Annotated in this window: 49 protein-coding genes (1 of these 49 running past the window's edge); 13 read left to right on the plus strand and 36 right to left on the minus strand. The window is 68.7% G+C overall.

Going from position 1 to position 55,631, the window contains the following annotated elements:
• Positions 1 to 221: 221 nt before the first annotated feature.
• From murB to CHC02_RS16860, 8 genes are all read right to left on the minus strand, one after another.
• Entirely contained in the window at positions 222 to 1,241 is a 1,020-nt protein-coding gene (murB, locus tag CHC02_RS16825; RefSeq protein ID WP_089392600.1) for a UDP-N-acetylmuramate dehydrogenase, read from the minus strand.
• On the minus strand, positions 1,238 to 1,699 hold the full coding sequence (locus CHC02_RS16830; RefSeq protein ID WP_089392601.1) for a low molecular weight protein-tyrosine-phosphatase: 462 nt from the start codon (positions 1,697 to 1,699) through the stop codon (positions 1,238 to 1,240). Before CHC02_RS16830 ends, murB begins: the two co-directional genes overlap by 4 nt.
• Positions 1,699 to 2,463 (minus strand): 3-deoxy-manno-octulosonate cytidylyltransferase, encoded by a 765-nt coding sequence (gene kdsB / locus CHC02_RS16835; protein ID WP_089392602.1) that lies wholly within the window; start codon positions 2,461 to 2,463, stop codon positions 1,699 to 1,701. Before kdsB ends, CHC02_RS16830 begins: the two co-directional genes overlap by 1 nt.
• Before the next feature lie 5 nt (positions 2,464 to 2,468).
• Positions 2,469 to 2,654: a Trm112 family protein gene (locus CHC02_RS16840; protein ID WP_009621404.1), complete on the minus strand. Its 186-nt coding sequence runs from the start codon at positions 2,652 to 2,654 to the stop codon at positions 2,469 to 2,471.
• 40 nt (positions 2,655 to 2,694) lie between these two features.
• Entirely contained in the window at positions 2,695 to 3,693 is a 999-nt protein-coding gene (gene lpxK, locus CHC02_RS16845) for a tetraacyldisaccharide 4'-kinase (protein ID WP_089392603.1), read from the minus strand.
• The gene (locus CHC02_RS16850; RefSeq protein WP_089392604.1) at positions 3,693 to 4,139 is read right to left on the minus strand and encodes an ExbD/TolR family protein; all 447 of its coding nucleotides are present in this window, start codon (positions 4,137 to 4,139) and stop codon (positions 3,693 to 3,695) included. The genes lpxK and CHC02_RS16850 overlap by 1 nt, the downstream gene beginning before the upstream one ends.
• Positions 4,136 to 4,771, minus strand: coding sequence for a MotA/TolQ/ExbB proton channel family protein (locus tag CHC02_RS16855; RefSeq protein WP_009621398.1), 636 nt, complete (start codon positions 4,769 to 4,771; stop codon positions 4,136 to 4,138). The genes CHC02_RS16850 and CHC02_RS16855 overlap by 4 nt, the downstream gene beginning before the upstream one ends.
• Positions 4,772 to 4,843: 72 nt before the next feature.
• Positions 4,844 to 7,051: a DNA internalization-related competence protein ComEC/Rec2 gene (locus CHC02_RS16860; RefSeq protein WP_089392605.1), complete on the minus strand. Its 2,208-nt coding sequence runs from the start codon at positions 7,049 to 7,051 to the stop codon at positions 4,844 to 4,846.
• A gap of 135 nt (positions 7,052 to 7,186) precedes the next feature.
• Here CHC02_RS16860 and CHC02_RS16865 point away from each other — a divergent pair, with 135 nt between their 5' ends.
• Positions 7,187 to 7,717, plus strand: a complete 531-nt coding sequence (locus tag CHC02_RS16865; RefSeq protein ID WP_089392606.1) for a DUF2062 domain-containing protein — start codon at positions 7,187 to 7,189, stop codon at positions 7,715 to 7,717.
• A 444-nt stretch (positions 7,718 to 8,161) separates the two neighbouring features.
• Here CHC02_RS16865 and CHC02_RS16870 read toward each other — a convergent pair whose 3' ends face one another.
• Genes CHC02_RS16870 through CHC02_RS16880 form a run of 3 tightly spaced genes read right to left on the minus strand, consistent with a single transcriptional unit; the run spans position 8,162 to position 11,358 of the window.
• Positions 8,162 to 9,412: a lipoprotein-releasing ABC transporter permease subunit gene (locus CHC02_RS16870; RefSeq protein ID WP_089392607.1), complete on the minus strand. Its 1,251-nt coding sequence runs from the start codon at positions 9,410 to 9,412 to the stop codon at positions 8,162 to 8,164.
• 16 nt (positions 9,413 to 9,428) lie between these two features.
• Positions 9,429 to 10,112: a lipoprotein-releasing ABC transporter ATP-binding protein LolD gene (gene lolD / locus CHC02_RS16875; protein WP_089392608.1), complete on the minus strand. Its 684-nt coding sequence runs from the start codon at positions 10,110 to 10,112 to the stop codon at positions 9,429 to 9,431.
• Positions 10,105 to 11,358, minus strand: a complete 1,254-nt coding sequence (locus CHC02_RS16880; protein WP_089392609.1) for a lipoprotein-releasing ABC transporter permease subunit — start codon at positions 11,356 to 11,358, stop codon at positions 10,105 to 10,107. The genes lolD and CHC02_RS16880 overlap by 8 nt, the downstream gene beginning before the upstream one ends.
• Before the next feature lie 135 nt (positions 11,359 to 11,493).
• Here CHC02_RS16880 and CHC02_RS16885 point away from each other — a divergent pair, with 135 nt between their 5' ends.
• The 3 genes from CHC02_RS16885 to CHC02_RS16895 are packed head-to-tail and all read left to right on the plus strand — an operon-like array spanning position 11,494 to position 13,105.
• A complete protein-coding gene (locus tag CHC02_RS16885; RefSeq protein ID WP_089392610.1) occupies positions 11,494 to 12,072 on the plus strand; it encodes a PilZ domain-containing protein in 579 nt (192 codons plus the stop codon).
• A complete protein-coding gene (locus CHC02_RS16890; protein ID WP_089392611.1) occupies positions 12,069 to 12,386 on the plus strand; it encodes a phosphodiesterase in 318 nt (105 codons plus the stop codon). Before CHC02_RS16885 ends, CHC02_RS16890 begins: the two co-directional genes overlap by 4 nt.
• Positions 12,383 to 13,105 (plus strand): glycerophosphodiester phosphodiesterase, encoded by a 723-nt coding sequence (locus tag CHC02_RS16895; RefSeq protein ID WP_089392612.1) that lies wholly within the window; start codon positions 12,383 to 12,385, stop codon positions 13,103 to 13,105. The genes CHC02_RS16890 and CHC02_RS16895 overlap by 4 nt, the downstream gene beginning before the upstream one ends.
• 42 nt (positions 13,106 to 13,147) lie before the next feature.
• On the opposite strand, the gene sthA is transcribed toward CHC02_RS16895, so the two are convergent.
• The 7 genes from sthA to CHC02_RS16930 form a co-directional block, all read right to left on the minus strand.
• On the minus strand, positions 13,148 to 14,542 hold the full coding sequence (gene sthA, locus CHC02_RS16900) for a Si-specific NAD(P)(+) transhydrogenase (RefSeq protein WP_089392613.1): 1,395 nt from the start codon (positions 14,540 to 14,542) through the stop codon (positions 13,148 to 13,150).
• Between the two features lie 179 nt (positions 14,543 to 14,721).
• Positions 14,722 to 15,759 carry an FAD:protein FMN transferase gene (locus CHC02_RS16905; protein ID WP_167364838.1) on the minus strand — a complete coding sequence of 346 codons (1,038 nt, stop codon included), beginning with the start codon at positions 15,757 to 15,759 and terminating at the stop codon, positions 14,722 to 14,724.
• A gap of 33 nt (positions 15,760 to 15,792) precedes the next feature.
• The gene (locus CHC02_RS16910) at positions 15,793 to 17,310 is read right to left on the minus strand and encodes an efflux transporter outer membrane subunit (protein WP_089392615.1); all 1,518 of its coding nucleotides are present in this window, start codon (positions 17,308 to 17,310) and stop codon (positions 15,793 to 15,795) included.
• 12 nt (positions 17,311 to 17,322) lie between these two features.
• Positions 17,323 to 18,438 carry an ABC transporter permease gene (locus CHC02_RS16915; RefSeq protein WP_089392616.1) on the minus strand — a complete coding sequence of 372 codons (1,116 nt, stop codon included), beginning with the start codon at positions 18,436 to 18,438 and terminating at the stop codon, positions 17,323 to 17,325.
• 1 nt (position 18,439) lies between these two features.
• A complete protein-coding gene (locus tag CHC02_RS16920) occupies positions 18,440 to 19,573 on the minus strand; it encodes an ABC transporter permease (protein ID WP_089392617.1) in 1,134 nt (377 codons plus the stop codon).
• Positions 19,570 to 21,324, minus strand: coding sequence for an ATP-binding cassette domain-containing protein (locus CHC02_RS16925; protein ID WP_089392618.1), 1,755 nt, complete (start codon positions 21,322 to 21,324; stop codon positions 19,570 to 19,572). The genes CHC02_RS16920 and CHC02_RS16925 overlap by 4 nt, the downstream gene beginning before the upstream one ends.
• Complete coding sequence (locus CHC02_RS16930) at positions 21,324 to 22,346, minus strand: HlyD family secretion protein (protein WP_089392619.1); 1,023 nt, start codon at positions 22,344 to 22,346, stop codon at positions 21,324 to 21,326. The genes CHC02_RS16925 and CHC02_RS16930 overlap by 1 nt, the downstream gene beginning before the upstream one ends.
• A gap of 122 nt (positions 22,347 to 22,468) precedes the next feature.
• Here CHC02_RS16930 and CHC02_RS16935 point away from each other — a divergent pair, with 122 nt between their 5' ends.
• Complete coding sequence (locus CHC02_RS16935) at positions 22,469 to 23,149, plus strand: TetR/AcrR family transcriptional regulator (protein ID WP_089392620.1); 681 nt, start codon at positions 22,469 to 22,471, stop codon at positions 23,147 to 23,149.
• Between the two features lie 425 nt (positions 23,150 to 23,574).
• Here CHC02_RS16935 and CHC02_RS16940 read toward each other — a convergent pair whose 3' ends face one another.
• Together CHC02_RS16940 and CHC02_RS16945 are read right to left on the minus strand one after the other, a co-directional pair.
• A complete protein-coding gene (locus CHC02_RS16940; protein ID WP_089392621.1) occupies positions 23,575 to 24,975 on the minus strand; it encodes an amino acid permease in 1,401 nt (466 codons plus the stop codon).
• A 116-nt stretch (positions 24,976 to 25,091) separates the two neighbouring features.
• Complete coding sequence (locus tag CHC02_RS16945; RefSeq protein WP_089392622.1) at positions 25,092 to 26,558, minus strand: glyceraldehyde-3-phosphate dehydrogenase; 1,467 nt, start codon at positions 26,556 to 26,558, stop codon at positions 25,092 to 25,094.
• Between the two features lie 139 nt (positions 26,559 to 26,697).
• Between CHC02_RS16945 and mfd the strand changes: the two genes are divergently transcribed.
• The 3 genes from mfd to CHC02_RS16960 are packed head-to-tail and all read left to right on the plus strand — an operon-like array spanning position 26,698 to position 34,126.
• Positions 26,698 to 30,156 carry a transcription-repair coupling factor gene (gene mfd / locus CHC02_RS16950; RefSeq protein WP_089392623.1) on the plus strand — a complete coding sequence of 1,153 codons (3,459 nt, stop codon included), beginning with the start codon at positions 26,698 to 26,700 and terminating at the stop codon, positions 30,154 to 30,156.
• Between the two features lie 9 nt (positions 30,157 to 30,165).
• Entirely contained in the window at positions 30,166 to 30,819 is a 654-nt protein-coding gene (locus CHC02_RS16955) for a CsiV family protein (RefSeq protein WP_089392624.1), read from the plus strand.
• 16 nt (positions 30,820 to 30,835) lie between these two features.
• Positions 30,836 to 34,126, plus strand: a complete 3,291-nt coding sequence (locus CHC02_RS16960) for a DEAD/DEAH box helicase (protein WP_089392625.1) — start codon at positions 30,836 to 30,838, stop codon at positions 34,124 to 34,126.
• Between the two features lie 305 nt (positions 34,127 to 34,431).
• Here CHC02_RS16960 and CHC02_RS16965 read toward each other — a convergent pair whose 3' ends face one another.
• The 4 genes from CHC02_RS16965 to CHC02_RS16980 all read right to left on the minus strand — a co-directional run bounded on the left by CHC02_RS16965 (position 34,432) and on the right by CHC02_RS16980 (position 37,486).
• The gene (locus tag CHC02_RS16965) at positions 34,432 to 35,169 is read right to left on the minus strand and encodes an S-methyl-5'-thioinosine phosphorylase (RefSeq protein ID WP_089392626.1); all 738 of its coding nucleotides are present in this window, start codon (positions 35,167 to 35,169) and stop codon (positions 34,432 to 34,434) included.
• 9 nt (positions 35,170 to 35,178) lie between these two features.
• Entirely contained in the window at positions 35,179 to 36,177 is a 999-nt protein-coding gene (gene nagZ / locus CHC02_RS16970; RefSeq protein WP_089392627.1) for a beta-N-acetylhexosaminidase, read from the minus strand.
• A 10-nt stretch (positions 36,178 to 36,187) separates the two neighbouring features.
• Entirely contained in the window at positions 36,188 to 36,712 is a 525-nt protein-coding gene (locus CHC02_RS16975; RefSeq protein WP_089392628.1) for a L,D-transpeptidase, read from the minus strand.
• Between the two features lie 66 nt (positions 36,713 to 36,778).
• The gene (locus CHC02_RS16980; RefSeq protein WP_089392629.1) at positions 36,779 to 37,486 is read right to left on the minus strand and encodes a TetR/AcrR family transcriptional regulator; all 708 of its coding nucleotides are present in this window, start codon (positions 37,484 to 37,486) and stop codon (positions 36,779 to 36,781) included.
• 229 nt (positions 37,487 to 37,715) lie between these two features.
• On the opposite strand from CHC02_RS16980, the gene lexA reads away from it, so the two are divergent.
• Positions 37,716 to 38,330: a transcriptional repressor LexA gene (gene lexA / locus CHC02_RS16985; protein ID WP_089392630.1), complete on the plus strand. Its 615-nt coding sequence runs from the start codon at positions 37,716 to 37,718 to the stop codon at positions 38,328 to 38,330.
• Positions 38,331 to 38,341: 11 nt separating this feature from the next.
• Positions 38,342 to 38,815 carry an SOS-induced cell division inhibitor SulA gene (gene sulA, locus CHC02_RS16990; RefSeq protein WP_089392631.1) on the plus strand — a complete coding sequence of 158 codons (474 nt, stop codon included), beginning with the start codon at positions 38,342 to 38,344 and terminating at the stop codon, positions 38,813 to 38,815.
• A gap of 12 nt (positions 38,816 to 38,827) precedes the next feature.
• Here the strand turns inward: sulA and CHC02_RS16995 are convergent, their stop codons facing one another.
• From CHC02_RS16995 to fadB, 6 genes are all read right to left on the minus strand, one after another.
• Positions 38,828 to 39,061, minus strand: a complete 234-nt coding sequence (locus CHC02_RS16995) for a hypothetical protein (protein ID WP_009621357.1) — start codon at positions 39,059 to 39,061, stop codon at positions 38,828 to 38,830.
• 79 nt (positions 39,062 to 39,140) lie between these two features.
• Positions 39,141 to 39,662, minus strand: a complete 522-nt coding sequence (locus CHC02_RS17000; protein ID WP_089392632.1) for a DUF6586 family protein — start codon at positions 39,660 to 39,662, stop codon at positions 39,141 to 39,143.
• 66 nt (positions 39,663 to 39,728) lie between these two features.
• Positions 39,729 to 42,338 (minus strand): type I DNA topoisomerase, encoded by a 2,610-nt coding sequence (gene topA / locus CHC02_RS17005; RefSeq protein ID WP_089392633.1) that lies wholly within the window; start codon positions 42,336 to 42,338, stop codon positions 39,729 to 39,731.
• A 96-nt stretch (positions 42,339 to 42,434) separates the two neighbouring features.
• Positions 42,435 to 42,692, minus strand: coding sequence for a DUF1653 domain-containing protein (locus CHC02_RS17010; RefSeq protein WP_176450334.1), 258 nt, complete (start codon positions 42,690 to 42,692; stop codon positions 42,435 to 42,437).
• A 175-nt stretch (positions 42,693 to 42,867) separates the two neighbouring features.
• A complete protein-coding gene (fadA, locus tag CHC02_RS17015; RefSeq protein ID WP_089392634.1) occupies positions 42,868 to 44,043 on the minus strand; it encodes an acetyl-CoA C-acyltransferase FadA in 1,176 nt (391 codons plus the stop codon).
• Positions 44,044 to 44,072: 29 nt separating this feature from the next.
• Positions 44,073 to 46,220 (minus strand): fatty acid oxidation complex subunit alpha FadB, encoded by a 2,148-nt coding sequence (gene fadB, locus CHC02_RS17020; RefSeq protein WP_089392635.1) that lies wholly within the window; start codon positions 46,218 to 46,220, stop codon positions 44,073 to 44,075.
• Positions 46,221 to 46,655: 435 nt separating this feature from the next.
• Between fadB and CHC02_RS17025 the strand changes: the two genes are divergently transcribed.
• Positions 46,656 to 47,462 carry a hypothetical protein gene (locus tag CHC02_RS17025; RefSeq protein ID WP_089392636.1) on the plus strand — a complete coding sequence of 269 codons (807 nt, stop codon included), beginning with the start codon at positions 46,656 to 46,658 and terminating at the stop codon, positions 47,460 to 47,462.
• Between the two features lie 21 nt (positions 47,463 to 47,483).
• Here the strand turns inward: CHC02_RS17025 and CHC02_RS17030 are convergent, their stop codons facing one another.
• The gene (locus CHC02_RS17030) at positions 47,484 to 47,921 is read right to left on the minus strand and encodes a hypothetical protein (RefSeq protein WP_089392637.1); all 438 of its coding nucleotides are present in this window, start codon (positions 47,919 to 47,921) and stop codon (positions 47,484 to 47,486) included.
• Between the two features lie 65 nt (positions 47,922 to 47,986).
• Between CHC02_RS17030 and CHC02_RS17035 the strand changes: the two genes are divergently transcribed.
• Entirely contained in the window at positions 47,987 to 48,427 is a 441-nt protein-coding gene (locus CHC02_RS17035) for a universal stress protein (RefSeq protein ID WP_043267328.1), read from the plus strand.
• 36 nt (positions 48,428 to 48,463) lie between these two features.
• Here CHC02_RS17035 and CHC02_RS17040 read toward each other — a convergent pair whose 3' ends face one another.
• On the minus strand, positions 48,464 to 49,147 hold the full coding sequence (locus CHC02_RS17040; RefSeq protein WP_089392638.1) for a DUF6901 family protein: 684 nt from the start codon (positions 49,145 to 49,147) through the stop codon (positions 48,464 to 48,466).
• Between the two features lie 68 nt (positions 49,148 to 49,215).
• Positions 49,216 to 51,123: an ATP-binding cassette domain-containing protein gene (locus CHC02_RS17045; RefSeq protein ID WP_089392639.1), complete on the minus strand. Its 1,908-nt coding sequence runs from the start codon at positions 51,121 to 51,123 to the stop codon at positions 49,216 to 49,218.
• A 195-nt stretch (positions 51,124 to 51,318) separates the two neighbouring features.
• On the opposite strand from CHC02_RS17045, the gene CHC02_RS17050 reads away from it, so the two are divergent.
• Complete coding sequence (locus tag CHC02_RS17050) at positions 51,319 to 53,247, plus strand: transglycosylase SLT domain-containing protein (RefSeq protein WP_089392640.1); 1,929 nt, start codon at positions 51,319 to 51,321, stop codon at positions 53,245 to 53,247.
• Positions 53,248 to 53,393: 146 nt separating this feature from the next.
• Here the strand turns inward: CHC02_RS17050 and CHC02_RS17055 are convergent, their stop codons facing one another.
• From CHC02_RS17055 to yegS, 3 genes are all read right to left on the minus strand, one after another.
• The gene (locus CHC02_RS17055) at positions 53,394 to 54,203 is read right to left on the minus strand and encodes an MOSC domain-containing protein (protein ID WP_089392641.1); all 810 of its coding nucleotides are present in this window, start codon (positions 54,201 to 54,203) and stop codon (positions 53,394 to 53,396) included.
• A 371-nt stretch (positions 54,204 to 54,574) separates the two neighbouring features.
• Positions 54,575 to 55,504, minus strand: a complete 930-nt coding sequence (locus tag CHC02_RS17060; protein WP_089392642.1) for a chemotaxis protein CheV — start codon at positions 55,502 to 55,504, stop codon at positions 54,575 to 54,577.
• A gap of 115 nt (positions 55,505 to 55,619) precedes the next feature.
• Positions 55,620 to 55,631 carry the 3' portion of a lipid kinase YegS gene (gene yegS / locus CHC02_RS17065; protein ID WP_089392643.1) on the minus strand. 882 nt of this gene lie beyond the right edge of the window, so the window shows 12 of its 894 coding nt (coding positions 883–894); its start codon lies beyond the right edge, outside the window; it ends in the stop codon at positions 55,620 to 55,622.

The following is a 55,631-nucleotide window of genomic DNA, read 5'->3' on the forward strand; positions in this document are numbered from 1 at the left end:
ATTCGCCCTACGTCATGGTCGGGCCTGGCGTAGGGCGCATAACGCCTACGGCGTTATCCGCCGTTTGGCCGTGATCTTCGGCGGCTCCGGGGTTGGACTGAGCATTGGCGGTGGCCCCGGCGTATCGGCGGATAACCGCGAACGGTTATTCGCCCTACGCAGCACGGACAAAAAAGGCGCTTGCCGGCAACGGCAAGCGCCTTTTTTCAAGCCTGCATACTTCAGTAGAGGTTCGGCTCCATCTCCAACTCCACGCCGAAGCGCTGGCGGATGTCCTCGCGGATGCGCTCGGCCAGCGCCTGGATCTGCGCCCCGCTGGCGCCGCCGTAGTTGACCAGCACCAGCGCCTGCTGGGCGTGCACGCCGGCGGCGCCGTCGCGGAAGCCCTTCCAGCCGGCCTTGTCGATCAGCCAGCCGGCGGCCAGCTTGACCTGGCCATCGGCCTGGGGATAGGCCACCAGGTCCGGGAATTCGCCACGCAGGCGCTCGGCCAGCGCCGCGGAGACCAGGGGGTTCTTGAAGAAGCTGCCGGCATTGCCCAGCACCGCCGGGTCGGGCAGCTTCTCGCGGCGGATGGCGCAGATCACCCGCGCCACGTCGGCCGGGCCGGGAGCGTCCATGCCCTGCTCCGCCAGGCGCTGGCGCACCGGGCCGTAGTCCAGGTGCAGGCTGGCCTTGCGCGCGAGCTTCAGGCGCACGCGCAGGATCACCCAGCGCCCCGGCTCGCGCTTGAACAGGCTCTCGCGGTAGGCGAAGGCGCAATCGTCCAGGTGGAACTCGCGCAGGCTGCCGCTGTGGCGGTCCAGCGCCACCAGGCTGTCGAACACGTCCTTCAGCTCCACGCCGTAGGCGCCGATGTTCTGCATGGGCGCGGCGCCCACGGTGCCGGGGATCAGGCTGAGGTTCTCCAGGCCGGCGAAACCCTGCTCCAGGCTCCAGCGCACCAGGTCGTCCCAGACTTCGCCGGCCTCGGCCTCGATGCGCACCCGGTCGCCGTCGTCTTCGAGGATACGCACGCCGCGGCTGGCCATGCGCAGCACCAGAGCCTCGACGTCGCGGGTCAGCAGCAGGTTGCTGCCGCCGCCGAGCACCAGCAGCGGCAGGTCGTGCTCCACCGCCAGGGCGAGGCCCCGCATCACGTCCTGGTCGTCGCGGGCCTCGGCGAACAGCCGCGCCCACGCCTCGATGCCGAAGGTATTGAAGGCTTTCAGGGATACGTCTTTGTGCAGGACCAGGCTCACAGGCGCCCCTTCACTTCCAGCAGCAGGGCGTCGCAGGCCAGCTCGATCAGGTCCAGCACCTGCTCGAAACCGGCCTCGCCGCCGTAATAGGGATCGGGCACCTCGTCCAGCGCGCCGGCGTAGCGGCGCAGGAACAGGTCCAGTTCGGCGGGGCCGTTGCCCCGCAGGCGTTCGAGGTAGGCCAGGTTGCTCAGGTCCATGGCCAGGATCAGGTCGAAGTCGGCGAAATCAGCGGTGCCGACCTGCCGCGCACGCAGTGCCGAGAGGTCGTAGCCACGGCGCATGGCGGCGACGCGGGTACGGGCGTCCGGCGGCTTGCCCAGGTGCCAGTCGCCGGTGCCGGCGGAGTCGACGGTCACCCGCGCCTCCAGCCCGGCCTCGCGCAGCTTGTGGCGGAACACGCCCTCGGCGGTGGGCGAACGGCAGATGTTGCCCAGGCAGACGAAGAGAACCCGCATCAGCCCCCCAGGATGCGCCTGACGCGCTCCAGGTCCTCGGCGGTGTCCACCCCGGCCTGCGGCGCCTCCAGGGCGTCGGCCACGTGGATGCGCACACCGTGCCAGAGCGCCCGCAGCTGCTCCAGGCACTCGCTGTCCTCCAGCCAGCACGGGCCCCAGGCGACGAAGTCGCGGAGGAAGCGCGCGCGGTAGGCGTAGATGCCGATGTGGCGGCGGAACGGAACGCCCGCCGGCAGGCTGTCCGGCGCCTTGGCGAAGGCATCGCGGGCCCAGGGCAGCGGCGCGCGGCTGAAGGTCAGGGCCAGGCCGTCCAGGTCGGTCACCACCTTCACCACGTTGGGGTTGAACAGCGCGGCCAACTCGTGGATCGGCTCGGCCAGGGTGGCGATGCCGGCTTCCGGGTGGGCCGCCAGGTTGGCCGCCACCTGGTCGATGATGGCCGGCGGGATCAGCGGCTCGTCGCCCTGCACGTTGACCACGATGGCGTCGTCGGCCAGGCCCAGGGCGTCGGCCACCTCGGCCAGGCGGTCGGTGCCGGAGTTGTGGTCGACGCGGGTCAGCAGCGCCTCGGCGCCGAAGACGTTGGCCGCCTCGAGGATGCGCGCATCGTCGGTGGCGATCACCACGCGGTTGGCGCCGCTCCTGCGCGCCTGCTCCCAGACGTGCTGGACCATGGGCTTGCCGCCGATGTCCTGCAGCGGCTTGCCGGGCAGGCGGGTGGAGGCGAAACGGGCCGGGATGACGACGGTGAAGGCCTGGCTCATCTCGGTCACTTGTCCAGGCGTTCGTCGACGTTCAGGGTGCGGGCCTCGCCCTCGAGCATCACCGGGATGCCGTCGCGCACCGGGTAGGCCAGGCCATCGGCCTTGCAGATCAGTTCGGACTTGTCGTCGGTGAGCTTCAGCGGCCCCTTGCACAGCGGGCAGGCGAGGATGTCGAGGAGTTTCGGGTCCATGGCGGAATCCTTGGAAAGCAAGGGGTGGCGGGGCCACCCGTCAGCGCGCGATCAGACGCTCGAGCCGGGCGTCGAACCAGGCGACGAAGGCCGGGGATGGCTGCGCGTCGACGGCGAGGTACCACCAGTCGGCGGCGGCGAAGGCCCGGCATTTCACCGCGTCCTTCTCGGTCATCAGCAGCGGCAGCGGCGGGCTGAATTGCAGCTGCCCGGCGCTGTAGGCCGCGTGGTCCGGGAAGGCGTGCGGAACAGGCCGCCAGTGTAGCGCCTCGAGCGTCGCGAAGAAACGCCGGGGGTTGCCGATGCCGGCCAGGGCGTGGACCTGCTGGCCCGGCGGGAAGTGCGTCAGGTCGACGCGCTCGCCGCTGCGCAGGTTGACCAGCGCGCTCGGCCGCAGGACGAAGGAAAAGGCGCCGGCCGGGTCGCTGCTGGCGCCGTTGTAGAGCACCGCGTCCACCGAGTCCAGGCGCTCGGCCGGCTCGCGCAGGGGGCCGGCCGGCAGGCAGCGGCGGTTGCCCAGGCCGCGGGCGGCGTCGATCAGCACCAGCTCCAGGTCGCGGGCCAGGCGGTAGTGCTGCAGGCCGTCGTCGCAGAGGATCAGGTCCACCGGTTCCTCGGCCAGCAGCGCGCGCACCGCAGCCGGGCGGTCCGGGTCGATGACCAGGGGCACGCCGCTGCGCTGGACGATCATCAGTGGCTCGTCGCCGGCCTGCTCGGCGCGCTGTTCGGCGCGCACCCGCCAGGGCAGGCTCGGCGGCTCGGCGCCATAACCACGGCTGACCACGCCGACCGCAAGGCCGCGGGCGCGGCAGCGCTCGATCAGCCAGAGGATCATCGGCGTCTTGCCGGTGCCGCCGACGGTGATGTTGCCGACGACGATGACCGGCACCGGGGCGCGGTAGGCCTGGCGGCGGCCTTCCAGGTAGTCGGCGCGCTTGCGCAGAGCGATGCGCCGGTACAGCGCCTCCAGCGGGCGCAGCAGGCCGAGGGCCGGGTGGCCCTGGTACCAGGCCTGCAGCAGGCGCTCGGAAAACGCCATCAGGGCTTGGCCGCCGGCTGCGCCTCGACGGTGGTGATGCGCAGGTGGCTGAAGCCGAGCTTGCCGGCGGCGTCCATGGCGGTGACCACCGATTGGTGGGTGGCCTTGCCGTCGGCGGTGATCACCACCGGCAGGCTGCTGTCGCCGGCGGATTCCTTCTGCATCGCCGCCATCAGGGTGGCGATGTCGCCGTTGACCAGGTTCTGGCCGTTCAGCGCGTAGTGGCCGGCGGCGTCGATGTCCAGTTCCAGCGGCTTGATGTCGGTGGCTTCCGGCGGGGTGCCGCTGACCGCCTCGGGCAGCTCGACCTTCAGCTGCGTCGGCCGGCTGAAGGTGGTGGTGACCACGAAGAACAGCAGCAGGACGAAGATCACGTCGATCAGCGACGCCAGGTTGATGAAGACGTCATCGCGGGCGGCGCTGCCGGTTCTGCGGCGGAATTTCACGCTTTGCCATCCTCGGAAAGGTCGACCTCGCGGTCACCCTGGACCATTTCCACCAGCTTGATCGCCTCCTGCTCCATGGCCACCACCAGCTCATCGACGCGGCGCAGCAGGTAGCGATGGAAGAACACGGCCGGGATGGCCACGATCAGGCCGGAAGCGGTGGTCACCAGGGCCTTGGAGATGCCGCCGGCGAGCTGCGGGGCATTGGCCATGCCGTCGCCCATGAAGGCGCTGAAGATCTGGATCATGCCGAACACGGTGCCCAGCAGGCCGAGCAGCGGGGCCATGGCGGCGATGGTGCCGAGGGCGTTGAGGTAGCGCTCCATCTCGTGGATCACCCGGCCGGCGGCTTCCTCGATGCATTCCTTCATGATCTCGCGGCCATGCTTGGAGTTGACCAGGCCGGCGGCGAGCACCTCACCCAGCGGGGAAGACGCCTTGAGTTCCTTGAGCGCCTGGCTGTTCAGCTTCTTGTCCTTGATCTGCTTCCACACCTGGCCCAGCAACTGCGGCGGGGCGATGCGGCTGCGGCGCAGGGTCCAGAGTCGTTCGGCGACGATGGCGGTGGCGGCGATAGAGCTCAGAATGATCGGCAGCATCATCCAGCCGCCGGCTTTGACCAGTTCCCACACAGTGGCGAATCCCCTGAAAAAAAGTGGCGACACTCTAGCACAGGGCCCCTGCCCCGCCGACCGTCGCCGTTCTCATTTTTCCCTCCAGAATCCGGCGTTTTCGCGCGCGCCCCGCACCTCTCCATGCTGGCCCAGGAGCAGGCGCAGGGCGCCCGCGATCGCCACATCGTGAACCCTGACACCCCGTTCGGCGAAGCGCTGCAGCACCTCCTCGGACGGATGGCCATGGGCGTTGTGGCGGGAGCGGGAAACCAGTGCGGCGCGGGGCGCCAGCTGCCTCACGAAGGCCGCCGAGGAAGCGCTGCGGCTGCCGTGGTGGCCGGCCACCAGCCAGTCGGCCCGGGCCCCGGGATGGCTGGCCAGCCAGGCCGCCTCGCCGGCGGCCGGCAGGTCGCCGGTGAGCAGCAGGCTTTCGCCCCGCGCCTCGATGTGCAGCACGCAGGAGCGGCCGTTGCTGTCGGCAGCCTGGTCCCAGTACCAGGTCGAAAAACGCACGCCGTCCAGCCACCAGGTTTCGGCGCGGCAGGGCTCGGCGGCCAGGGGCGCGGGCAGGCGCCGCGGCTCGCCGCTGATCAGCCGCGCCGCCGGCAAGGCTTCCAGCACGGCGCGGGCGCCGCCGGCATGGTCGTTGTCGCCATGGCTGAGCAGCAGCACATCCAGGCGCCGGACACCCAGGCCGCGCAGGGTCGGCAGCACCGCCACCTCGCCGAGGTCGAACTCGCCCCGGCGCGGCCCGGCGTCGTACAGCCAGGCATGGCTGCGGGTGCGGACCAGCACCGAGAGCCCCTGCCCCACGTCGAGCACGCGCACCTCGGCGTAGCCGTGGGCCGGCGCGCTGGCGTGCGGCCAGAACATCGGCAGCAGCAGCGCCAGGCCCAGCGGCCGCAGCGGCAGCCCGGCCGGCGCCAGGCACAGCAGCGTCCCGGCCAGGGCCAGCAGGATGCTCCAGGCCGGCGGCGCCATGGGATGCCAGGCCGGGGAATACCACGACAGGCGCGCGAGCACGCCGAGCAGGCCGTCGAGCACGGCGCCAGCCAGCCACAGCAGCCCCTCGCCGGCCACCGGCAGCCACAGCAGCAGGCTGCCGGCCAGCGCCAGCGGCACCACCAGCAACTCGATGCAGGGCACCGCCAGCAGGTTCGCCAGGGCGCCGGACGGGCTCAGCGGCAGGCCCAGGGCCAGCAGCAGCGGGGCCAGCCCCAGGGCCATGAGCCCTTGCGCGCGGCCCCAGGCCAGCCACACCGGCCAGCGCCCCAGGCGCCCGGCGAAGCCGTAGACGAGCAGCGCCACCGCGGCGAAGGACAGCCAGAAGCCGGGGCTCAGGCTGACCAGCGGATCGACCAGCAGGACCACCACCAGGGCACCGAGCAACGGCCACCAGACGCCCTGGCGGCGGAACCGCAGGCGCCACAGCAGGACCATGCTGAGCATCAGGCAGGCCCGCAGCGCCGGCACCTCCAGCCCGGCGACCCAGCCGTAGCCCCAGGCGCCGGCGACCGCGGCGGCACAGGCGCAGGGCAGCCAGGGCAGGCGCGCCGGCCAGGCCCCCAGGCGCGCCAGGCCGGCCACCAGGGCATAGAGCAGACCGCCCAGCAGGGAAATGTGCGAACCGGAGATCACCATCAGGTGCAGGGTGCCGGTGTCCTGCAGCATGTCCCAGTCCGCCCGGCCCAGGCCGCTGCCATCGCCCAGGACCAGAGCCACCAGGTAGGCGTTGCGGCCCCGGGCGTCCACGGCCAGCAACCGCTCCTTCCAGGCCTCGCGCCAGGCCATGGGGCCCGCGGCCCCGGCAAGGCGCTGGCCATCCTTGACGCTGCCGGTGGCGCCTATGCCGTCGGCCGCCAGCCAGGCCTCGTAGTCGAAGCCGAAGTCGTTGGCCAGGCCATGGGGGCGGCGCAGGGTCACGGCCAGGCGCCAGCGCTCCCCCGCGCGCAGCTGCGGGCCGCCGTACCAGGACAGGCGCAGGCGCTGGGGCAAGGCCAGGCGGGCCTGGATGTCCTCCAGCTCGAAACGGACGATGCCCTCCGCGGCGGCCGGCAAGCCGGTGACCTGTCCCTCCAGCCATAGCGTCCGCCCATCCAGCTCGGGAGCCAGGCGCCCTTCCCAGGCCTGGTGGGCGTACAGGCAGGCCCAGGCGAAGCCGAGCAGGAAGAGCGCCACCGCACGGTGGCGCCGATACAGGCACAGCAGCGCCATTCCGACCAGCGGCAGCAAGGCCGCCAGGGGCGGCAACTGGGGCAGGAAACGCAGCAGCAACAGGCCGCAGGCCAGCGCCATCATCCCTGTACGCACGGGTTGCCTCCCTGGCAGCAGGTCCGGTGCACCACAGCCGGTTACACATGGACATAGTTGATGAACGGAAGCCGTCATCCAGCTAGGCATAATGCCCGGTGTTCGTCTGCCAGAGATTTCCCCATGCCGCGCCGACTTTTCCAGCGCTACATGCCGGACCCCGAGCTGATCAGGAACCACAAGTCCCTGCGCTGCTTCGGGCCCCTGTTGCACTCGCCCAACCTCTGGCACCTGAATCGAAGGTCGGTCTCCCGCGCCATGGGCATGGGCCTGTTCGCCGCCTTCGTGCCCATTCCGCTGCAGATGCTGCTGGCCGCCACCCTGGCGGTGTGGGTGCGCGCCAACCTGCCGATCTCGGTGGGCCTGGTCTGGCTGACCAACCCCATCACCATGCCGCCGGTGTTCTACTGCACCTACAAGATGGGCGCCTGGGTCATGGGCGTGCCGGCCCGCACCCTGCCGGAGAACCTCACCTGGGAATGGATCAGCGGCGAACTGTCGCTACTCTGGCAGCCCTTCCTGCTGGGTTCGATCATCTGCGGCCTGCTGGTGGGCCTGCTCGGCTACCTGGCCACCCAGGCCTACTGGCGCTGGTGGATCGGCCGCAGCTGGCGGCGGCGCCAGGCATTGCGCAACCTGCAGCGGGGGTTGTGAGCCCCTTGTAGGACCTTGTCCGCGATAGCCGGAGCTATCGGCGCGGTTCGCGGATGAGAGCCGCTCCTACGCCGCCCCGTCCACGCCATTCCCATGTAGGAGCGCGCCCTGCGCGCGATTTCGCGGGCAGGGCCCGCTCCTACACCCCACCATGCGGCATGGGGCGCCTGTAGGAGCGGACCTTGTCCGCGATAGCCGGAGCTATCGGCGCGATTCGCGGATGAGAGCCGCTCCTACGCCGCCCCGCCCACGCCATTCCCATGTAGGAGCGCGCCCTGCGCGCGATTCGCGGGCAGGGCCCGCTCCTACAGTCTGCCGGGAGGTACGGCATTTCCCTGTAGGAGCAACTTTGTCCGCGATAGGACGAGCCCGGGCGCGGATCGCGATAGGCTCGCTGCGAAACCCGCCCCATCACGAAGAAGCCGCCCCAAGGGGCGGCTTCGTTCATTCGTAGCGCAGCGCTTCGGCCGGCTGGGTCCTGGCGGCGCGCCAGGCCGGGTAGAGCGTGGCGAGGAAGCTCATCAGCAGGGCCGCGCTGCACACCAGCAGCACGTCCGTCACCTGCACGTCGGAGGGCAGGTAGTTGATGAAGTAGACGTCGGAGCTGAACACGTGGGTGCCCAGGGCCTTCTCCATCGCCGAGACGATGGCGGTGACGTTGAACGCCGCCAGCACGCCCAGGGTGCCGCCGACCAGGGTGCCGATCACCCCGATCACCGTGCCCTGGACCATGAAGACGGTCATGATCTGCCCCGGCGTCGCGCCCAGGGTGCGGAGGATGGCGATGTCGGTGCGCTTGTCGGCCACCACCATGATCAGCGTGGCGATGATGTTGAAGGCCGCCACCGCCACGATCAGCAGCAACAGCAGGCCGATCATGGTCTTCTCCATCTTCATGGCGCCGAACAGGCTGCCCTGGGTGTGCGTCCAGTCCACCGAACGGATGCCCTGGCCCAGCTCCGCGGCGATGCCCTGCCCCACTTCCGGCGCCTGGAACAGGTCCTTCAGGGCGATGCGCACGCTCTGCACCTGGCCCGGCTCCCAGCGCAGCAGGTGCGCGGCGTCGTCGACGTGGACCAGCGCCAGGGTGCCATCCAGCTCGGCGCCGACCTTGAACACCCCGACCACATTCAGCCGCTGCATGCGCGGCGTCACGCCGCCGGCCGCGGAGGTGGACTCGGGGACGATCAGCAGCAGGCTGTCGCCGACGTTGACGCGGAAGCGCCGCGCGGTGATCTCGCCGATCACCACCCCGGACTCGCCGGACTTCAGCGCGGCCAGGCTGCCCTGGACCATGTGCGAGCCGATGATCGAGACCTTCGGCTCCAGCGCCGGGTCGATGCCGTCCACCTCGATCGGCTGCATCATGCCCTTGAACGAGAGCATGCCGTCCAGCTCGGTGTAGGGCACAGCTCCCACCACCTCGCGGTGCTTCGAGGCCGCGGCGGCCACCGCCTGCCAGTCGGCCAGCGGCTTGCCGTCGGCGTTCTGCAGCACGGCGTGGGGCACCATGCCGAGGATGCGCGAGCGCATCTCCTTCTGGAACCCGTTCATCACCGAGAGCACCACGATCATCGCCAGCACCCCGAGGGTCAGGCCGATCATCGAGGTCAGGGAGATGAAGGAGATGTAGTGGTTGCGCTTCTTGGCCCGGGTGTAGCGGGTGCCGACGAAGATCGATAGGGGTCTGAACATGGCGTCTGCGGCTCGATCAGGCGGCGATCAGGCGGCCGTCCTCCAGGCGCAGCACGCGGTCCATCTGCTGCGCCAGGTGCGGGTCGTGGGTCACAACCAGGAAGGCCGTCTGCAGCGACTGCGACAGTTCGAGCATCAGCTCCTGGATGGAATGCGCGGTGTGCTGGTCGAGGTTGCCGGTGGGCTCGTCGAGCAGCACCAGCTGCGGGCGGTTGACCAGGGCGCGGGCGATGGCCACGCGCTGGCGCTCGCCGCCGGACAGCTCCGAGGGCTTGTGCTGCAGGCGCGGCCTCAGGCCCACCCGCTCCAGCAGCGCGCTGGCGCGCTCGCGGGCCTCGGGGATCGGCGTGCGGCCGATCAGCAGCGGCATGCAGACGTTCTCCAGGGCGGTGAATTCCGGCAGCAGGTGGTGGAACTGGTAGACGAAGCCCAGCGCGCGGTTGCGCAGCAGGCCGCGCTGCTTCTCGTTGAGCGCCGACAGCTCCTCGCCGGCCAGCCAGACGCTGCCGCTGCTGGGGATGTCGAGGCCGCCGAGCATGTTCAGCAGGGTGCTCTTGCCGGAGCCGGAGCTGCCGACGATGGCCACGCGCTCGCCGGGGAACAGCTCCAGCTGCACGTCGACCAGCACCTCGACCGACTGCGGGCCCTCCTCGTAGCTCTTGCGCAGGTTGCGGCAGCTCAGGACGGTCTTGTCACTCATAACGCAGGGCCTCCGCGGGCTGGGTGCGGGCGGCACGCCAGGCCGGATACAGGGTGGCGAAGAAACTCAGGATCAGCGCGGCGGCGCACACCAGGATCACGTCCTCGCGCATCAGTTGCGAGGGCAGGTAATCGATGAAGTAGACGTCCGAGCTGAGGAACTTGTGGCCGATCAGCCTTTCCAGCAGGGCGATGGCGTCGCTCACCCTGAGCGCCGCGAGCACGCCGAGCACGCCACCGATCAGGGTGCCGATCACGCCGATCACGCCGCCCTGGACCATGAAGATGGCCATGATCTGCCCCGGCGTGGCGCCCAGGGTGCGGAGGATGGCGATGTCCGACTTCTTGTCGGTGACCACCATGACCAGGGTGGAGATGATGTTGAAGGCGGCCACCGCGACTATCAGCAGCAGCAGCAGGCCGATCATGGACTTCTCCATCTGGATGGCCTGGTAGAGGTTGCCGTGGGTGCGCGTCCAGTCGCGGGCGTAGAAGTCGTTGCCCTTCAGCGTCTGGGCGATTTCCCAGGCGGTGCGCGGCGCCTGGAACAGGTCGTCGAGCTTCAGGCGCAGGCCCTGCACCTCGCCATCCTTGTAGCGCTGCATGCGCGCGGCGTCCTCGACGTTGGCCAGGGCCACGTAGCCGTCCAGTTCGCCGGCGCCGACGTGGAAGATGCCGGCCACGGTGAAGCGCTTCATGCGCGGGAAGATGCCGGCGGGGGTCACCGAGACCTCGGGGGCGACGAAGGTGACCTTGTCGCCGACCTTCACCCCCAGGTTGGCCGCGGCCTTGTCGCCGATGATGATGCCGAACTCGCCGGGCCTGAGGCTGGCCAGGCTGCCCTGCCTGAAGAAGTCGCCGATGATCGAGACCTTGCCTTCCTCGGCCGGGTCCACGGCGTTGATCAGCACCTTCTGCACCACGCCGTTGTTGCTCAGCAGGCCCTGCATCTGGATGAAGGGCGCCACTTCCAGCACGTTGCGGTGCTGCGCCTTGATCTGCCCGGCCAGGCCGCGCCAGTCGTCGATCGGCTGGTAGGCCTCGACGGTGGCGTGGGGCACCATGCCCAGCACCCGGGTGCGCATCTCGTGGTCGAAGCCGTTCATCACCGAGAGCACCACGATCATCACCATGACGCCGAGCGCCAGGCCGATCATGGAAGTCAGGGAGATGAAGGAAACGAAGTGGCTGCGGCGCTTGGCGCGGGTGTAGCGCGTCCCGATATAGACGGAAAGAGGTCTGAACATGTGGGGCCGTTGTCAGGGGATTGGGGCGTCGGTCCGGCCGGCGTCCGCTACCGCGCAAGGGTTTGCGGAGGCCATTGTGGCGAGCTGCGGCGGGCGGCTTTACACTCAGACCATTACTGCCGCCGTGGGTTCGCCATGTCCACTCCAGACGCGGATGACCGCCGCGAATACTACCGTATCGAGGACCGCCTCGCACTGGAATTTCGCCCGATTCCGGAGGACGCGGAGCAGGCGGCGCAAGCGTTACAGGATGATTCGCCGCTGTTCGACCTGCTCGGCGACCTGCACCTGCTGGAAGTGGAGGCGCAGCACCTGCTGCGGCAGATCGCCGAGCGCGACCGCGCCCTGGCCAGCTACCTGAAGCTGCTCGACAAGCGCCTGGACCTGGTCGCCGGCGCCCTCGCCCAGGGGTTGCTGGAGCAGGTCGGCCCGGCGCAGCCGGTGGTCCTTTCCGAGGGAGGCATCGCCTTCCTCGCCCCCGAGCCCCTGCTCGCCGGCCAGCTGCTGGCCCTGAAGCTGGTGCTGCTACCCCAGGCCCTGGGCCTGAGCCTGCGCGCGCGGGTCACCCACTGCGAGTCGCGCGGGCTGGGCGAATACGAGATCGGCACGCTGTTCGAGAACCTCGAGGAGCCGCAGCGCCAGTTGCTGGCCCGGCACATCCTGCAGAAACAGGCGGCCGAACGGCGCCAGGCGAAGGACCGCGACGACTCATGAAGGCCCTGCACATCCCCTTCCTGCTGCTGTGCCTGGGCATGGCCCTGCCGGCCGCGGCCGACACCCTGGAAATCCCCATCGGCGCCCAGGGCGACGCCCGCATCGCCCTGCCCGCCCGCGGCGAGAGCCGGCGCGCCGTGCTGGAGCGCTTCGGCCTGCCCGACGAGGAACACCCGGCCGTGGGCAGCCCGCCGATCACCCGCTGGGACTACCGCGAATTCAGCGTCTATTTCGAATACGATCACGTGGTCGACGCGGTTCGCGCGCATCGCCCGCAGAGCCCGATCCTTCCCTCTTCCAAGGAGCCCCAGTGACTCTCATCTATGGCCATCGCGGCGCCAAAGGCGAAGCGCCGGAAAACACCCTGACCAGCTTCCAGCGCTGCCTGGAGCATGGCGTGACGCGTTGCGAGCTGGACCTGCACCTGTCCCGCGACGGCGAGCTGATGGTGATCCACGACCCCACCCTCAAGCGCACCACCGGGCGCCGCGGCAAGGTGTCCGAGCAACTGGCCGAGGACCTGGTCACCTACGACGCGCGCCAGGGCGGGCCGGGCTGGGTGCGCCCCTGCCCCATCCCGCGGCTGGCCGAGCTGTTCGAGCGCTGCGAGTTCGAGCACTGGCAGCTGGAGGTCAAGAGCGCCTCGCGCGAGCGCGCAGCGCGCACCGTGCAGGCCATCCACCAGCTGGTGGGGCGCTTCGGCCTGCGCGAGCGCATCACCGTGACGTCCAGCTCGCGCACCGTGCTGCGCGCGCTGCAGCAGTTGACGCCGGACCTGGCGCGTGGGCTGGTGGCCGAATACGCCTGGCTCGACCCGCTGAAGGTGGCGGCGAACTACGGTTGCGAGCTACTGGCGCTGAACTGGACGCTGTGCACCCCCGAGCGGCTGCTCAAGGCGCAGAAGCAGGGGCTGCACGTGTCGGTGTGGACGGTCAACGAACCGGCGCTGATGCGCCGGCTCGCCGACTTCGGCGTGGACAGCCTGATTACAGACTTTCCCGGTTTGGCCACTGCCACGCTCGGGAATCGCTGAGCGGGTCGCCCCCGGCCGGCTCAGGCCGCCGGCCGGGGTACTTCAGAAAAGCCGGTTGAGGCCGTCGAACGCCGCTACGCGGTAGGCTTCGGCCATGGTCGGGTAGTTGAAGGTGGTGTTGACGAAGTACTTCAGGGTGTTCAGCTCGCCCGGCTGGTTCATGATCGCCTGGCCGATGTGGACGATCTCCGAGGCCTGGTCGCCGAAGCAGTGCACGCCGAGGATCTCCAGGGTCTCGCGGTGGAACAGGATCTTCAGCATGCCCACCGGCTCGTTGGAGATCTGCGCGCGGGCCATGCCCTTGAAGAATGCCTTGCCCACTTCGTAGGGAATCTTCGCCGCGGTCAGCTCGTGCTCGTTCTTGCCGATGGAGCTGATCTCCGGGATGGTGTAGATGCCGGTGGGCACGTCGTTGACGAAGCGCCAGCTGTCCTGCTCGACGATGTTGCCGGCGGCCGAGCGGCCCTGGTCGTAGGCGGCGCTGGCCAGGCTCGGCCAGCCGATCACGTCGCCCGCGGCGTAGATGTTCGACACCGAGGTTCGGTAGTTCTCGTCCACCTCGATCTGGCCACGGCTGTTGACCTTGATGCCGATGTTCTCCAGGCCCAGGCGGTCGGTGTTGCCGGTACGGCCGTTGCACCACAGCAGGGCGTCGGCCTTGATCTTCTTGCCCGACTTCAGGTGCAGGATCACGCCGTTGTCCAGGCCCTCGACGCGCTCGTACTCCTCGTTGTGGCGCACCAGCACGTTGTTGTTGCGCAGGTGGTAGCTCAGGGCGTCGGAGATTTCGTCGTCGAGGAAGCTCAGCAACTGGTCGCGGGTGTCGATCAGGTCGACCAGCACGCCCAGGCCGCTGAAGATCGAGGCGTATTCGCAGCCGATCACCCCGGCTCCGTAGATGATCAGCCGACGCGGGGTGTGGCTCAGCGAGAGGATGGTGTCGCTGTCGTAGACCCGCGGGTGGTTGAAGTTGATGTCCGCCGGGCGGTACGGGCGCGAGCCGGTGGCGATGACGAACTGGTCGGCGACCAGGCGTTCCACCGCGCCGCTGGGGGTCACCACCTCGACGGTGCGCTCGTCGACGAAGCTGGCGGTGCCGTTGAACATGTCGATGCGGTTGCGCGCGTAGTAGCCGGTGCGCGAGGACACCTGCTTGTTGATCACCTTCTCGGCGCTCTTGAGCACGTCGGGGAAGGAGAACCAGCGCGGTTCGCCGATCTGGCGGAACATCGGGTTGGTGTTGAACTCGATGATCTGCTTCACCGAGTGACGCAGCGCCTTGGACGGGATGGTGCCCAGGTGCGTGCAGTTGCCGCCGACCACGCGACGGCTGTCCACCACCGCCAGCTTGCGCCCGTACTTGGAGGCGTTCATCGCCGCCCCCTCGCCCGCCGGGCCCGTGCCGAGAATCACCACGTCGTAGTTATAGACAGCCATGCGTACTCCTTCAGAACAGGCCGGGGCGCCCCTGTGGCGCTTCCGGCAAAGTCCCGGCGCGCCTGGCGCCGGGAGCGGTCGAATCGATGTTGGCAGCTTAGCCGCGCGACAAATTGCTGCACATTAGCGCTTGGTCGTGCGGTAGGCGAATTTTGCCATCACTACATTTAGTGCGGCTTTCATGGCCGCGCCGGCTCCGGGAAGAGCTCGGCGAAGCGCGTGCTGGCGCGCGTGGCGAAGCCCTGCCCCTGGTGCACGACGAACCAGGCGGCCAGCCCGTGCTGCTCGGCGTAGCGGTAGCCCTCGTCCGGGCCCAGCACCATCAGCAGCGTCGACAACCCGTCGGCGTGCAGCGTGGAGCGGTCGACCACGGTCACCGCCGCCAGTGTGTGCCGAACCGGCGTGCCGGTGCGCGCATCGAAGGTGTGCGAGTAACGCTGCCCACCTTCCTCGAAATAGTTGCGGTAGTCGCCCGAGGTCGAGACCCCGTAGCCGTCCACCGCCAGCGAGCGCGCCACGCTGCGCTCGCGTTCGCCGCTGGGCAGCTCCAGCGCCACCCGCCAGGGCGAGCCGTCGGGCTTGTGGCCCATGGCCTTGAGCTCGCCGGTGATCTCCACCAGGTAGTCCTTCACGCCCAGCTCGGCCAGGCGCTGGCCGACGCGGTCCACCGCGTAGCCGGCGACGATGCTGTCGAAATCCAGCTGCGCCGCCACGTCCTTGCACACCAGGCTGCCGTCCACCCGCACGTGGCGGTAGCCGACGCGCGCCCGCTCGCGCTCCAGCGCCGCGGCCGCCGGCACCTGCTCGCCGCGGGACTGCGGGCCGAAGCCCCAGAGGTTCATCAGCGGCTCGACGGTGAGGTCGAAGGCGCCGGCGCTGGTCTCGGACAGCTCGTTGCCGTAGCGCAGCAGCTCCACCAGCTCGGTCGGCATGGCCTGGCAGGCGCCGGCCGGCAAGGCATTGAAGCGGGAGACCTCGGAGTCGTCGCGGTAGGTGGAGAACTGCCGGTCGAGCTCGCCGAGAATACCCTCGACCTCCGCCTGCAGGCGCTGCGGCGCTGGGCTCTGCGCCGAGGGCAGGTACTGCACGGAATAGCTGCTGCCCATGGTCGGGCCGCCGAAGCGCTCGACGCGCTCGCCGCAACCGGCCAACGCCAACAGCCCCAAGCACAGCCAGATGCCACGCAACACGCCACCTCCATTCCCCTGCCCCGGCATGGGCGGCGCACATTCTACCGGAAACGGCGGGGGTTACTGTTGCCCAGGCGGTAAAGGTTCGTTGTCCGAACCGCCATCCCCCAGCGGCGCGCCACCGCCCAGGGCCTTGTACAGCGCCACCAGGTCCAGGCGCAGCTGGCCGTCGCTGTCGACCAGGTCGCGGCGCGCCTGCAGGTAGTTGCGCTGGGCGTCCAGTTCCACCAGGAAGTCGGTGAGGCCGCCGGCATAGCGCGCCCTGGCCATGTCGTAGGCCTGCCCGGCGCTGCCCAGCCGCGCCTGCAACTGGGCGTTGCGCTGGCGCTCGGCGCCGTAGCCGCTCAAGGCGTCGTCCACTTCCTGCCAGGCCTTGAGCACGGTCTGCTGGTAGTTCACCGCCGCTTCCTGCTGCTCCAGCTTGCGCAGGGTCACCTGGGAGCGGCGCCGGCCGTTGTCGAAGATCGGCACGCTCAGGCTCGGCCCCACCGCCCACTGGCGGCTGCCCCAGTCGGAGACGTCGCCGCTTTCGAAGGAGGAATAGCCGAAGCTGGCGCCCAGGCGGATGCTCGGGTACAGCTCGGCCACCGCCACCCCGATGTTGGCCGTGGCCGCGTGCAGCTGGGCCTCGGCGGCGCGGATGTCCGGGCGCCGGCGCACCACTTCCGAGGGCAGGCCGGGGCTGAGGTCGGGCAGGGCCGCGGGCCGCGCCGGCGGCGCCTTCAGCTGGGCCTGCAGCTCGCCCGGCTGCGCGCCGACCAGCACGCCGAGCTGGTTGATCGCCTGGCCCTCCGCCGCCTGCAGTTGCGGCAGGCGCGAACGCAGTTCTTCCAGTTGGCTGCGCTGGCGCACCAGGTCGAAGTCATCCACCAGGCCGCCGTCGGCGCGGGCCTGCACCAGCGCCAGGGACTCCTCGGTGGCGCGCAGGTCCTCCCGGGTCACGGCGATCTGCTGCTGCACCCGGCGCAGCTCGAAGTAGCCGCGCGCCACTTCGCTGGCGACCACCAGGCGCGCCTGCTCCAGCAGTGCGCGCTGCTGCTCGACGCGGGCGTCGGCGGCCTCGATGGAACGGCGCACGCGGCCCCAGAAGTCGATTTCCCAGGAGGCGTCGAAGCCGGCTTCGTAGAGGGTGAAGGGCTCGGCCAGGGTCTTCACCAGCTCGTCGCTGTTTCCCGGCGCCAGGCTGGAGATCATCCGTGCGCTGGCGCCGCGCTCGCTCTGGCGCTGGCGCTGCACGTCGGCCTTGCCGTCGACGTTCGCCCCGCGCTGGGCGGCGACCATCTGCCGCTGCATGCGCGCCTGGGCGAAGCGCAGCGCGGCGCTGCGCAGGTCCGGGCTGGCCGCGGTGGCGCGGCGTTGCAGGTAGTCCAGCGCCGGGTCGGCGAACTGCGTCCACCACTGCGCCGGGATGGCCTGGCCGCCCTGCCCCGCGGGCAGCAGCGCGGCCTCGCCGGCATGGGCGGCGCGCCAGTCGGCCGGGGTTTTCGGCTGCGGCGCCTGGTAGTCCGGCCCCACCGCGCAGGCGCCCAGCGCCAGCAGCAGCGGCAAGAGGAGGTAGGGAACGGGCGACGACGGCATGGCGGCCTCCGGTCAGGCGAGTCGATGGCGGAACAGCCAGGCGGACAGCGGCAGGGTCACGCTCGCCACCGCCAGCATCGGCAACAGGTCATGGGCCACTGCGAACAGGCTGGCGCCTTCCAGGTAGATGCGCTGGATCAGGTCGATGGCGAAGCGCAGCGGGTTGATGTAGGTGGCCATCTGCAGCGCCTCGGGCATGTTGCGCACCGGCGTGGCCAGGCCCGAGAGCAGCATGATCGGCATGATCAGCACGAAGGTGTAGAGCATCGCCTGCTGCATGTTCAGCGACACCGCCGAGATCGACAGGCCCAGGCCGACGCAGGAGACCATGAACACCAGCAGCCCGCCGTAGAAGTCCAGCAGCGAGCCGGCCATGGGGATGCGGAACCAGTACAGCGCCATCAGCAGCACCAGCGACGCCTGCACCAGGCCGATGAGGATCGGCGGCAGGGCCTTGCCGAGCATGATCTCCAGGGGCGAATAGGGCGTGACCAGCAACTGGTCGAAGGTGCCCTGCTCGCGCTCGCGGGCCACCGAGAGCGCGCTGAGCATCAGCGTCTGCAGCATGCTCAGCGAGGCGATCAGCGCCGGGATCAGCGGCCAGCGCGTCTCCAGGTTGGGGTTGTACCAGGCGCGGGTGACCACGCTGACCGGCGCCTGGGCCAGGCCGCGCTCGCGGTTGAAGTCGTTGACCACGCTGGCCAGCCCGGCCGCCGCGGCGCCGGCGGTGGTGGAGTTGCGCCCGTCGAGGATCACCTGCAGCGGCGCCGGCTCGCCGCGGGTCAGGCGCGTCTCGAAGTCGGCGGGGACCTGGATCACCAGCAGGGCCTTCTCGGCGTCGATCACGCTGGCGATGTCGCGCGGCGCGCGCAGGGTCGCCACGCGGTGGAAGATGCCGCTGCCGTCCAGGCGGCTGGCCAGGCGCTGGGACGACTCGCTGTGGCTCTGGTCCAGCAGCGCGTAGGGCGCGTCGTTGAGGTCGAAGGTCACCGCGTAGCCGAACAGCAGGCTCTGCATCAGCACCGGCGCCAGCAGCACGATGCGGTTGGCCGGGTCCTTGAGGATCACCAGCAGTTCCTTGCGCCAGAGGTTGGCCAGGCGGCGCAGCAGTTCGGCGAAGGCGCCCATCTCAGTCCAGCCTCTTGCGCGTGGCCAGCCGCGCCAGGCCCAGCAGGACCACGGCGTAGCCGGCGAGGATCAGGCAGTTGCGCAGGATCAGCGGCCAGAAGTCGCCTGCCAGGAACAGCGACTTCACCAGCTCCATGAAGTATGTGGCCGGCAGCAGGTTGCCGATCACCCGCACGGCGGTGGGCACGTTGCGCAGGTCGAAGATGAAGCCCGAGAGCATCATCGCCGGGAGGAAGCTGGCGAGCAGGGAAATCTGGCTGGCGAGGAACTGGTTCTTGGTCACCGCCGAGATCAGCAGGCCGATGCCCAGGGCGACGAACAGGTAGAGCATGGAGCTGACCAGCAGCGCCAGCAGCGAGCCGTACATGGGCACGTGGAACAGGAAGCGCGCCGCCAGCAGGCACAGCGCCAGGCCCAGCAGGCCGACCAGGAAGCAGGGGATGATCTTCGCCAGGAGGATCTCCACCGAGCGCACCGGGGTGACGAACAGCGCCTCCAGGGTGCCGCGCTCCCACTCGCGGGCCATCACCAGGGCGGTGAGGAAGGCGCCCACCAGGGTCATGATCAGCACGATCAGCCCCGGCACCAGGTACCAGGTGCTGGTGTTGGCGGCGTTGAACCACATGCGCTGCTCGATGCGCACGCCGCCGGCCTGCAGCCCGGCGTTGCGCGCCGCCTGCTTCTCGCCCCACAGCGCCAGGGCCTGGTTCAGGTAGTTGCTCACCCCCGAGGCGCGGGTGGCGTCGGAGCCCTGCACCAGCACCAGCACCTGGGCGTCGCCGTCCTGCAGGCGGCGGCTGAAGTCGCCGGGCAGGTAGACCAGGGCGTCGGCCTGGCGCGACTCCAGCATCCGCCGGCCTTCCTCGAAGGACTTCAGCGGCAGCGGCTGCAGGTATTCCGAGCGGCTGATGCTGGCCAGCAGGTCGCGAGCCTGGGGCGCCGGGTCGTCCTGCACCACCGCCACCAGGCTGTGGCGCACGTCCAGCGACAGGCCGTAGCCGAAGATCAGGATCAGCGCGATGGGCAGGCCGATGCCGATCATCAGGTTGCTGCGGTCGCGCAGCAGCTGGCGCACCTCCTTGCGCGTCAGCGAGAGGAGCCTGCGCCAGAACGAACCATTCGCCGCATCGCTCATGCGCGGGCCTCCCGGGCGTGCTGGCGAGCCTGCTCGACGATCTCGATGAAGGCCTGCTCCATGTTCGCCTGGCCGCCGGCCTGCTCGCGCACCTGCTGCGGCGTGCCCATGGCGAGGATGCGCCCGGCGTCCTGGATGACGATGCGGTCGCAGTACTCGGCCTCTTCCATGAAGTGGGTGGTGATGATGATGGTGGTGCCGCCGGCCGCCAGCGCCGTGATGCGCTGCCAGAAGCCGCGGCGGGCCAGGGGGTCGGCACCGCTGGTGGGTTCGTCGAGGAAGAGGATTTCCGGCTCGTGGAGCAGGCCCACGGCCATGGCCAGGCGCTGCTTGTAGCCGCCGGGCAACTGGCCGCTGGGCTCGCCCTCGTGGCCGGAGAGGTCGAACTGCCGCGACACCTCGTCCATGCGCCGGCCCAGCTGCTTGCCGGACAGGCCGTAGGCGCCGCCGAAGAACTGCAGGTTCTCGCGCACCGAGAGGTTGCCGTACAGCGAGAACTTCTGCGACACGTAGCCGATGCGCCGGCGCGCCTGGGCGCGGGCGTGGCGCAGGTTGACGCCGGCCACCCGCAGGCTGCCGGAGGACGCCGGCAGCAGCCCGCAGAGCATGCGGAAGGTGGTGGTCTTGCCGGCGCCGTTGGGCCCCAGCAGGCCGAATATCTCGCCGCGGGCCACGCTGAAGCTGGTGCGGTCCACGGCGGTGAAGTCGCCGAACCTGCGCACCAGGTCCCTCACCTCGATCACCGCCTCGCCGTTGTCGGACGTACTGCCCGGCGCGGCGGCCCTGAGCGCCTCGGTGTCCACCTGCTCGGCGCCGCTCCTGGCCCGCAGCAGGACCATGAAGCCGTCCTCCAGGCGTGCTTCCACCTCGCGCACCGGGGCGCCGTCGAGCAGTTGGTCCAGGCGCTTTTCATCGGCATCGCGCTGGCGGATGAAACGCACCTCGCCGCCCTGGGGCACCGCGTCGATGATCACCTGCGGGTCATCCAGCAGCCGCGCCTGCAGCTTGCGCGCCGGCTGGCCGGCCGGCGGCACGGCGATGCGGCAGAGGCCGTCGGCATGCCGGCGGATGTCCTCGGGCAGGCCCTGGGCCAGCAACTGGCCCTGGTGCAGCAGGTACACCTCGGAACAGCGCTCGGCTTCGTCCATGTAGGAGGTGGTCAGCAGCACGCTGAGGCTTTCTTCCTGCACCAGTTGCTGGACGATCTCCCACAGCTCGCGGCGCGACAGCGGGTCGACGCCCACGGTCGGCTCGTCCAGCAGCAACAGTTGCGGCGAGCGCACCAGGGTGCAGGCCAGCCCGAGCTTCTGCTTCATGCCGCCGGACAGCTTGCCCGCCGGGCGGTCGGTGAAGTGCGCCAGGTCGGTCATCGCCAGCAGGCGCTCGAAGCGCTGGCGGCGCTGCTGCGCGCCGACGCCGTGGAGGTCGGCGTAGAGGTCGAGGTTCTCCTGCACGCTCAGGTCCTCGTAGAGGCCGAAGCGCTGCGGCATGTAGCTGATCAGGTCCTGCACCCGCTGCGGCTGCGCCCTGACGTCGACGCCGAGCACCTCCAGCTCGCCGCCGTCGGCCCGCAGCAGCCCGGCCACCAGGCGCAGGAAGGTGGTCTTGCCGGCGCCGTCCGGGCCCACCAGCGCGGTCAGCGCGCCCTTGCGCACCTGCAGGTCGAGGCCGTGCAGGGCCTGCACGGTCTGCCCGGACTCCTTGACCAGGAAGCGCTTGGCGACGCCGCGGGCGTCTATCACCCGCTCCATCAATCGGCCTTCCCGTCGCGCACCTGGTCGCCCTCGGCGATGCGCACCGTGGCCGGCATGCCCAGGCGCAGGCGGTTGTCCCTGTCCTCGACCACCACCCGCACCTCGTAGACCAGCGCGGTGCGCAATTCCTCGGTCTGCACGGCCTTGGGGGTGAACTCGGCGACGTCGGAGATGAAGCCGACGTGCCCCTGCACCGGCTGGTCCGGATGGCTGTCGGTGGTCACGCTGGCGCGCATGCCGGGCTTGATGTGGCCGAGCTGGGTCTCGTTGACGTACACCCGCACCCATTTCGGGTCGGTGATGGCCAGGGCATAGACCGCGCGCTGCGGCGAGGCCATGTCGCCCGGCTCCAGCAGGCGCGAGCGCACCGTGGCGTCCTGCGGGGCGCGCAGCTGGGTCTCGTCGAGGTTGTGCTGCAGCAGCGCGAGCTGGGCGCGGGCGCCCTGCAGCTGGGCCTCGGCCTGGGCGATGTCCTCGGCGCGCGGGCCGATCCTCGCCAGGCGCAGGGCCTTCTGCGCATCCTCCAGCTGGGCCTGGTTGACCTTCAACTGGGCGGCGGCGTTGTCCAGGTCCTGCTGGCTGACCGCGCGCCCGCCGGGGCTGTTGGCGCGGATGCCCTGCAGGCGGCGCAGCTGGATGCCGGCCAGCTCGACCTGGGCCCTGGCCGCGTCGACCTGGGCCCTGGCGCGGTCGATGTCCTCGGGGCGCGAGCCGTTGTGCAGGCGCAGCACGTTGGCTTCCTGGGCGGCGATCTGCGCCCTGGCCTGGTCGATCTGCAGCTTCAGGGTGCGGCTGTCGAGAGTGGCCAGGACCTGCCCGGCCCTGACCACGTCGCCCTCCTCCACGCGCATCTCGGCGATACGCTCGCTGCCGGTGAAGGCCAGGGACACCTGGCGGATGTCGACGTTGCCGTAGAGCACCAGGTCGCCGCCCTGCCCGGCCTTCGAGTGGAAGTAGTACCAGGCCCCCAGGCCTGCTACGGCGAGCAATGCCAGGACAACGATGAGCTTCTTGCGCATGATGACGACCCGCTAGCCAGTGGCGACGAGAAACAAGCATACAAGCATAGACCAGTAATTCAAATTTGAATTTGATCTATGCAGGCTTTAGTCTGCTACACCTGATCCAGCAGGGTGCAGTCATGCCTAGCTCTCCCTCCAAGCTCCGCCAAGCGCCGCAACGCGTACCCCGCCAGGACGGCGAAGCCACCCGCCGGCGCATTCTCCTGGCAGCCGGCGAACTGTTCGCCGAGCGTGGCTACGCCGACACCACCAGCAAGGCCATCTGCCAGCGCGCGCAGTGCAACATGGCCGCGGTGAACTACCACTTCGGCAGCCGCGACGGGCTCTACCGCGCGGTGCTGCAGGACATGCACAAGCACCTGATCGGCTACGACCAGCTCGAACAGCTGACCCGCAACGAGCGCCCGCCCCGCGACAAGCTCGCCGGCCTGATCGGGGCGCTGACCCTCAACGTCGCCAACGGCCAGCGCTGGCAGGCGCGCCTGTGGGCCCGCGAGTTGCTGACGCCGTCGCCCTTCCTCTCCGAACTCATCGACCAGGAGGCCATGCCCAAGGTGCGCCTGGTGATGGCCCTGCTGGGCGAACTCACCGGCATCCCCGCCCAGGAACCGGCGCTGCTGCGCTGCCTGTTCAGCGTGATAGCGCCCTACCTGACGCTGCAGGTCATCAGCCGGGAAATCCCCACGCCGCTGACCGGCCTGTTCGAGCAACCGGCGGAAGACCTCGCCCGCCACCTGCAACTGTTCGCCCTGGCCGGCCTGGAGGCGGTGGCGCGGGATTACCACGACGGGCGGCGGTAGTGCGGCACAGGCCGCGCTACAGCGCAGCCGGTGGCTCCGCTCGCGGACAGAGTCCTACGACCGCGCTCGACCGTAGGGCGAATAACCGTTCGCGGTTATCCGCCGTTGGCCGTGCTACCGGAGCGTCCGGCGTGGCCGGTGAATCCAATCGCGGACGGAGTCCGCTCCTACGTCCGTGCTGCCTGGAACCGTAGGAGCGGACTCTGTCCGCGATTTGGCGGATAACGCCGTAGGCATTATGCGCCCTACGAACTATCGCGAACGCGGAAACCCAGGGTTCGCGAGCAAGCTCGCTCCTACAAGAGCGTTTTCCAGCGAAACATCGGTGCGTAGGGCGCATAACCGTTCGCGGTTATCCGCCGTTGCAAACAAAAAGGCCGCACCCCGGCAGGAGTGCGGCCCTTTCTCGTCCAGCGCCGGCGGGATCAGGCGGTAGCCCGTGCCTCGCCCTTGCGCTTGACCAGGTAGCACAGGCCCATCAGCACCACCCACACCGGGATGGCGTAGACCGACACGTCGATGCCCGGGATCTGCAGCATGATGCCGAGGATGAACACCACGAAGGCCAGGCACAGGTAGTTGCTGAACGGATAGAACAGCGAACGGAACGAGGTCTTCACGCCCTCACGGTCCTTGGCGCGGCGGAACATCAGGTGGGCCAGGCTGATCATCGCCCAGTTGATAACCAGCGCCGCCACCACCAGGGACATCAGCAACTCCAGCGCCTGGTGCGGGATCACGTAGTTGACGACCACGCAGGCCAGGGTGATGAAGGCCGAGACGCCGATGGCCAGCAGCGGCACGCCGCGGTCGTCGACCTTGGCGAAGGCGCGCGGGGCGTCGCCCTGCTCGGCCAGGCCGAAGAGCATGCGGCTGTTGCAGTACACGCAGCTGTTGTACACCGACAGCGCCGCGGTCAGCACCACGAAGTTCAGCACGTTGGCCGCCACGTCGCTGCCCAGCAGCGAGAACACCTTCACGAAGGGGCTGCCGCTGTAGGGGTCGCCGGAGCTGTTGATGCTCTGCAGCAGCGCGTCCCACGGGTACAGCGAGAGCAGCACGGCCAGGGCGCCGATGTAGAAGATCAGGATGCGGTAGATCACCTGGTTGATCGCCTTGGGGATCACCTTCTTCGGTTCCGCGGCCTCGGCCGCGGTGATGCCCACCAGCTCCAGCCCGCCGAAGGAGAACATGATGATCGCCAGGACCATCACCAGGCCGGAAATGCCGTTGGGGAAGAAGCCGCCGTGGCTCCACAGGTTGCTCACCGAGGCCTGCGGGCCGCCGTTGCCGCTGGCCAGCAGCCAGACGCCGAGCAGGATCATGCCGATGATGGCGGCGACCTTGATGATGGCGAACCAGAACTCGGTCTCGCCGAAGGCCTTCACGTTGAACAGGTTGATGGCGTTGATCAGCACGAAGAAGATCGCCGCGGTGGCCCAGGTGGGGAAGTCCGGCCACCAGAACTGGATGTACTTGCCGACCGCCGTCAGCTCCGACATGCCGACCAGGATGTACAGCACCCAGTAGTTCCAGCCGGACATGAAGCCGGCGAAGCCGCCCCAGTACTTGTGGGCGAAGTGGCTGAAGGAGCCGGCGACCGGCTCCTCGACGATCATCTCGCCGAGCTGGCGCATGATCAGGAAGGCGATGAAGCCGCCGATGGCGTAGCCGAGGATCATCGACGGGCCGGCGGATTGCAGGACACCGGCCGAGCCCAGGAACAGGCCGGTACCGATGGCGCCACCCAGGGCGATCAGCTGGATGTGGCGGTTCTTCAGGCCGCGCTTGAGCGAGCCTTCGTGCAGATGGGGGTGTCCATCCATTGCGGGGTTCCTCGGTAGAGGGGTTGGCTTTTTTATCGTTATAGGACGCGGGTAGCGTCGAAGACTAACGAAAAACGGGAGCCCGAGAGCTCCCGTTTTCCATTTTCAGACCTGGCTTAGCGCGGGAAGGCCGGCGGGTTGACCCCTGCCATCTCTTCCATCACGCGGACCACCTGGCAGCTGTAGCCGAACTCGTTGTCGTACCACACGTACAGCACGACGCGGTTGTCGTTGCAGATGGTGGCTTCGGCATCGACCACGCCGGCGTGGCGGGAACCGACGAAGTCGGTGGAGACCACTTCCTGGGAGCTGACGAAGTCGATCTGCTTCTGCAGGTCGGAGTGCATGGCCATCTGGCGCAGGTACTCGTTGATCTCCTCGCGGGAGGTCGACTTGTTCAGGTTCAGGTTGAGGATGGCCATGGACACGTTCGGCGTGGGAACGCGGATGGCGTTGCCGGTCAGCTTGCCCTTGAGCACCGGCAGGGCCTTGGCGGCGGCGGTGGCGGCACCGGTCTCGGTGATCACCATGTTCAGCGGAGCGCTGCGGCCGCGGCGGCTGCCCTTGTGGAAGTTGTCGATCAGGTTCTGGTCGTTGGTGTACGAGTGAACGGTCTCGACGTGGCCGTTGACGATGCCGTACTGGTCATCGACGGCCTTAAGCACCGGCACGATGGCGTTGGTGGTGCAGGAGGCGGCGGAGACGATCTTGTCGTCGGCAGTGATGTCGCCATGGTTGATGCCATGGACGATGTTCTTCAGCGCGCCCTTGCCCGGGGCGGTGAGGATCACGCGGTCGACGCCCGGGCACTTCAGGTGCTGGCCCAGGCCCTCGGCGTCGCGCCACTTGCCGGTGTTGTCGACCAGCAGGGCGTTCTTGATGCCGTACTGGGTGTAGTCCACCGAGGACGGATCGTTGGAGTAGATCACCTGGATCAGGTTGCCGTTGGCGGTGATGGTGTTGCTGGCCTCATCGATGGTGATGGTGCCGTCGAACTTGCCATGCACGGAGTCGCGGCGCAACAGGCTGGCGCGCTTGACCAGGTCGTTCTCGGCGCCCTTGCGCACGACGATGGCGCGCAGGCGCAGGCCGTCGCCGCCACCGGTCTTCTCGATCAGGATGCGCGCCAGCAGGCGGCCGATGCGGCCGAAGCCGTACAGGACGACGTCGGTGCCTTCGCGGGCGGCGCCGTTCTGCTTGCCGACCACGTCGGCCAGCTCGTCCCTGGTGAACTGCTCGATGCTGCGGCCGTTACCCTCGGCCTTGAACTTGGCGACCATCTTGCCCAGGTCGACGGAAGCTGCGCCGAGCTTCAGGTCGCTCATGGCCTTGAGGATGGGGAAGGTGTCGTGGACCGACAGCTCGGCTTCGTCGGCCAGGCGGTGGCGGGCGAAACGGTGAGCCTTGAGGATGTCGATCACCGAACGGTTGATCAGGCCACGGCCGTAGATCGAGGTCACCACGTTGTTGTTGCGGTAGAGCTGGCCGATCAGCGGAATCATGGCTTCCGCGAGGGCTTCACGATCGATCCACTCACCGAGACACTGGTCGGGCTTCTGATTCACGGGCATTACCTTCCACATGTAGGAGAAGAAAAAAGGGGCTACATTATGACGGTGCAGGCCATCGTCGGCAATCTGCACCGCTGCAAAGACTGACAGCCGTCAATCGGGATAGTTACAATCCACCCGGTCAAATTTCCGACCGGAGCCCGCTACGCCCGTGTCCGTATTGCGTATTCCCGCCCTGCCGGCCGCGGCCGGCAAGCAAGCCTGGGGCAATCTGCCCGGCGCCGCCCTGAGCCTGGCGATCGCCGAGGCCGCCGCCCCGGCGAAGCGATTCACCCTGTTGCTCACCGCCGACAGCCAGAGCGCCGAACGGCTGGAGCAGGAGCTGCGTTTCTTCGCCCCGGATTTGCCGGTGCTGCAGCTGCCGGACTGGGAAACCCTGCCCTACGACGTGTTCTCGCCGCACCAGGACATCATTTCCCAGCGCGTCGCCGCCCTCTACCAGTTGCCGGGCCTGAAGCACGGCGTGCTAGTGGTGCCGATCAGCACCGCCCTGCACCGCCTGGCGCCGGCCAGGTTCCTGCTCGGCAGCAGCCTGGTGCTGGACGTCGGCCAGAAGCTCGACGTCGAGCAGATGCGCCTGCGCCTGGAGGCCGCCGGCTACCGCTGCGTGGACACCGTCTACGAACACGGCGAGTTCGCCGTGCGCGGCGCGCTCATCGACCTGTTCCCGATGGGCAGCGAGCTTCCCTACCGCATCGACCTGTTCGACGACGAGATCGAGACGCTGCGCACCTTCGACCCGGAGAACCAGCGCTCCATCGACAAGGTGCAGAGCATCCGCCTGCTGCCGGCGCGCGAGTTCCCCCTGCGCAAGGAAGCGGTCACCGGCTTCCGCAACCGCTTCCGCGAGCGCTTCGACGTCGACTACCGGCGCTGCCCGATCTACCAGGACCTGGCCAGCGGCCTGACGCCGGCCGGCATCGAGTACTACCTGCCGCTGTTCTTCGAGGAAGGCGAGACCTCCACCCTGTTCGACTACCTGCCCCAGGACACCCAGGTGTTCTCCCTGCCGGGCATCGAGCAGGCCGCCGAGCAGTTCTGGAACGACGTGCGCAGCCGCTACGAGGACCGCCGCTACGACCCCGAGCGGCCGCTGCTGCCGCCGGCCGAGCTGTTCCTGCCGGTGGAGGACTGCTTCGCCCGCCTGAAGGACTGGCCGCGCGTGGTGGTCAGCGCCGAGCCCGTCGAGCCGGGCGTGGGCCGCGAGCGCTTCCCCGCCGAACCGCTGCCGGACCTGGCCATCGAGGCCAAGGCCACGGAGCCGCTGGCCAGGCTGCGCCGCTTCATCGAGGAATTCCCCGGGCGCATCCTGTTCAGCGCCGAATCCGCCGGGCGCCGCGAGGTGCTGCTGGAGCTGCTGGCGCGGCTGAAGCTGCGGCCCGGCGAGGTCGACGGCTGGTCGGCGTTCCTCGCCCACCCCGAGCGCCTGGCCATCACCATCGCCCCGCTGGACGACGGCCTGCTGCTGCAGGACGGCGCCCAGGGCGTGGCGCTGATCGCCGAGAGCCCGCTGTTCGGCCAGCGCGTGATGCAGCGCCGGCGCCGCGAGAAGACCCGCGACGGCGGCGAGAACGTCATCAAGAACCTCACCGAGCTGCGCGAAGGCGCGCCGGTGGTGCACATCGACCACGGCGTCGGCCGCTACATGGGCCTGATCACCCTGGAGATCGACGGGCAGAGCGCCGAATTCCTGGCCCTGCAGTACGCCGACGAGGCCAAGCTCTACGTGCCGGTGGCCAACCTGCACCTGATCGCCCGCTACACCGGCAGCGACGACGCCCTGGCGCCGCTGCACAAGCTCGGCTCCGAGGCCTGGCAGAAGGCCAAGCGCAAGGCCGCCGAGCAGGTCCGCGACGTCGCCGCCGAGCTGCTCGACATCTATGCCCGCCGCGCCGCGCGCAAGGGCTACGCGTTCAAGGACCCGCAGGCCGACTATGCCACCTTCTCCGCCGGCTTCCCCTTCGAGGAGACGCCGGACCAGCAGGCGGCCATCGACGCCGTGGTGGCCGACATGCTCGCCGACAAGCCCATGGACCGCCTGGTCTGCGGCGACGTCGGCTTCGGCAAGACCGAGGTGGCCATGCGCGCCGCCTTCGTCGCCGTGCACAGCGGCAGGCAGGTGGCGGTGCTGGTGCCCACCACCCTGCTCGCCCAGCAGCACTACAACAGCTTCCGCGACCGCTTCGCCGACTGGCCGGTGAACGTCGAGGTGATGAGCCGCTTCAAGACCGCCAAGGAAGTCGAAGGCGCGGTCGGCCAGTTGGCCGACGGCAAGGTGGACATCGTCATCGGCACCCACAAGCTGCTGCAGGGCGACGTCAGGTTCAAGAACCTCGGCCTGGTCATCATCGACGAGGAGCACCGCTTCGGCGTGCGCCAGAAGGAACAGCTCAAGGCCCTGCGCAGCGAGGTGGACATCCTCACCCTCACCGCCACGCCCATCCCGCGCACCCTGAACATGGCGGTGGCCGGCATGCGCGACCTGTCGATCATCGCCACGCCGCCGGCGCGCCGCCTGTCGGTGCGCACCTTCGTCATGGAGCAGCAGAACGCGGTGATCAAGGAAGCGCTGCTGCGCGAGCTGCTGCGCGGCGGCCAGGTCTACTACCTGCACAACGAGGTGAAGACCATCGAGAAGTGCGCCCGCGACCTGGCCGAGCTGGTCCCCGAGGCGCGCATCGGCATCGGCCACGGGCAGATGCACGAGCGCGACCTGGAACGGGTGATGAGCGACTTCTACCACAAGCGCTTCAACGTGCTGGTGGCCTCGACCATCATCGAGACCGGCATCGACGTGCCCAGCGCCAACACCATTCTCATCGAGCGCGCCGACAAGTTCGGCCTGGCCCAGCTGCACCAGCTGCGCGGGCGCGTCGGCCGCAGCCACCACCAGGCCTACGCCTACCTGCTCACCCCGCCGCGCAAGCAGATGACGCCCGACGCCGAGAAGCGCCTGGAAGCCATCGCCAACGCCCAGGACCTGGGCGCCGGCTTCGTCCTGGCCACCCACGACCTGGAGATCCGCGGCGCCGGCGAGCTGCTCGGCGAAGGCCAGAGCGGGCAGATCCAGGCGGTGGGCTTCACCCTCTACATGGAAATGCTCGAACGCGCGGTCAAGGCCATCCGCAAGGGCGAGCAGCCGAACCTGGAGCAGCCCCTGGGCGGCGGCCCGGACATCAACCTGCGGGTGCCGGCCTTGATTCCCGAGGACTACCTGCCCGACGTGCACGCCCGGCTGATCCTCTACAAGCGCATCGCCAACCAGGTGGACGAGGACGGCCTGCGCGAGCTGCAGGTGGAAATGATCGACCGCTTCGGCCTGCTGCCCGACCCGGTGAAGAACCTGGTGCGTCTGACACTCCTGAAACTGCAGGCCCAGAAGCTCGGCATCGTCAAGGTGGATGCCGGACCGCAGGGAGGCCGGGTAGAATTCGCCGCCGATACCTGCGTCGACCCGCTGGTGCTGATCAAGCTGATCCAGAGCCAGCCGAACCGCTACAGGTTCGAAGGCGCGACCCTGTTCAAGTTCCAGGTGCCCATGGAGCGCCCGGAAGAACGCTTCAACACCCTCGAGGCGCTGTTCGAGCGCCTCGCGCCCAACGCATCCTAAAGGACCAGTATGTTCCGCTACCTGCCGCTGCTGCTTGCCCTTATCGCCCCGGCGAGCTTCGCCGACGACCTCTACCAGGTCGAACTGATCCTGTTCCAGCAGGAAGGCGACGTCGTCTATTCCAGCCAGCCGGCCCCCGACGACTGGGCCAAGGGCGCCCAGCCGCTGGGCGAGGACGCCCGCCGCCCGACGGCGATGGACGCCCAGGCCAACAAGCTGGCCCAGGCCCAGGGCTACCACGTGCTGATGCACAAGGCCTGGAAGCAGGCCATCGGCGAGGCGCCGGTGAAGATCGCCCTCGACGAGGGCCGCCAGCAGGACGGCCACTTCCCGGTGGAAGGCACCCTGACCCTGCGCCAGCAGCGCTTCGTCGACACCCAGGTGGACTTCTGGATCAACCAGTTCGGCGGCGACGGCCTGCTCGCCGGCAGCCAGCACATGGTCCAGGACGTCAGCCTGAAGAACGACGTGCTGGCCTACCTCGACCATCCCAGCCTGGGCATGCTGATCCGCGTCAGCCCGCTCAACGCCAAGCCCACCACCCCGCCGCCGGCGGAGATGCAGGAAGAGGCGCCGGCCGGCCAGCCGCAGCAGAACGCGCCGGAAGCCCCGGCCAACGGCGGCTTCGACGCCCCGCCGGCGAGCGAGCCCGACCAGCAGTAACCACGAAGGCCGCGCCATGGTCCCCTTTGTCGAGCACCTGCGACGCCTCCCCTGGCGCCGCCTGTTCCCCGCCGTCACCCTGGTCCGCGGCGAAGCCTATGCCCGCGAGGGCCGGGTGCAGATCATCCGCCTGACCGAGCGCACGCTGGATAGCCTGTGCGATGGCTCGGGCAGCAATCGCTACCGCCAGCACATCAGCCTTTCCGCCAGCGGCGATACCCTCGACTGCAACTGCGATTGCCCGGTCGGCTTCGACTGCAAGCATTGCGCGGCGGCGCTGTCGCACCTGCTGGAAGGAGCGAATGCCCCGACCTCCCCGGCGCCTGAGCCAGCCGTCCGCCCGCCCCACAGGGTAGCCACCGAGCTGTCCCCCGACCTGCAGCACTGGCTGAGGAAGCTGCCCAGCGCCCTCAAGGAGCAGCCGCCCAGCGCGGCGAAGCACCAGTCCCCCCTGTACTACCGCCTGACCAAGAGCGGCCGGATAATGATCCACACGGCCGCCCACACGGCAGACGGCAAGTTCCAGGGCTACCTGCGCATCGCCTCGATAGCCCTGAGCCTGCCCCACGTGGATGCCGTGGACCAGCAGATCCTGGCCCTCGCGCTGGATACCTCGGGCACCCAGCCCCACGTCAACGAAGTAGCGCCCAAGGGCCGCAAGGGCGCCGAACTGCTGGAGCTGATCCTGCGCAGCGGGCGCCTGTTCCTCGAACTGGGCCCACCGGCCAGCCAACTGCTCCCAGGCCCGGAGTTGCCCGCACGGCTCGCCTGGCGCAGGGACGAGTACGGCGACTACAGGGTCGCCTGGGATACCGACGCCGAACCCCGGCCGCAACTGCTGACGCAACTGGCGCCACCCTGGTACCTCGACCGCAGGAACCTGCGCGTGGGCCCGCTGCACCACGGCCTGCCCGAGGCCCTGGCCAGCTACCTGCCGAGCGCCCCGCCGGTGAGCGAGGAAGAAGCCACGCTGTTCGCCCTGCAACTGAAGGAACTGGCGCCCCAGGCGCCCCTGCCGGTGAGCCACGAGGAACGGCGCCTGGAAGACGTCCACCCCGTTCCCCACTTGTACCTGACCAGCCGGACACAGCGCTCCTACAACATGGAACGCTATGGATTCGTCGACGAACTGCACCACCTGGCTGCGCTGAACTTCGTCTACCAGGGGCAGCAGGTGCACGGCCCGGCGCGCAAGGGCGAACCGATCCGCTACCACGCCGATGGCACCTTCGTCACCATCGAGCGCCAACCCAAGGTCGAGCAGGCCTTGCGCAAGGCCCTGCAGAAGCTGGGCCTGGAGAAACTCGGCAAACACGACGCCCCCAGCTCACTGCGCTACAAGCACGAAGTCTTCTCGGCGGATGCCGACCTCTGGCCCACCATCCTGCGCGGCCTGCCCAAGCTGCGCGAACAGGGCTGGGTGGTCGAGATGGCCGACGACTTCCTCCTCGACCTCAGCGAGATCGAGGACTGGTACGTCCACATAGAAGAAGAGCCCGGCAACGCCTGGTTCGACCTGGAGCTGGGCATCCGCGTCGACGGCCAGGAGGTCAGCCTGCTGCAACCGCTGCTGGAACTGCTCCGCCAGCGCCCCGAGGCGCTGCGCAATGGCAGCGCCACCGAGCTGCCCCTACAGCTCGACGCGCATCGCCAGGCCGACGGCAAGCCGCTGAAGGTCAGCCTGCCATTGGAACGGGTCAAGGCGATACTGCACGTCCTGGAAGGGTTGTTCCTCGCCAGCCCGGAAAACGACAGCAACAGCCTGCGCCTGTCGCGCGCCGATGCCGGCCTGCTCGCCCAGCTCGACGAACACTCCCTGCAGTGGCAGGGCGGCGAACGCCTGCTGCGCTTCGCCCGCCGCCTGCGCGACCACCCGCAGCAGCCCTGCCGGGCCCCCGAAGGCCTGCGCGCCGAGCTGCGCCCCTACCAGCTGCAGGGCCTGGCCTGGATGCAGGCGCTTCGCGAACTGGAAGTGGGCGGCATTCTCGGCGACGACATGGGCCTGGGCAAGACGCTGCAGGTGCTGGCGCACATCCTCGCGGAAAAGCGCGCCGGGCGCCTGGACCGCCCGGCCCTGGTGGTGATGCCCACCAGCCTGGTGGCCAACTGGCAGGACGAGGCCGCGCGCTTCGCCCCGGAGCTGCGCGTGCTCACCCTGCACGGCAGCGACCGCCACAAGGGCTTCGACGAACTCGGCCAGCACGACCTGCTGCTCAGCACCTACGCCCTGCTGCCGCGGGACATCGGCGTCCTGGGCCGGCAGCCACTGCACCTGGCGGTGTTCGACGAGGCGCAGTACCTGAAGAACGCCAGCAGCAAGTCGGCCCAGGCCGCGGCGAAGCTCGACGCCCGCCAGCGCCTGTGCCTGACCGGCACGCCCCTGGAGAACCACCTGGGCGAGCTCTGGGCGCTGTTCGACCTGGTGATGCCCGGCTGGCTGGGCGATGCCCGCAGCTTCGCCCGCCTGTACCGCAACCCCATCGAGAAGGCCGGCGACAGCCAGCGCCTGGCCCACCTCAACGCCCGCATCCGGCCCTTCCTGCTGCGCCGCCGGAAGGACCAGGTGGCCGGCGAACTGCCGCCCAAGAGCGAGATCACCCACTGGGTGGAACTCAGCGACACCCAGCGCGACCTCTACGAAACCGTGCGCCTGGCCATGGACAGCAAGGTCCGCGCGGAAATCCGGCGCAAGGGCCTGGCGCGCAGCCATATCGTGGTGCTGGAGGCCCTGCTCAAGCTGCGCCAGGTCTGCTGCGACCCGCGCCTGCTGGGCGAGGCCGTGCCGACGGCGGCCTCGGGCAAGCTCGGCGGCCTGCTGGAGATGCTCGACGAACTGCTCGACGAAGGCCGCCGCGTGCTGCTGTTCTCGCAGTTCACCTCGATGCTCGAACTGATCCAGGCGGAACTGGACGCCCGCGGCATCCGCTACGCCCTGCTCACCGGCGACACCCGCGACCGCCGCGGGCCGGTGGAGGACTTCCAGCAGGGCCGCGTGCCATTGTTCCTGATCAGCCTGAAAGCCGGCGGCACGGGCCTCAACCTCACCGCCGCCGACACCGTGATCCACTACGACCCCTGGTGGAACCCGGCGGTGGAACAGCAGGCCACCGACCGCGCCTACCGCATCGGCCAGGACAAGCCGGTGTTCGTCTACAAGCTGATCGCCCGCGGCACCCTGGAAGAGAAGATCCAGCAGCTGCAGGCGAAGAAGGCGGCACTGGCGGCCGGCGTGCTGGAGGAAGGCAAGGACAGCGGCCTGCAGCTGCAGGACAGCGACATAGACGCGCTCCTCGCGCCGCTGCCGTAGGAGCGCGCCCTGCGCGCGAGATCGCGGACGGAATCCTGCGGTCGTACCCAACCGCAGGGCGAATAACCGTTCGCGGTTATCCGCCGCCATTCGTGCCGCCGGGGTGTCCGGTGTGGCCGGTGAGTCCAATCGCGGACGGAGTCCGCTCCTACGCGGGCCGAGCCATGCCATTCCCCTGTAGGAGCGCGCCCTGCGCGCGAATCGCGGGCAGGGCCCGCTCCTACGTCCGTGCTTCCTGGAACCGTAGGAGCGGACTCTGTCCGCGATAACCGAACGCCCCGGCGCGATTCGCGGCGGCAGGCCCGTCAGCCCGCCAGCACCCGCGCCAGCACCTCGCGCACCTTGCCGATGCCCTCATGCAGGGCCTGCTCGATCTCGGCCATGGTGATGATGCCGCTGGACTTGCCCGCCGCCGGGTTGACCACCAGCGACAGGCAGGCATAGGGCAGGTCCAGCTCGCGGGCCAGGGCGGCTTCCGGCATGCCGGTCATGCCGACGATGTCGCAGCCGTCGCGCTCCAGCCTGGCGATTTCCGCCACGGTTTCCAGGCGCGGGCCCTGGGTCGCGGCGTAGACGCCGTGGTTGCTGTGCGGGTGGCCCAGCGCCTGCAGCGCCGCCACCAGCTTCTGCCGCAGGCCCTCGTCGTAGGGATGGCTGAAGTCGATGTGGGTGACGTGGTCGATGTCGCCGGCGAAATAGGTGTGCTCGCGGCCGTAGGTGTAGTCGATGATCTGGTGCGGCACGCAGAGGTGGCCGCTGCCCATGGCGGCGTGGATGCCGCCCACGGCGTTGACCGCCAGCACCGCCTGGGCGCCGGCCTGCTGTAGCGCCCAGAGGTTGGCGCGGTAGTTCACCTGGTGCGGCGGGAAGCGGTGCGGGTGGCCGTGGCGGGCCAGGAACAGCACCTCGCGGCCGGCGTACTCGCCGCGCTGGATGGGCGCCGAGGGCGCGCCGTAGGGCGTGTCCAGGCTCAGCGAGTCCTTCAGGGTCAGGCCTTCCAGCTGGGTCAGGCCGGTGCCGCCGATAATGGCGTAGACGGTCATGGCGAATCCTCAGTCGATCAGTTGTGCCGCGCGCAGTTCGCCCACGGCCTGCTGCCAGCGCGGCAGCTGCTTGTACTCGATGCCCGGCCAGGCCCTGGCGCGCATCCGCGCCAGGCGCTCGGGCGCTTTCGCCTTCAGGCGCTGCAGCGCGCCCAGGGCCAGCTCGGCGGCGCCACGGTCGTTGCACACCAGGCCCATGTCGCAGCCGGCCTTGAGCGCGGCCTGGATGCGGCTGGCGGCGTCGCCCACCACGTGGGCGCCGGCCATGGACAGGTCGTCGCTGAAGATCACCCCGTCGAACCCCAGCTCGCCGCGCAGGATGTCCTGCAGCCAGCGCCGCGAGAAACCGGCGGGGCCGGCGTCCACCTGCGGGTAGATGACGTGGGCGGGCATCACCGCGTCCAGCTCGCCGGCCAGGCGCTGGAAGGGCACCAGGTCTCTGCGGCGGATCTCGTCGAGGCTGCGCTCGTCCTCGGGAATCCCCACGTGGGAGTCCACCTCGGCCCAGCCGTGGCCGGGGAAGTGTTTGCCGGTGGCGGCCATGCCGGCGGCGTGCATGCCGCGGATGAAGGCGCCGGCCAGGCGCGTGGCGCGCTCGGGGTCGCCCTCGAAGGCGCGGCTGCCGACCACGGCGCTGCGCTGGTGGTCCAGGTCCAGCACCGGGGCGAAGCTCAGGTCCAGGCCCACCGCCAGCACCTCGGTGGCCATCAGCCAGCCGCACTGCTCGGCCAGGCGCTCGGCGTTGGCGTTGTCGGCGACGGCGCGCATCGCCGGCAGGCGCAGGAAGCCCTGGCGCAGGCGCTGCACACGGCCGCCCTCCTGGTCCACCGCCAGCAGCAGGTCCGGACGCAGGGCGCGGATGGCCGCGCAGAGTTCGCGCACCTGGCGCGGGCTTTCGATGTTGCGGGCGAAGATGATCAGCCCGCCCACTTCGGGGTGGCGCAGGATCCGGCGGTCCTCGGCGGTGAGCCAGGTGCCGCCGATGTCGAGCATCAGGGAGCCTTGCATGGGGGAATCCTTAACAGAGTTCGGCCGCGCGCCACTGCGGCTGCGGCGCCTCGTCGAGGCGCACGGGGCAGTGCGGCGGCACACGGGGGAAGAGTTGCAGCAGGTCGGCGTTGCGCAGGCGCACGCAGCCATGGGACAGCGGCGCGCCCATGGGTTCGCAGTCCGGCGTGCCGTGCAGGTAGATGTAGCGACGGAAGGTATCCACCTCGCCCAGGCGGTTGACGCCCGGCTCGCAGCCGCTCAGCCAGAGGATGCGGGTGAGGATCCAGTCGCGCCCGGGGAACGCCTCGTGCAGCGCCGGGCTCCACACCTCGCCGGTCCAGCGCCGGCCGCGCAGGACCGCGCCGCACGGCAGGCCCTCGCCGATCTTCGCCCGCACCTGGTGCAGGCCGCGGGGCGTGCAGCCGGAGCCCTGGCGCTCGCCGGCGCCGTTGCGCGCGGTGGAGACCGGCAGGCGCAGCACCAGGCGCTGCGCGGCGAAGCCGTAGAGCGTCTGGTCGGCGAGGGAAATGTGCAGCAGGTCGAGATCGGGCATCGTCCGCCAGCGACAGCAGGAATGGCCCGCTACTTTAGCCGATCGGCCGGGGCAGGCCCAGCGCGGTCAGACCTTGGCCGGCGCCGGGGCCTTGCTGCGCGGCTTGAGCTGGGCGCCGGCCAGGGACGGGTCGCTCACCCCGCTGTCGGCGCGCATGCCGGCGGCGAGGAAGGGCACCATCAGGCGCATCACCTGCTCGATGGAGGTGTTCACCCCGAAGTCGGTCTCGGCCATGGCGCGCAGCGCCTTGATCCCGGACATGCTGAAGGCGGCGGCGCCGAGCATGAAGTGCACCCGCCAGAACAGCTCGATGGGCGGCAGCCGCGGCGCGGCCTCGTTCACCAGCTGCATGTAGCGGCGGAACACCTTGCCGTAGACTTCCTCGAGGTACTTGCGCAGGTGCCCCTGGCTCTGACTGAAGGCCAGGCCCAGCAGGCGCATGAAGATAGACAGGTCGTTGCCGCTGCGCGGCTTCACCGCCATGGCCTGCACCACCAGCAGTTCGAGCAGCTCCTCGAGGCTGGCGCGCGGCGCGTCGGGCTTGGCCTGGCGACGGTCCAGTTCCTTTTCCAGGCTGGCGCAGAAAGGCCCGAGGAAGCGCGAGAAGACCGCCTGGATCAGCGCCTTCTTCGAACCGAAGTGGTAGTTCACCGCCGCCAGGTTGACCCCGGCCTTGCTGGTGATCAGACGCAACGAGGTCTCGGCGAAGCCTTTTTCCGCGAACAGCTGCTCCGCAGCATCGAGGATACGTTCGACGGTTTCCGACTGGGCCATGGATGAATTCACCTGACAAACACTTGTTTGAAACTTACGTTTCACAGCAATCCATTGTCAAGCCTGGCACGGGGGATTGTTACGGATTTTCAGGCAATACGACGAACGATACCAGCGGGACGTTGGCCGAATCCGCCGAATTACCACCCTGCCCGACGAAATAATTCGTTGCCAGCGGCCGACCACTGTATATAATCCCAGCAACTGTACAAAAAGACAGAGTAGGGACATGCAGAAGCTGACGCCGCGCCAAGCCGAGATCCTCGCCTTCATCAAGCGTTGCCTGGAAGACAACGGCTACCCGCCCACGCGCGCCGAGATCGCCCAGGAGCTCGGCTTCAAGTCGCCCAACGCCGCCGAGGAGCACCTCAAGGCCCTGGCCCGCAAGGGCGCCATCGAGATGACCCCCGGCGCCTCGCGCGGCATCCGCATTCCCGGCTTCGAACCCAAGGCCGCTGCCAACGAGGACGAGCTGCCGATCATCGGCCGCGTCGCCGCCGGCGCGCCCATCCTCGCCGAGCAGAACGTCGAGGACGCCTGCCGCATCAACCCCACCTTCTTCAACCCGCGCGCCGACTACCTGCTGCGCGTGCGCGGGCAGAGCATGAAGGACGTCGGCATCCTCGACGGCGACCTGCTCGCCGTGCACGTCACCCGCGAGGCGCGCAACGGCCAGATCGTCGTCGCCCGCCTCGGCGAGGAAGTCACGGTGAAGCGCTTCAAGCGCGAGGGCAGCAAGGTCTGGCTGATCGCCGAGAACCCCGAGTTCGCCCCCATCGAGGTCGACCTCGAGGAACAGGAACTGATCATCGAAGGCTTGAGCGTCGGCGTCATCCGCCGCTGACAGGAGGCACCATGCAGTATCCCCAGCCGCTGGACCTGCCCCAACTGCCGCTGTTCCAGGAGGCGCTCTGGGCCAACGCCGAAGAGCCCCTGCTGGCCCAGCTGGCGGAACCGGACACCGCCGAGGACGAAGCCTTCAGCGAACTGTCGCTGCGCGGCCTGCCGGGCCACTGCCAAAGCCTGCTGGCGCCCATCCTGCGCGAACTCAGCGAAGAACAGGATGCCCGCTGGCTGACGCTGATCGCCCCGCCGGCCAGCCTTACCCACGACTGGCTGCGCAAGGCCGGGCTGAACCGCGAGCGCATCCTGCTGCTGCCGGCCCGCGACCAGGCGTCCGCCCTGAGCCTGGCCTGCGAGGCGCTGCGCCTGGGCCACAGCCACACGGTGGTCAGTTGGCTGCCGGCGCTCAACGGCCGGACGCGCGCGCAACTATCCCGCGCGGCGCTCGCCGGGCAGGCGCAGAGCCTGAATATCCGTCTGGGGTAGAAAGGAAGGGAATCAGTGCAGGACGCGCGGGCCGTCCTGTTCGACCTCGCCACCTTCGGCGAGGCGGCCGGCCAGTTGCACGCCGACGTTGAACATCGCCTTGGCGATCTCGATGTGCTGGCCCTGCAGGAAGCCCTTGGCGTCGTTGGAGAACTCCAGGGTCACCAGCGCCTCCTCGTCCTCCGCGCGGCGCAGTACGATGCGGCCATCGGGCAGTTCAACGATTTCCAGGAATGAGGTCGGCATGGCTAGGTTCTCTCACAGCAGAACGGCCATTGTAACAGCGATGGCCGCCCTACCCTAGCCCGCCGACCTACGGCTTGCATCAGAGCTCGGTCAGCGCACCGCGGAAACGCAGCACCATTTCCTTCAGCGATTTGCGCCAGGCTTCCAGCTCGGCGTTGCCCAGGGCCTGCGGCGCCTCGTCATCCAGGCTGACGGCCTGGATCAGCGGCTGGGTCGGGTCGACCTTGGCCTTGCGCGGCTCGCGCGGCGGCTGGAACAGCTCGGCGTAGGCGGCCAGCAGTTGCGCCAGCCAGGTTTCCGGCTGCTGCGCCAACTCCACCAGCTCGGCCAGTTCCGGGCTCGGCGAGGCCGCCAGCACCTCGGCGTTGAGCAGCAGCTCGACGCGCGGCGCATTGGCCTCGGGCAGGCGGTAGTAGCCGGCGATCTCGTGGGCCACGCCCAGCACCGCGCCATACAGGTGGAACAGCGCCGCCTCGCGCTCGGCCTGGACCTGCGCCTGGGCGTTCATCGGCCGCGCCTCTTCCGCCTTGCGCCAGGCCTCCAGGGCCAGGCCGGCGAAATACAGCTTCTGGTTGGTGCGGGTGTAGCGTTCCTGAGCCATCAGCGCGCCCTCATGCGGTCACTCGGCAGTATATGCGCACCCCGCCTGCGCGGGGCGCGCCGCCCATCAGCGCTTGTCCTCGACCTTCCACTTGCCGCCGTCGAAGAAGGCGCGCCAGCCGCTGGGCTTGCCGTCCACCTCGGACTGCACGTACTGCTCCTTGGTCTTGCGGCTGAAGCGGATCACCGCCGGTCGGCCGTCCGGGTCCTTCTGCGGCGCGGAGAGCAGGAAGTGGTACTTCGGGTCCAGCTCGTCCTTGTGCGGCACCAGCTCGCTCACCAGGGGCGCGCGGGTCTCGCGGTTCTTGGGGAACTGGCTGGCGGCCAGGAACAGGCCGGAAGCGCCGTCGCGCAGCACGTAGACGTCGTCGACCTTCTCGCACTTGAGCTCGGGCATGCGGATGGCGTCCATCTTCGGCGGCGCCGGCTCGCCGTTCTTCAGCAGCTTGCGGGTGTTCTTGCAGGCCGGGTTGGTGCAACCGAAGAACTTGCCGAAGCGGCCGGTCTTGAGCTGCATCTGGCTGCCGCACTTGTCGCATTCCAGGCTCGGGCCCTCGTAGCCCTTGATGCGGTACTGGCCTTGCTCGATCTCGTAGCCCGGGCAGTCCGGGTTGTTGCCGCAGATGTGCAGCTTGTGCTTCTCGTCCAGCAGGTAGGCGTCCATCGCCGTGCTGCAGATCGGGCAGCGGTGCTTGCCGCGCAGCACGCGGGACTCGGACTCGCCCTCGTCGTCCGCGGCGATCTCGTCGCCGGGGATGAGGTTGATGGTGGCCTTGCAGCGCTCCTTCGGCGGCAGGCTGTAGCCGGAGCAGCCAAGGAACACGCCGGTGGAGGCGGTGCGGATCATCATCGGCCGGCCGCACTCGCGGCAGGGGATGCTGGTCAGGGTCGGCTGGTTGGCGCGCATGCCCCTGTCGCTGACCTCGGCCACTTCGAGCTTCTTCTTGAAGTCGCCGTAGAACTCGTCCAGCAGGTGCTTCCAGTCGCGCTCGCCCTGGGCCACGTCGTCCAGGTGCTCTTCCATGCCGGCGGTGAAGCCGTAGTCCATCAGGTTGGAGAAGCTCTCGTTGAGGCGGTCGGTGACGATGTCGCCCATCTTCTCGGCGTAGAAGCGGCGGTTGTGGGTGGTGACGTAGCCGCGTTCCTGGATGGTCGAGATGATCGCCGCGTAGGTCGACGGACGGCCGATGCCGCGCTTCTCCAGCTCCTTGACCAGGCTGGCTTCGGAATAACGCGCCGGCGGCTTGGTGAAGTGCTGGCTGGGGTCGAGCTTGAGCAGCTTCATCGCATCGCCCTGGTCCATCATCGGCAGCACGTCGTCTTCGCCCGGCTTGCTCTGCTGCGGCAGCACCCTGGTGTAGCCGTCGAACTTGAGGATGCGGCCCTTGGCGCGCAGCTCGAAGTCACCGGCGGCGACGCTGACGGTGGTGGACAGGTACTCGGCCGGCGGCATCTGGCAGGCCACGAACTGGCGCCAGATCAGGTCGTACAGGCGCTCGGCGTCGCGCTCCATGCCCGACAGCTGGGTCGGACGCAGGTTGACGTCGGACGGACGAATCGCTTCGTGCGCTTCCTGGGCGCCTTCCTTGCTGGAATAGAAGTTCGGCTTGGCCGGCAGGTATTTCTTGCCGAACTCGCCATCGATGAAGCCACGCACCATGTCGATGGCATCGGCCGACAGGTTGGTCGAGTCGGTACGCATGTAGGTGATGTAGCCGGCCTCGTAGAGGCGCTGGGCCATCATCATGGTCTTCTTCACGCCGAAGCCCAGGCGGTTGCTCGCGGCCTGCTGCAGGGTCGAGGTGATGAAGGGCGCCGAGGGCCGGCTGGAGGTCGGCTTGTCCTCGCGCTTGACCACGCTGTAGCTGGAGGCCTTGAGCTTCTCCAGGGCGGCCATGGCCTGGGCTTCGTTGAGCGGCTTGAAGGCTTCGCCCTTCTCGCGCACCACTTCGAAGCGGGCCTTCTCGCCGCGCGGGGTGTTCAGGTCGGCGTGGATTTCCCAGTATTCCTCGGGGACGAAGGCGCGGATCTCGCGCTCGCGCTCCACCACCAGCTTCACCGCCACCGACTGCACGCGGCCGGCGGACAGGCCACGGGCGATCTTGGACCACAGCAGCGGCGAGACCATGTAGCCCACCACGCGGTCGAGGAAGCGCCGCGCCTGCTGGGCGTTGACGCGGTTGATGTCCAGCTCGCCGGGCTGCGAGAAGGCCTCCTGGATGGCCTTCTTGGTGATCTCGTTGAAGACCACGCGCTTGTAGCGGCTGTCGTCGCCGCCGATGGCCTCGCGCAGGTGCCAGGCGATGGCCTCCCCTTCGCGGTCCAAGTCGGTTGCGAGGTAGATGGTGTCGGCATCCTTGGCCAGGCGGCGCAGTTCGTCGATCACCTTCTCCTTGCCGGGCAGGATCTCGTACTTGGCCTTCCAGCCGTGCTCCGGGTCCACGCCCATGCGGGTGAACAGCTGGCGCTTGGCCTTTTCCTTCGGCGACAGCGCAGGGGCTTCGGCGGCGCTCTTGCGAGCCTTGGCCGCGGCCGGCTCCCTGGCGCTGGACGATCCGCTGGTGGGCAGGTCGCGAATGTGGCCGATGCTCGACTTCACCACGTACTGGCTGCCCAGGTACTTGTTGATGGTCTTGGCCTTGGCCGGTGATTCCACGATGACCAGCGATTTACCCATGGATCGGAAGATTCCTGCTTCGAGAAGGTGAATATAAGGAGGGAGGCGCCCGGAACGGCACCGCTATATATAGTGGCGGTCCGTCCAAGGTCAAGCTCAGGATTCCCTGGAACCGACCTGGGTCAATCCCAGCGGGTCGCTTTCGGGCGTTACCAGAGCAAAGCGCGGAACCAGCTCGCCGTCCACCTCCACCGCTTCGACGAACATGCTCAGCGGGCGTACCCACAGGCCGAATTCGCCGTACAGCGCCTGGTAGACCACCAGGGTCTCCTCGCTCTCCGAATGCCGCGCCACGCCCAGCACGCGGTAGTGCTGGCCCTTGTAGTGACGGTACAGGCCGGTCTGCAGTTCCATACGCTGCCCTCCTCGACGAAAAAAGCCGCGATTCTCCAGGCCCCGGGCGATCGGGGCAATCCCCCATTCCCGGAAAAACGAAAGCCGGGGCACAAGGCCCCGGCTCGTCCATCGACGAAAGCTTAGAACCTGCCCACGATCTCGCTAGCTAGCGCAGCAGATCGTGGGCAGGTTCTTAGACGCGCTCGAAGATGGTGGTGATACCCTGGCCGAGGCCCACGCACATGGTGGACACGCCCAGGGTGCCGCCGTTCTGCTTCATCACGTTCAGCAGGGTGCCGGAGATACGCGCACCGGAGCAGCCGAACGGGTGACCCAGGGCGATGGCGCCGCCGTGCAGGTTGACCTTCTCGTCCATCTTGTCGAGCACCTTGAGGTCCTTCAGCACCGGCAGGGCCTGTGCAGCGAAGGCTTCGTTGAGCTCGAAGAAATCGATGTCGTCGATGGTCAGGCCGGCGCGCTTGAGCGCCTTGTTGGTCGACGGCACCGGACCGTAGCCCATGATCGCCGGATCCACGCCCGCCACGGCCATGGCGCGGACCACGGCCATCGGCTGGATGCCCAGGTCCTTGGCGCGCTGGGCGCTCATGACGATCATGCAGGAAGCGCCGTCGGTGATCTGCGAGGAGGTGCCCGCGGTCACGGTGCCGCCTTTCGGGTTGAACGCTGGCTTCAGCGAGGCCAGGCCTTCCAGGGTGGTTTCCGGACGAATGGTCTCGTCGAAGTCGAAGACCTTCAGGAAGCCGTTCTCGTCATACCCTTCCATCGGGATGATCTCGTCCTTGAACTTGCCTTCCTGGGTGGCCTTCCACGCCAGCTGGTGCGAACGCACGCCGAACTTGTCCTGGGCCTCGCGGGTGATGCCGTGCATCTTGCCCAGCATCTCGGCGGTCAGGCCCATCATGCCGGAGGCCTTGGCGGCGTACAGCGACAGGTGCGGGTTCGGGTCGACGCCGTGCATCATGCCGACGTGGCCCATGTGCTCCACGCCGCCGATGACGAAGACGTCGCCGTTGCCGGTCTGGATCGCCTGCACCGCGGTGTGCAGGGCGCTCATGGAGGAACCGCACAGGCGGCTGACGGTCTGGCCGGCGCTGGTGTGGGGGATCTGGGTCATCAGCGAGGCCATGCGCGCGATGTTCCAGCCCTGCTCCAGGGTCTGGTTCACGCAGCCCCAGATGACGTCCTCGACTTCCGCCGGGTCGACCTTCGGGTTGCGCGCAAGCACGCTGCTGATCAGGTGCGCGGACATGTTCTCCGCGCGGGTGTTGCGGTGCATCCCGCCCTTGGAACGGCCCATCGGGGTGCGGCCGAAGTCGACAATGACGGCGTCTCTCGGATTCAGGCTCATAAATTCACTCTCGCTCTATTCGTTCGCACTCAACCGAAGAACTTCTGGCCGTTCTTGGCCATTTCACGCAGCTTCGCGGTCGGGTGGTACAGCGGGCCCAGGTCGGCGTACTTGTCGGCCAGGGCGACGAATTCGGCCACGCCGATGGAGTCGATGTAGCGCAGCGCACCACCGCGGAAGGGCGGGAAGCCGATGCCGTAGATCAGGCCCATGTCGGCCTCGGCGGCGCTCTCGACGATGCCGTCTTCCAGGCAGCGCACGGTTTCCAGGCACAGCGGGATCATCATGTAGTTGACGATGTCCTCGTCGGTCAGCTCACGCTGCTCGCTGACGATCGACTTGAGCAGTTCGTAGGCCTGCGGGTCCTGCACCTTCTTCGGCTTGCCGCGCTTGTCGGTCTCGTAGGCGTAGAAGCCCTTGCCGTTCTTCTGGCCCAGGCGGTTGGCCTCGTACATGACGTCGACGGCGGTCTTGCCTTCGACGGCCATGCGGTCCGGGAAACCTTCGGCCATCACGTCGCGGCCGTGGTGGCCGGTGTCGATGCCGACCACGTCGGACAGGTAGGCCGGGCCCATGGGCCAGCCGAACTTCTCCATGACCTTGTCGATGCGCGCGAAGTCGACGCCGAAGCCCAGCAGCTTGGAGAAGCCGCCGAAGTACGGGAACAGCACGCGGTTGACCAGGAAGCCGGGGCAGTCATTCACCACGATGGGGTTCTTGCCCATCTTCTTGGCGTAGGCCACGGTGGTGGCGACGGCCACGTCACCGGACTTCTCGCCGCGGATGACCTCGACCAGGGGCATCATGTGCACCGGGTTGAAGAAGTGCATGCCGACGAAGTTTTCCGGGCGCTTCAGGGCCTTGGCCAGCAGGCTGATGGAGATGGTGGAGGTGTTGGAGGCGAGGATCGCGTCCTCCTTGACCACGCCTTCCACCTCGGCCAGCACGATCTGCTTGACCTTCGGGTTCTCGACCACGGCTTCGACGACGATGTCGACGTTGCCGAAGTCGCCGTAGGACATGGTCGGGCGAATGGCGTTGAGTGCCTCGGCCATCTTCGCCGGGGTCAGGCGGCCCTTCTCGACGCGCTTGCCGAGCAGCTTGGAGGCCTCGTTCAGGCCCATCTGGATACCCTCTTCGCGGATATCCTTCATCAGGATCGGGGTGCCCTTGACCGCCGACTGGTAGGCGATGCCGCCGCCCATGATGCCGGCGCCGAGCACGGCGGCCAGTTTCACGTCCTTGGCGACTTCGTCGTACTGCTTGGCTTTCTTCTTCAGTTCCTGGTCGTTCAGGAACAGGCCGATCAGGCTTTGCGCGACCGAGGTCTTGGCCAGCTTGACGAAGCCCTGGGCCTCGACTTCCAGCGCCTTGTCACGGCCGAAGTTGGCGGCTTTCTGGATCGACTTGATGGCTTCGACCGGGGCCGGGTAGTTCGGGCCGGCCTGGCCGGCGACGAAGCCCTTGGCGGTCTCGAAGGCCATCATCTGCTCGATGGCGTTGAGCTTGATCTTTTCCAGCTTGAGCTGGCGGCGGGCCTTGTGGTCCAGCTCGCCGGCGATGGCGCGCTTGACCAGGTCGAGGGCCGCGGCCTGCAGTTGCTCGGGGGCGACCACGGCGTCGACGGCGCCGACCTTCAGGGCGTCCTCGGCACGGTTTTCCTTGCCCGAGGCGATCCACTCGACGGCGTTGTCCACGCCGATCAGGCGCGGCAGGCGCACGGTGCCGCCGAAGCCTGGGTAGATGCCCAGCTTGACTTCCGGCAGGCCGATCTTGGCGGTGGCGCTCATCACGCGGAAGTCCGCGGCCAGGCACATTTCCAGGCCGCCGCCCAGGGCGATGCCGTTGATCGCGGCGACGGTCGGGACCTCGAGGTCCTCGAAGGCGCTGAAGATCTTGTTGGCTTCGAGGTTGCCGGCCAGCAGTTCTTCGTCCGGCAGCTTGAAGTTGTCGACGAATTCGGTGATGTCGGCGCCGACGATGAACACGCCCTTGCCGCTGGTCACGATCACGCCCTTGACGGACGCATCGGCCTTGATCGCATCGACTGCTTCACGCAGTTCGTTCAGGGTGAGCCGGTTGAACTTGTTGACGGACTCGCCCTTGAGGTCGAAATTCAGCTCGACGATGCCGCTCTCAAGAGCCTTAACCGTGATGGCTTTACCTTGGTAAATCATCAACTGATCTCCACGCTAGGGAAGCTTGAACTCACGCATCGGACGCCGTGTATCGGGACCCTTCCGCAGTCGCGGAGCATAGTCCCAAAGCCTGCGGCACACCCGCCGATGCGATAGTCGGGGCCTTTGTTCGAGCGTTCGTACATGGCAAACGCTCGATTCATACGCCCGTTTGATTCGGGTGTGCACACCTTCTTCGAAAAGCCTGCGCTTGTCAATCGCGGAGGGCCGTCCGAAAGGCCTCTGGTTCGCCGCATTCAGCGGCGTTCTCGCGCAACATTCAGCAAAACCATGGCGCGCCGCGGCGCCGGCTGGCCCCGGGCCAGCCCCATCGTTGGCAAAACGCCCGGACGCGGGTTAGAGTCCGGCGAATCGCTTGTCGCCGAGCACCGCGAAGAACAAGAAGAAGCCCCACGGCCCCAAGGAGACGCGCCCATGCCATGCCGACCGCTGGCCCGCCTGTTGTCCCTGTTCGTCCTGTCCGTCCTGCCCCTGCTGGCCCACGCCGAGCCCGCCGGCGACCTGCTGGCGCTGCACCAGATGCGCCTGGCCGCCCAGCGCAGCCTGAGCGACCTGTTCCTGCTCAACGCCATGGCCGGCGACCCGCGCTACGCGGGCCTGGTGGCCAGCGCGACGGCCGACGCCGGCGCCGCCCTGGAACGCCTGGGACAGATGCCCGGCAGCGCCTCGGCGCAGCTCAGGAGCAAGCTGCAGGAACAGTGGGACGGCTACCGCCAGGCCCTGGAGCGGCAACTGCAGGCGCAGAAGCAGAACGGCTACAACGACTTCCAGCCCCTGGGCGAGCTGGCCAGCCGCAACAGCCAGTTGCTGGATACCGCCGAACAGCTCTACGACGGCATCCAGAAGGACAGCGGCCAGCAGGTGCCGCCGCTCACCCAGCAGAGCCGCGAGCAGAGCCTGCTGATGCAGTCGATCACCTGGAACTACGTGTCGCGCAACGCCTCGGTGGGGGCCAATCCGGTGCGCAGCGAAGACCAGCAGGCCCTGGACGACCTGACCAACCGCTTCGCCATCAACCTGCTGCAGTTGCAGCAGGCGCCGCAGACCAGCCCCGAGATCGGCCGCGAGCTGCGGGCCATCTCCACCAAGTGGCGCTTCATCGAAAAATCGCTGCAGAGCGCGGCGCAGAGCAACCTGCCCTTCCTCATCGACAAGTACTCCGACGGCATCATCGCCGACCTGGAGCAGGTCTCGGGCCTGTATGCCGCGGCGCAGCTCTGAATGAGGGCAGCGCCACGGCGCTCAGGCGCGCCGGGAAAGGAACTCGGCGATGCGCTGCAGGTGGCTGGCGTCGCCGCGCTCGCCCCAGTACAGGGCGATGAACTGTGCCGAAGCCTCGACCATGTACACGTCGCCCGGCAGCGTCGCCAGGTCGGCGAGCAGCTGCGCATCGCCGCAGGGCTCGCGCCAGCGGTCCAGCCAGACGCCCGGCGCGCTCTGCCAGTAGCGCCACTCGTCCGTACGCCCGCGGCTGCGCCCGCGGTGGTACTGCGCGCAGCTCTGCGGCGGCTGCCGCTCCAGCCAGTGCGGCCACTCCTGGCGCGCCATCTGCATGGCCAGCCCCAGGCGCCGCGCCTGCAGGCGCAGGTCCATCTGCCCGCGCTGCCCGCGCGAGGGCATCAGCCAGGCCAGCGGGCTGAGCACCAGCGCCAGGAGCAGGATCGACCACCAGACTGTCATATCAGGTATACCTCGGCCCGAAGGGCCATACTTGCATTCATAACTGTCCCCCGGAGGAGACGCTCATGCCCTACCAACACATCCTGGTCGCCGTGGACCTCACCGACGAATGCGACCCGGTGATGAAGCGCGCCGTGGCGCTGGCCTCCAGCACCCAGGCGCAGCTCTCCACCGTGCATGTGGTCGAGCCCATGGCCATGGCCTTCGGTGGTGACGTGCCGATGGACCTGTCGATGCTGCAGCAACAGCAGTTCGACCAGGCCAAGGAGCGCATGCACCAGTTCACCCTCTGCTACCCGCAGGTGTCCATCGCCCAGAGCCACCTGGTCTACGGCCAGCCGCGCCAGGAAATCCACCGCCTGGCCAAGGAACAGGGCTGCGACCTGATCATCGTCGGCAGCCATGGCCGCCACGGCCTGGCCCTGCTGCTGGGCTCCACCGCCAACGACGTGCTGCACGGCGCGCCCTGCGACGTGCTGGCGGTGCGCCTGCAGAAGACCGAGTGAGACAGCCCGGGCGCCCGCCGCGGCGGGCGCCCGGGTTCAGAACACTTCCCCCCCGCTCATCAACGCCGGGCGGACCTTCTGCAGCTGCGCCTCCAGCGAGTAGCTCATGCTCGAGGACATGGAGAAGAAGCTGAGGAATGCCTTGAGGTTGGAGTCGCCCACGCAGGTGTCGTGGATGCGCTGCCAGAACGCCTGGTTGACCAGCTGCAGCTGCTGGTACAGGCGCACCAGCCCCTTCAGTTCCCAGTCGGCGTGCCGCCCCTCGCGGTAGTTGAAGTACTGGCGCATCAGGTACAGCGACACCGCGCGGGTGATGAACTCCTGATTGCTGGCGAACGGCAGGTGCTGCTGGGCCATGGGCTTGAGCCGCCCGAGCAGCGGGCAGGCGCTGGTGGCCATGATCACCCCCAGCAGCGCCCGCAGGCCCTCCTCCAGGCCGACCTGCTTGCGGTACTCGCGCTCGGGGGTGCGCACCAGCACCTCCACCTTCTTCAGCGCCGGCAAGCCGCGGAAGTCCTCGATCACCCGGTGCAGGTCCACCGCCGCCGGGCAGTAGCGGTGCTGCTCGCGGGACAGCGGGCAGTTGCTGCACTGGTTGTGCCCCAGGCGCGTCCACGCCGGCGCCCCGGCGGCCCGCTCGCCGTCGAAGCCGCGCTCCAGCTCGATGCGGTAGCTGAAGCCCTGCTCGTCATCCAGATTGATGCGGTACTCGATTGTCATGCCCTTCCCCAACTCGCCGATCGCCGCCACGGCGGCAGCCCCCGGGCACACCTTCCCGACGGGGCGGGTCACTCTTCCAGTTCGGCCCAGCGCTCGATCAGCCGGTCCAGTTCGGCCTGCAGGCTGTCCAGGCGCTCCAGCGCCACGCGGGTCTCCTCCGGCGGACGCTGGTAGAAGCTGGGCGCCGAGATTTCCGCCTGCACGCCGGCCAGCTCGGCCTCCAGGGCGTCGATCTGCCCGGGGATGGCCTCCAGCTCGCGCTGCAGCTTGTAGCTGAGCTTCTTCTTCGCCGCCTCCGGCGCCGCGGCCGGTGCCGCCGCTGCCTGCGGGGCGGGCTCGGCGGCGGGCTTCGCCGCCTTCTCCTCGCCCACGCCCAGCAGGCGCGGCGAACCGCCCTGGCGCAGCCAGTCGTTGTAGCCGCCGACGAACTCGCGCACGCGGCCCTCGCCTTCGAACACCAGGGTGCTGGTCACCACGTTGTCGAGGAACTCCCGGTCGTGGCTGACCATCAGCACGGTGCCGTCGAAGCCCAGCAGCACCTCTTCCAGCAGCTCCAGGGTTTCCACGTCCAGGTCGTTGGTCGGTTCGTCCAGCACCAGCAGGTTGGCCGGCTTGCTGAACAGCTTGGCCAGCAACAGCCGTGCCCGTTCGCCGCCGGACAGCGCCTTGACCGGGGTTCGGGCGCGCTGCGGGGAGAACAGGAAGTCGCCCAGGTAGCTCAGCACGTGGCGGTTCTGGCCGTTGATGGTGATGAACTCGCGGCCTTCGGCGATGTTGTCGATGACGGTCTTTTCCGGCTCCAGCTGGTGACGCAACTGGTCGAAATAGGCCACTTCCAGGCGCGTGCCTTCCTTGATGCTGCCGCTGGTGGGCTGCAGGTCGCCCAGCAGCAGCTTGAGCAGCGTGGTCTTGCCGGTACCGTTGGCGCCCAGCAGGCCGATGCGGTCGCCGCGCTGCAGCACCAGGGAGAAATCGCGGATCAGCGGCTCGCCGCCGGGGTGGGCGAAACCGACCTTCTCGGCGACTATCACCTGCTTGCCGGACTTCTCCGCCGCCTCCATCTGGAAACTGGCCTTGCCGGTGCGCTCGCGGCGCTCGGCGCGCTCGTTGCGCATGGCCTTGAGCGCGCGCACGCGGCCCTCGTTGCGGGTGCGCCGGGCCTTGATGCCCTGGCGGATCCACACTTCCTCCTGGGCCAGGCGCTTGTCGAACAGCGCGTTGGCCGCCTCTTCGGCCGCCAGCTGCTGCTCCTTGTGCACCAGGAAGCTGGCGTAGTCGCCCTTCCAGTCGATCAGGTGGCCGCGGTCCAGTTCGAGGATGCGGTTGGCCACGGCCTGCAGGAAGGCGCGGTCGTGGGTGATGAACAGCACCGCGCCCTGGAAGCCGGACAGCGCCTCTTCCAGCCAGGCGATGGCGCCGATGTCCAGGTGGTTGGTCGGCTCGTCCAGCAGCAGCAGGTCCGGCTCGGCCACCAGCGCCTGGGCCAGCAGCACGCGGCGGCGCCAGCCGCCGGAAAGCTCGGCGAGGGTCTTGTCGGCCGGCAGCTGCAGGCGCGTGAGGGTGGTTTCCACCAGCTGCTGCAGGCGCCAGCCGTCGCGGGCCTCCAGGGCCTGCTGGACGCACGCCAGCTGGGTCAGGTCGTCCTCGCCCTGGATGTGCAGGCTCAGGTGGTGGTAGCGGCTGAGCAGCTCGCCGACCTCGGCCAGGCCCTCGGCGACCACGTCGTAGACCGTGCGCTCGTCGGCCACCGGCAGCTCCTGGGGCAGCTCGCCGATCTTCAGCGCCGGGGCGCGCCAGATGTCGCCGTCGTCGGGCATCTGCTCGCCCTTGACCAGCTTGAGCATGCTCGACTTGCCGGTGCCGTTGCGACCGATGATGCAGACCCGCTCGCCCTTCTCGATCTGCCAGGACACCTTGTCCAGGAGCGGCGTGGTGCCAAAGGCGAGGGATACATCGGTGAACTTCAGCAGGGTCATGGGGCATCTCCGGAAACTGGGGCCGCAGTGTAAGGGAAACTCGAAAAAAGTCAGAGCCTTGCGCGGGCGCCGCGGCTGACATCTTTTGTGCCCGACGGTAGCCCCGCGACGCTTCCGCCGCCGCCGCGCAACAGGCTAAGCTTGTGCTCATCGGCGCCGATCAGACTGCGCCACGAATTACTTTGCGGAACAGTCATGCGCGGTCGCCTTTCACTTTTGTTCTCCTGCCTGATCCTCACCCTGACCAGCGCCGCGCCGGCGCACGCCGCCCCGCTGCAGCAACAGCGGCAGATGTACGACGAGGCCAAGGCCGCCCTGGCGCGCAACGACAACGGCCCCTACCTGCGCTATCGCCAGGCCCTGGCGGATTATCCGCTGGAACCCTACCTGGGCTACGACGACCTGACCAACCGCCTGAAAAGCGCCAGCGACGCCGAGATCGAGGGCTTCCTCACCGAACACGGCGACCTGCCGCAGATCAACTGGCTGAAGCTGCGCTGGCTGCGCCAGCTGGCCGACCGCCAGGACTGGAAGACCTTCCTCGACTACTACGACCCAAAGATGAACTTCACCGAGCTGGACTGCCTGTACGGCCAGTACCAGCTCACCCACGGGCAGAAGGCCGCCGGCTACGAGACCGCGCAGAAGCTGTGGCTGGTGGGCAAGTCGCAACCCGACGCCTGCGACACCCTGTTCGACCTCTGGCAGACCGACGGCCAGCTCACCGAGGACATGGTCTGGAAGCGCCTGAAGCTGGCGGCCGAAAAAGGCAACTACGGCCTGGCCACCACCCTCGCCAAGCGCCTGCCGACCCTCGGCAGCCTCGGCGAATTGCTGATCAAGGTGGCGCAGAACCCCGCCCAGTTGAGCCAGACCGAACGCTTCGGCCTGCGCACCCACGCCATGGCCGACGTCGTCGGCCTGGGCCTGCGGCGCCTGGCCAGGCAGGACCCGGAGCGCGCACTGGGCCTGCTCGACGGCTACGAAAGCAGCCTGCCGTTCACCAGCGACGAGAAGGTCAACATCGCCCGGCAGATCGGCCTGGGCCTGGCGCGCCGCTACGACCCGCGCGCCCTGCCGCTGATGACCCGCTACGACCCCGAGCTGCGCGACAACACCGTCAGCGAATGGCGCCTGCGCCTGCTGATGCGCCTGGGCCGCTGGGAAGACGCCTACCAGTTGACGCGCCAACTGCCCAAGGACCTCGCCGAGACCAACCGCTGGCGCTACTGGCAGGCACGCACCCTGCAGCTGGCCCAGCCGCAGAACCCGCAGGCCATGGCGCTGTACCAGCCGCTGGCGCGCGAGCGCGACTTCTACGGCTTCCTCGCCGCCGACCGGATCAACGCGCCCTACCAGTTGAACAACCGCCCGGTGAGCATCAGCCCGCAGGTGATGCAGCGCGTGCGCAACGCCGCCAGCACCCGCCGCGCCCTGGAGTTCTACGCCCGCGGCGACGTGATCAGCGCCCGCCGCGAGTGGTACTACGCCGCCCGGGTGTTCAACCGCGACGAACTGCTGGCCCAGGCCCGCATGGCCTACGACATGCAGTGGTACTTCCCGGCCATCCGCGCCATCAGCCAGGCGCAGTACTGGGACGACCTCGACATCCGCTTCCCGGTGGCGCACCGCGACAGCCTGCTGCGCGAGGCGCGCAACCGCGACCTGCACCCCAGCTGGGTGTTCGCCATCACCCGCCAGGAAAGCGCCTTCATGTCCGATGCGCGCTCCGGCGTCGGCGCCACCGGCCTGATGCAGCTGATGCCGGCCACCGCCAAGGAGACCTCGAAGAAGTTCGGCATTCCCCTGGCCGGGCCGCAGCAGCTGATAGTGCCGGACCTCAACATCCGCCTCGGCGCCGCCTACCTCAGCCAGGTGCAGGGCCAGTTCAACGGCAACCGCGTGCTCGCCACCGCCGCCTACAACGCAGGTCCCGGGCGCGTGCGCCAGTGGCTGAAGAACGCCCGCCACCTGTCCTTCGACGTCTGGGTGGAGAGCATCCCCTTCGACGAGACCCGCCAGTACGTGCAGAACGTGCTGTCCTACTCGGTCATCTATGGGCAGAAGATAGGCGTGCCGCAGCCGCTGGTAGACTGGCACGAGCGCTTCTTCGACGAGCTTTGATCGCCCCTTGGCGTAGGGCGAATAACCGTTCGCGGTTATCCGCCGCCCCACCCACGCCATTCCCCTGTAGGAGCGCGCCCTGCGCGCGAAATCGCGGGCAGGGCCCGCCTACAGGTGCGGGCGAAAGCCCATCCGCGGGAGCTGGATCACTCCAGGATGTCCACCGGCATGCCCACGCGCAGCTCGCCGCGGCCGACGGGGATCAGGTTCTGCCCGAACAGCGCCTCGCCATCCACCTGGCGGTACTTGAGCAGGGTCGCCAGGGGTTCGCGATTCGGGTCGCGCTCGCCGGTGTGCGGGTCGATGGTGGTGAGGATGCAGCGGCCGCAGGGCTTGGCCACACGGAACTCGACATCGCCGATGCGGATGCGCTTCCAGCCATCCTCGGCGTAGGGCTCGCTGCCCGCCACCACCAGGTTCGGGCGGAAGCGCAGCATCTCCAGGGGCTGGCCGACGCGGGCGGCCAGGTCGTCCACCGAGGCCTGGCTCATCAGCAGCAGCGGGAAACCGTCGGCGAAGTGCACCTTCTCGCCCGGCTCGGCATAGGCGGTGTCCACCTGCCGGGCGCGCTGCTCGGGAATCTCCACCAGCCGGCAGGGGCGGCCGAGGAAGCGGCTCAGCCAGTCCGCCGCGGCATCGCCGGCGTCCGGCACCTGCAGGCTGTCGCGCCAGATGGTCACGCCGCGCAGCGCATCGTCCACGCCCGGCACCGCCACCCGCAGGTCCTCCATCCCCGGCGCGCGCAGGCGCAGGGCCTGGCCACCGTCCTGCCAGCGCGCCTCGATGCGGCCCAGTTGCGGCAGCAGGCGCTGGGTGAGAAAGCGCCCGTTGGCAGCCTCCACCACCATCCAGCGGCGGTCGCCCTGCAGGCCGAGGGCGTCCAGCCCGATGCTGTCCAGGGGCTCGAACCGGCCGGACTTGAGCGGGTAACGGTAGAGGGCGCTGAGGGTGATCATGCTGGCGGCTTCCTTGTTGCGGGCAAAGAAGCCGTTATACGGGGCGGGCCGGCGCCTAGCAATCGGGCATCGCGGACCTATCGGCGCGATTCGCGGATAAGATCCGCTCCTACGCTGCGCCCCCCATATCATTCCCCTGTAGGAGCGCGCCCTGCGCGCGAATCGCGGGCAGGGCCCGCTCCTACGGTTCCAGGAAGCACGGTCGTAGGAGCGGACTCCGTCCGCGATTGAACCCGCCAGCCGCGCCGGACCATCCCGTAGGGCGCATAACGCCCAAGGCGTTATCCGCCGTTGCCCTCGACACCGGTGCCCCGGCCGACGGCGGATAACCGCGAACGGTTATTCGCCCTACGGTTGGACAGGGTAGCGGCTCAGGCCGGCAGCTTTTCCAGGCGCCTGCGGATCACGTCCACCAGCAGGTCGGGCTGGAACTTGGAGAGGAAGTCGTCGCAGCCCACCTTGCGCACCATGGCCTCGTTGAAGCTGCCCGACAGCGAGGTGTGCAGCACCACGTAGAGCCCGGCCAGGCGCGGGTCGCTGCGGATCTCGGTGGTCAGGCGGTAGCCGTCCATCTCCGGCATCTCGGCGTCGGTGAAGACCATCAGCAGCTTCTCCTCCACGTCCTCGCCGGCGTTGGCCCAGGCCTGCAGCTGGCGCAGCGCGCGCAGGCCGTCGGTGGCCACGTGCAGTTTCAGGCCGAGCTGGCCGAGGGTGTCGCGCAACTGGGCCACGGCGACGCTGGAGTCGTCCACCACCAGCACCTCGCGGCCACTGGTCTGCGCCAGCAGGTCGTGGTCCAGGCGCTCGGCGGAGACGCGGGTGTTCATCGGCACTATCTCGGCCAGCACCTTCTCCACGTCGATGATCTCCACCAGGCGCTCGTCGACGCGGGTGATGGCGGTCAGGTAGTGCTGGCGCCCGGCTCCCCCGGGCGGCGGCTGCACCGCCTCCCAGTTGAGGTTGAGGATGCGCTCCACGCCGCCGACCAGGAAGGCCTGCACCGAGCGGTTGTACTCGGTGACGATGATGGTGCTGCGCTCCTCGGGGCGCAGCGGGCGCATGCCGATGGCGTGGGACAGGTCGATCACCGGCAGGGTCTGGCCGCGCAGGTTGATCACCCCGCAGATCATCGGGTGGCGCTGCGGGATCAGCGTCAGGCGCGGCAGCTGCAGCACCTCCTGGACCTTGAACACGTTGATGGCGAACTGCTGCCGGCCAGCCAGGCGGAACACCAGGATCTCCAGGCGGTTCTGCCCCACCAGTCGGGTGCGTTGATCGACGCTGTCGAGAATGCCGGCCATGGGGGCTCCTGAAATCGGGATGAATAGCGTAGGGCTATCGGCCAGAATTCCGGCGACGAAATACTGGCGCTACGCCATCATGCCTCAGAAGCCCGTCCCGGGCCAGCCCCGGCGATCAGCCGCCGAG

It is taken from the genome of Pseudomonas delhiensis (assembly GCF_900187975.1).
Classification (GTDB): domain Bacteria; phylum Pseudomonadota; class Gammaproteobacteria; order Pseudomonadales; family Pseudomonadaceae; genus Pseudomonas; species Pseudomonas delhiensis.

Excerpts from the sequence above, each read along its gene's own strand:
- CHC02_RS16945 (WP_089392622.1), bottom strand. The coding sequence starts at position 26,558 with ATGTGGAAGGTAATGCCCGTGAATCAGAAGCCCGACCAGTGTCTCGGT.
- CHC02_RS16865 (WP_089392606.1), top strand. The coding sequence starts at position 7,187 with ATGCCGCGCCGACTTTTCCAGCGCTACATGCCGGACCCCGAGCTGATC.
- CHC02_RS16870 (WP_089392607.1), bottom strand. The coding sequence starts at position 9,412 with ATGTTCAGACCCCTATCGATCTTCGTCGGCACCCGCTACACCCGGGCC.
- topA (WP_089392633.1), bottom strand. The coding sequence starts at position 42,338 with ATGGGTAAATCGCTGGTCATCGTGGAATCACCGGCCAAGGCCAAGACC.
- CHC02_RS17050 (WP_089392640.1), top strand. The coding sequence starts at position 51,319 with ATGCGCGGTCGCCTTTCACTTTTGTTCTCCTGCCTGATCCTCACCCTG.
- nagZ (WP_089392627.1), bottom strand. The coding sequence starts at position 36,177 with ATGCAAGGCTCCCTGATGCTCGACATCGGCGGCACCTGGCTCACCGCC.
- CHC02_RS17000 (WP_089392632.1), bottom strand. The coding sequence starts at position 39,662 with ATGGCTCAGGAACGCTACACCCGCACCAACCAGAAGCTGTATTTCGCC.
- CHC02_RS16980 (WP_089392629.1), bottom strand. The coding sequence starts at position 37,486 with ATGGCCCAGTCGGAAACCGTCGAACGTATCCTCGATGCTGCGGAGCAG.
- CHC02_RS17030 (WP_089392637.1), bottom strand. The coding sequence starts at position 47,921 with ATGACAGTCTGGTGGTCGATCCTGCTCCTGGCGCTGGTGCTCAGCCCG.
- CHC02_RS16880 (WP_089392609.1), bottom strand. The coding sequence starts at position 11,358 with ATGTTCAGACCTCTTTCCGTCTATATCGGGACGCGCTACACCCGCGCC.
- CHC02_RS16925 (WP_089392618.1), bottom strand. The coding sequence starts at position 21,324 with ATGGAGCGGGTGATAGACGCCCGCGGCGTCGCCAAGCGCTTCCTGGTC.
- CHC02_RS16975 (WP_089392628.1), bottom strand. The coding sequence starts at position 36,712 with ATGCCCGATCTCGACCTGCTGCACATTTCCCTCGCCGACCAGACGCTC.
- CHC02_RS17010 (WP_176450334.1), bottom strand. The coding sequence starts at position 42,692 with ATGGAACTGCAGACCGGCCTGTACCGTCACTACAAGGGCCAGCACTAC.
- CHC02_RS16930 (WP_089392619.1), bottom strand. The coding sequence starts at position 22,346 with ATGCGCAAGAAGCTCATCGTTGTCCTGGCATTGCTCGCCGTAGCAGGC.
- CHC02_RS16905 (WP_167364838.1), bottom strand. The coding sequence starts at position 15,759 with ATGCCGGGGCAGGGGAATGGAGGTGGCGTGTTGCGTGGCATCTGGCTG.
- CHC02_RS17035 (WP_043267328.1), top strand. The coding sequence starts at position 47,987 with ATGCCCTACCAACACATCCTGGTCGCCGTGGACCTCACCGACGAATGC.
- CHC02_RS16860 (WP_089392605.1), bottom strand. The coding sequence starts at position 7,051 with ATGATGGCGCTGGCCTGCGGCCTGTTGCTGCTGCGTTTCCTGCCCCAG.
- CHC02_RS16830 (WP_089392601.1), bottom strand. The coding sequence starts at position 1,699 with ATGCGGGTTCTCTTCGTCTGCCTGGGCAACATCTGCCGTTCGCCCACC.
- CHC02_RS16910 (WP_089392615.1), bottom strand. The coding sequence starts at position 17,310 with ATGCCGTCGTCGCCCGTTCCCTACCTCCTCTTGCCGCTGCTGCTGGCG.
- CHC02_RS16995 (WP_009621357.1), bottom strand. The coding sequence starts at position 39,061 with ATGCCGACCTCATTCCTGGAAATCGTTGAACTGCCCGATGGCCGCATC.
- CHC02_RS16885 (WP_089392610.1), top strand. The coding sequence starts at position 11,494 with ATGTCCACTCCAGACGCGGATGACCGCCGCGAATACTACCGTATCGAG.
- CHC02_RS16840 (WP_009621404.1), bottom strand. The coding sequence starts at position 2,654 with ATGGACCCGAAACTCCTCGACATCCTCGCCTGCCCGCTGTGCAAGGGG.
- CHC02_RS17045 (WP_089392639.1), bottom strand. The coding sequence starts at position 51,123 with ATGACCCTGCTGAAGTTCACCGATGTATCCCTCGCCTTTGGCACCACG.
- CHC02_RS17055 (WP_089392641.1), bottom strand. The coding sequence starts at position 54,203 with ATGATCACCCTCAGCGCCCTCTACCGTTACCCGCTCAAGTCCGGCCGG.
- CHC02_RS17060 (WP_089392642.1), bottom strand. The coding sequence starts at position 55,504 with ATGGCCGGCATTCTCGACAGCGTCGATCAACGCACCCGACTGGTGGGG.
- CHC02_RS16915 (WP_089392616.1), bottom strand. The coding sequence starts at position 18,438 with ATGGGCGCCTTCGCCGAACTGCTGCGCCGCCTGGCCAACCTCTGGCGC.
- CHC02_RS16890 (WP_089392611.1), top strand. The coding sequence starts at position 12,069 with ATGAAGGCCCTGCACATCCCCTTCCTGCTGCTGTGCCTGGGCATGGCC.
- fadB (WP_089392635.1), bottom strand. The coding sequence starts at position 46,220 with ATGATTTACCAAGGTAAAGCCATCACGGTTAAGGCTCTTGAGAGCGGC.
- sulA (WP_089392631.1), top strand. The coding sequence starts at position 38,342 with ATGCAGTATCCCCAGCCGCTGGACCTGCCCCAACTGCCGCTGTTCCAG.
- sthA (WP_089392613.1), bottom strand. The coding sequence starts at position 14,542 with ATGGCTGTCTATAACTACGACGTGGTGATTCTCGGCACGGGCCCGGCG.
- CHC02_RS16935 (WP_089392620.1), top strand. The coding sequence starts at position 22,469 with ATGCCTAGCTCTCCCTCCAAGCTCCGCCAAGCGCCGCAACGCGTACCC.
- CHC02_RS16965 (WP_089392626.1), bottom strand. The coding sequence starts at position 35,169 with ATGACCGTCTACGCCATTATCGGCGGCACCGGCCTGACCCAGCTGGAA.
- CHC02_RS17025 (WP_089392636.1), top strand. The coding sequence starts at position 46,656 with ATGCCATGCCGACCGCTGGCCCGCCTGTTGTCCCTGTTCGTCCTGTCC.
- lexA (WP_089392630.1), top strand. The coding sequence starts at position 37,716 with ATGCAGAAGCTGACGCCGCGCCAAGCCGAGATCCTCGCCTTCATCAAG.
- CHC02_RS16960 (WP_089392625.1), top strand. The coding sequence starts at position 30,836 with ATGGTCCCCTTTGTCGAGCACCTGCGACGCCTCCCCTGGCGCCGCCTG.
- CHC02_RS16940 (WP_089392621.1), bottom strand. The coding sequence starts at position 24,975 with ATGGATGGACACCCCCATCTGCACGAAGGCTCGCTCAAGCGCGGCCTG.
- kdsB (WP_089392602.1), bottom strand. The coding sequence starts at position 2,463 with ATGAGCCAGGCCTTCACCGTCGTCATCCCGGCCCGTTTCGCCTCCACC.
- CHC02_RS17040 (WP_089392638.1), bottom strand. The coding sequence starts at position 49,147 with ATGACAATCGAGTACCGCATCAATCTGGATGACGAGCAGGGCTTCAGC.
- CHC02_RS16955 (WP_089392624.1), top strand. The coding sequence starts at position 30,166 with ATGTTCCGCTACCTGCCGCTGCTGCTTGCCCTTATCGCCCCGGCGAGC.
- CHC02_RS16920 (WP_089392617.1), bottom strand. The coding sequence starts at position 19,573 with ATGAGCGATGCGGCGAATGGTTCGTTCTGGCGCAGGCTCCTCTCGCTG.
- lolD (WP_089392608.1), bottom strand. The coding sequence starts at position 10,112 with ATGAGTGACAAGACCGTCCTGAGCTGCCGCAACCTGCGCAAGAGCTAC.
- fadA (WP_089392634.1), bottom strand. The coding sequence starts at position 44,043 with ATGAGCCTGAATCCGAGAGACGCCGTCATTGTCGACTTCGGCCGCACC.
- lpxK (WP_089392603.1), bottom strand. The coding sequence starts at position 3,693 with ATGGCGTTTTCCGAGCGCCTGCTGCAGGCCTGGTACCAGGGCCACCCG.